Source organism: Sphingomonas lacunae (genome assembly GCF_012979535.1).
GTDB classification, from domain to species: Bacteria; Pseudomonadota; Alphaproteobacteria; order Sphingomonadales; family Sphingomonadaceae; genus Sphingopyxis; species Sphingopyxis lacunae.
Window position 1 is genome coordinate 747,187 of record NZ_CP053015.1, and the last position, 57,230, is coordinate 804,416.

Annotated in this window: 53 protein-coding genes and 3 tRNA genes (2 of these 56 only partly in view); 32 read left to right on the forward strand and 24 right to left on the reverse strand. The window is 61.6% G+C overall.

Annotated features, from left to right (window positions below):
- The 8 genes from GV829_RS03440 to GV829_RS03475 all read right to left on the reverse strand — a co-directional run.
- On the reverse strand, nt 1–347 hold the 5' end (the start) of the coding sequence (locus tag GV829_RS03440; protein WP_169943833.1) for a S1C family serine protease. It extends 730 nt beyond the left edge of the window; the window shows 347 of its 1,077 coding nt (coding positions 1–347); the start codon lies at nt 345–347; its stop codon lies off the left edge, out of view.
- Nucleotides 348–431: 84 nt separating this feature from the next.
- The gene (locus GV829_RS03445) at nt 432–737 is read right to left on the reverse strand and encodes an alkylphosphonate utilization protein (RefSeq protein WP_169943834.1); all 306 of its coding nucleotides are present in this window, start codon (nt 735–737) and stop codon (nt 432–434) included.
- Between the two features lie 114 nt (nt 738–851).
- A tRNA-Glu gene (locus GV829_RS03450) sits at nt 852–927 on the reverse strand.
- A gap of 113 nt (nt 928–1,040) precedes the next feature.
- Nucleotides 1,041–2,807 carry a single-stranded-DNA-specific exonuclease RecJ gene (gene recJ / locus GV829_RS03455; RefSeq protein WP_169943835.1) on the reverse strand — a complete coding sequence of 589 codons (1,767 nt, stop codon included), beginning with the start codon at nt 2,805–2,807 and terminating at the stop codon, nt 1,041–1,043.
- Nucleotides 2,804–4,294: a PH domain-containing protein gene (locus GV829_RS03460; protein WP_169943836.1), complete on the reverse strand. Its 1,491-nt coding sequence runs from the start codon at nt 4,292–4,294 to the stop codon at nt 2,804–2,806. Before GV829_RS03460 ends, recJ begins: the two co-directional genes overlap by 4 nt.
- A gap of 92 nt (nt 4,295–4,386) precedes the next feature.
- Complete coding sequence (locus GV829_RS03465; RefSeq protein ID WP_246203003.1) at nt 4,387–4,869, reverse strand: PH domain-containing protein; 483 nt, start codon at nt 4,867–4,869, stop codon at nt 4,387–4,389.
- Between the two features lie 51 nt (nt 4,870–4,920).
- Complete coding sequence (locus GV829_RS03470) at nt 4,921–6,624, reverse strand: alkyl/aryl-sulfatase (protein WP_246203005.1); 1,704 nt, start codon at nt 6,622–6,624, stop codon at nt 4,921–4,923.
- 287 nt (nt 6,625–6,911) lie between these two features.
- Nucleotides 6,912–7,736: a TauD/TfdA dioxygenase family protein gene (locus GV829_RS03475; RefSeq protein WP_169943838.1), complete on the reverse strand. Its 825-nt coding sequence runs from the start codon at nt 7,734–7,736 to the stop codon at nt 6,912–6,914.
- A gap of 102 nt (nt 7,737–7,838) precedes the next feature.
- On the opposite strand from GV829_RS03475, the gene GV829_RS03480 reads away from it, so the two are divergent.
- Nucleotides 7,839–8,507, forward strand: coding sequence for a Crp/Fnr family transcriptional regulator (locus GV829_RS03480; RefSeq protein WP_169943839.1), 669 nt, complete (start codon nt 7,839–7,841; stop codon nt 8,505–8,507).
- A complete protein-coding gene (locus GV829_RS03485; protein ID WP_169943840.1) occupies nt 8,507–9,037 on the forward strand; it encodes a flavodoxin family protein in 531 nt (176 codons plus the stop codon). The genes GV829_RS03480 and GV829_RS03485 overlap by 1 nt, the downstream gene beginning before the upstream one ends.
- 20 nt (nt 9,038–9,057) lie before the next feature.
- Here the strand turns inward: GV829_RS03485 and GV829_RS03490 are convergent, their stop codons facing one another.
- Complete coding sequence (locus tag GV829_RS03490; protein ID WP_169943841.1) at nt 9,058–9,588, reverse strand: DUF2939 domain-containing protein; 531 nt, start codon at nt 9,586–9,588, stop codon at nt 9,058–9,060.
- 228 nt (nt 9,589–9,816) lie between these two features.
- On the opposite strand from GV829_RS03490, the gene GV829_RS03495 reads away from it, so the two are divergent.
- The 9 genes from GV829_RS03495 to GV829_RS03535 all read left to right on the forward strand — a co-directional run bounded on the left by GV829_RS03495 (nt 9,817) and on the right by GV829_RS03535 (nt 16,900).
- Complete coding sequence (locus tag GV829_RS03495; protein WP_425505438.1) at nt 9,817–11,202, forward strand: amidohydrolase; 1,386 nt, start codon at nt 9,817–9,819, stop codon at nt 11,200–11,202.
- Between the two features lie 110 nt (nt 11,203–11,312).
- Nucleotides 11,313–11,388 (forward strand) — tRNA-Trp (locus GV829_RS03500).
- A gap of 255 nt (nt 11,389–11,643) precedes the next feature.
- Nucleotides 11,644–11,841, forward strand: a complete 198-nt coding sequence (gene secE, locus GV829_RS03505; protein ID WP_169943842.1) for a preprotein translocase subunit SecE — start codon at nt 11,644–11,646, stop codon at nt 11,839–11,841.
- Between the two features lie 38 nt (nt 11,842–11,879).
- Nucleotides 11,880–12,416, forward strand: coding sequence for a transcription termination/antitermination protein NusG (gene nusG, locus GV829_RS03510; RefSeq protein WP_169943843.1), 537 nt, complete (start codon nt 11,880–11,882; stop codon nt 12,414–12,416).
- Between the two features lie 170 nt (nt 12,417–12,586).
- On the forward strand, nt 12,587–13,018 hold the full coding sequence (gene rplK / locus GV829_RS03515; RefSeq protein WP_169943844.1) for a 50S ribosomal protein L11: 432 nt from the start codon (nt 12,587–12,589) through the stop codon (nt 13,016–13,018).
- A 4-nt stretch (nt 13,019–13,022) separates the two neighbouring features.
- Nucleotides 13,023–13,721 (forward strand): 50S ribosomal protein L1, encoded by a 699-nt coding sequence (gene rplA / locus GV829_RS03520; protein WP_169943845.1) that lies wholly within the window; start codon nt 13,023–13,025, stop codon nt 13,719–13,721.
- Nucleotides 13,722–13,875: 154 nt separating this feature from the next.
- Complete coding sequence (locus GV829_RS03525) at nt 13,876–14,067, forward strand: hypothetical protein (protein ID WP_169943847.1); 192 nt, start codon at nt 13,876–13,878, stop codon at nt 14,065–14,067.
- 122 nt (nt 14,068–14,189) lie between these two features.
- On the forward strand, nt 14,190–14,369 hold the full coding sequence (locus GV829_RS03530; protein ID WP_169943849.1) for a YezD family protein: 180 nt from the start codon (nt 14,190–14,192) through the stop codon (nt 14,367–14,369).
- Nucleotides 14,370–14,458: 89 nt separating this feature from the next.
- Nucleotides 14,459–16,900, forward strand: a complete 2,442-nt coding sequence (locus tag GV829_RS03535) for a TonB-dependent receptor (RefSeq protein WP_169943851.1) — start codon at nt 14,459–14,461, stop codon at nt 16,898–16,900.
- Nucleotides 16,901–17,006: 106 nt separating this feature from the next.
- On the opposite strand, the gene GV829_RS03540 is transcribed toward GV829_RS03535, so the two are convergent.
- Nucleotides 17,007–20,036, reverse strand: a complete 3,030-nt coding sequence (locus tag GV829_RS03540) for a TonB-dependent receptor domain-containing protein (protein WP_169943853.1) — start codon at nt 20,034–20,036, stop codon at nt 17,007–17,009.
- Nucleotides 20,037–20,513: 477 nt separating this feature from the next.
- Here GV829_RS03540 and rplJ point away from each other — a divergent pair, with 477 nt between their 5' ends.
- Nucleotides 20,514–21,029 carry a 50S ribosomal protein L10 gene (gene rplJ, locus GV829_RS03545; RefSeq protein WP_169943855.1) on the forward strand — a complete coding sequence of 172 codons (516 nt, stop codon included), beginning with the start codon at nt 20,514–20,516 and terminating at the stop codon, nt 21,027–21,029.
- Nucleotides 21,030–21,089: 60 nt separating this feature from the next.
- On the forward strand, nt 21,090–21,464 hold the full coding sequence (rplL, locus tag GV829_RS03550; protein WP_169943858.1) for a 50S ribosomal protein L7/L12: 375 nt from the start codon (nt 21,090–21,092) through the stop codon (nt 21,462–21,464).
- Nucleotides 21,465–21,556: 92 nt separating this feature from the next.
- On the opposite strand, the gene GV829_RS03555 is transcribed toward rplL, so the two are convergent.
- Nucleotides 21,557–22,537: an NAD(P)H-quinone oxidoreductase gene (locus GV829_RS03555; RefSeq protein ID WP_169943860.1), complete on the reverse strand. Its 981-nt coding sequence runs from the start codon at nt 22,535–22,537 to the stop codon at nt 21,557–21,559.
- 148 nt (nt 22,538–22,685) lie between these two features.
- Here GV829_RS03555 and GV829_RS03560 point away from each other — a divergent pair, with 148 nt between their 5' ends.
- The 3 genes from GV829_RS03560 (at nt 22,686) to GV829_RS03570 (ending at nt 26,678) form a co-directional block, all read left to right on the forward strand.
- Entirely contained in the window at nt 22,686–22,880 is a 195-nt protein-coding gene (locus GV829_RS03560) for a DUF1192 domain-containing protein (protein ID WP_169943862.1), read from the forward strand.
- Nucleotides 22,881–23,086: 206 nt separating this feature from the next.
- Complete coding sequence (gene clpA / locus GV829_RS03565) at nt 23,087–25,423, forward strand: ATP-dependent Clp protease ATP-binding subunit ClpA (protein ID WP_169943864.1); 2,337 nt, start codon at nt 23,087–23,089, stop codon at nt 25,421–25,423.
- A 304-nt stretch (nt 25,424–25,727) separates the two neighbouring features.
- Nucleotides 25,728–26,678 (forward strand): hypothetical protein, encoded by a 951-nt coding sequence (locus GV829_RS03570; protein ID WP_169943866.1) that lies wholly within the window; start codon nt 25,728–25,730, stop codon nt 26,676–26,678.
- Nucleotides 26,679–26,690: 12 nt separating this feature from the next.
- Here GV829_RS03570 and GV829_RS03575 read toward each other — a convergent pair whose 3' ends face one another.
- From GV829_RS03575 to GV829_RS03585, 3 genes are all read right to left on the reverse strand, one after another.
- Entirely contained in the window at nt 26,691–27,092 is a 402-nt protein-coding gene (locus tag GV829_RS03575; RefSeq protein ID WP_281356169.1) for a group II truncated hemoglobin, read from the reverse strand.
- A gap of 94 nt (nt 27,093–27,186) precedes the next feature.
- Nucleotides 27,187–28,005 carry a DUF1295 domain-containing protein gene (locus tag GV829_RS03580; RefSeq protein WP_169943868.1) on the reverse strand — a complete coding sequence of 273 codons (819 nt, stop codon included), beginning with the start codon at nt 28,003–28,005 and terminating at the stop codon, nt 27,187–27,189.
- Entirely contained in the window at nt 28,002–28,736 is a 735-nt protein-coding gene (locus tag GV829_RS03585; protein ID WP_246203007.1) for a lysophospholipid acyltransferase family protein, read from the reverse strand. Before GV829_RS03585 ends, GV829_RS03580 begins: the two co-directional genes overlap by 4 nt.
- 401 nt (nt 28,737–29,137) lie before the next feature.
- On the opposite strand from GV829_RS03585, the gene parC reads away from it, so the two are divergent.
- The gene (parC, locus tag GV829_RS03590; protein ID WP_169943870.1) at nt 29,138–31,420 is read left to right on the forward strand and encodes a DNA topoisomerase IV subunit A; all 2,283 of its coding nucleotides are present in this window, start codon (nt 29,138–29,140) and stop codon (nt 31,418–31,420) included.
- A 74-nt stretch (nt 31,421–31,494) separates the two neighbouring features.
- Nucleotides 31,495–33,198, forward strand: a complete 1,704-nt coding sequence (locus GV829_RS03595; RefSeq protein WP_169943874.1) for a putative bifunctional diguanylate cyclase/phosphodiesterase — start codon at nt 31,495–31,497, stop codon at nt 33,196–33,198.
- Between the two features lie 21 nt (nt 33,199–33,219).
- Here GV829_RS03595 and GV829_RS03600 read toward each other — a convergent pair whose 3' ends face one another.
- From GV829_RS03600 to GV829_RS03620, 5 genes are all read right to left on the reverse strand, one after another.
- Nucleotides 33,220–34,209, reverse strand: coding sequence for a YwqG family protein (locus tag GV829_RS03600; protein WP_169943877.1), 990 nt, complete (start codon nt 34,207–34,209; stop codon nt 33,220–33,222).
- A 4-nt stretch (nt 34,210–34,213) separates the two neighbouring features.
- A complete protein-coding gene (locus GV829_RS03605; protein ID WP_169943880.1) occupies nt 34,214–35,413 on the reverse strand; it encodes a CCA tRNA nucleotidyltransferase in 1,200 nt (399 codons plus the stop codon).
- Nucleotides 35,410–36,066 (reverse strand): CoA pyrophosphatase, encoded by a 657-nt coding sequence (locus GV829_RS03610; protein WP_169943883.1) that lies wholly within the window; start codon nt 36,064–36,066, stop codon nt 35,410–35,412. The genes GV829_RS03605 and GV829_RS03610 overlap by 4 nt, the downstream gene beginning before the upstream one ends.
- Nucleotides 36,063–36,644 carry a DUF1285 domain-containing protein gene (locus tag GV829_RS03615; protein WP_169943886.1) on the reverse strand — a complete coding sequence of 194 codons (582 nt, stop codon included), beginning with the start codon at nt 36,642–36,644 and terminating at the stop codon, nt 36,063–36,065. Before GV829_RS03615 ends, GV829_RS03610 begins: the two co-directional genes overlap by 4 nt.
- Nucleotides 36,645–36,725: 81 nt before the next feature.
- On the reverse strand, nt 36,726–37,247 hold the full coding sequence (locus tag GV829_RS03620) for a GNAT family N-acetyltransferase (RefSeq protein WP_169947916.1): 522 nt from the start codon (nt 37,245–37,247) through the stop codon (nt 36,726–36,728).
- A 73-nt stretch (nt 37,248–37,320) separates the two neighbouring features.
- Between GV829_RS03620 and GV829_RS03625 the strand changes: the two genes are divergently transcribed.
- Together GV829_RS03625 and GV829_RS03630 are read left to right on the forward strand one after the other, a co-directional pair.
- Complete coding sequence (locus GV829_RS03625) at nt 37,321–37,749, forward strand: dihydroneopterin aldolase (RefSeq protein WP_169943890.1); 429 nt, start codon at nt 37,321–37,323, stop codon at nt 37,747–37,749.
- Nucleotides 37,749–38,513 (forward strand): SDR family oxidoreductase, encoded by a 765-nt coding sequence (locus GV829_RS03630; protein ID WP_169943894.1) that lies wholly within the window; start codon nt 37,749–37,751, stop codon nt 38,511–38,513. The genes GV829_RS03625 and GV829_RS03630 overlap by 1 nt, the downstream gene beginning before the upstream one ends.
- Before the next feature lie 48 nt (nt 38,514–38,561).
- Here the strand turns inward: GV829_RS03630 and GV829_RS03635 are convergent, their stop codons facing one another.
- A complete protein-coding gene (locus GV829_RS03635; RefSeq protein WP_169943897.1) occupies nt 38,562–39,530 on the reverse strand; it encodes an NAD(P)H-dependent flavin oxidoreductase in 969 nt (322 codons plus the stop codon).
- 138 nt (nt 39,531–39,668) lie between these two features.
- Nucleotides 39,669–40,607, reverse strand: coding sequence for an isopenicillin N synthase family dioxygenase (locus GV829_RS03640; RefSeq protein ID WP_169943899.1), 939 nt, complete (start codon nt 40,605–40,607; stop codon nt 39,669–39,671).
- A 91-nt stretch (nt 40,608–40,698) separates the two neighbouring features.
- Between GV829_RS03640 and GV829_RS03645 the strand changes: the two genes are divergently transcribed.
- From GV829_RS03645 to GV829_RS03670, 6 genes are all read left to right on the forward strand, one after another.
- On the forward strand, nt 40,699–41,286 hold the full coding sequence (locus tag GV829_RS03645) for a fasciclin domain-containing protein (RefSeq protein ID WP_169943902.1): 588 nt from the start codon (nt 40,699–40,701) through the stop codon (nt 41,284–41,286).
- A 34-nt stretch (nt 41,287–41,320) separates the two neighbouring features.
- The gene (locus GV829_RS03650; RefSeq protein ID WP_169943904.1) at nt 41,321–41,743 is read left to right on the forward strand and encodes an EVE domain-containing protein; all 423 of its coding nucleotides are present in this window, start codon (nt 41,321–41,323) and stop codon (nt 41,741–41,743) included.
- 247 nt (nt 41,744–41,990) lie between these two features.
- Nucleotides 41,991–42,983 carry a winged helix DNA-binding protein gene (locus GV829_RS14285; protein ID WP_246203008.1) on the forward strand — a complete coding sequence of 331 codons (993 nt, stop codon included), beginning with the start codon at nt 41,991–41,993 and terminating at the stop codon, nt 42,981–42,983.
- Nucleotides 42,984–43,068: 85 nt separating this feature from the next.
- Nucleotides 43,069–43,144: transfer RNA gene (locus GV829_RS03660), tRNA-Val, on the forward strand.
- Between the two features lie 130 nt (nt 43,145–43,274).
- Complete coding sequence (locus GV829_RS03665; protein WP_212612148.1) at nt 43,275–43,679, forward strand: c-type cytochrome; 405 nt, start codon at nt 43,275–43,277, stop codon at nt 43,677–43,679.
- A gap of 202 nt (nt 43,680–43,881) precedes the next feature.
- Nucleotides 43,882–44,511, forward strand: a complete 630-nt coding sequence (locus GV829_RS03670; RefSeq protein ID WP_169943906.1) for an isochorismatase family protein — start codon at nt 43,882–43,884, stop codon at nt 44,509–44,511.
- Here the strand turns inward: GV829_RS03670 and GV829_RS03675 are convergent.
- Nucleotides 44,508–45,614 carry a zinc-binding dehydrogenase gene (locus GV829_RS03675; RefSeq protein ID WP_169943908.1) on the reverse strand — a complete coding sequence of 369 codons (1,107 nt, stop codon included), beginning with the start codon at nt 45,612–45,614 and terminating at the stop codon, nt 44,508–44,510. The genes GV829_RS03670 and GV829_RS03675 overlap by 4 nt on opposite strands.
- A gap of 8 nt (nt 45,615–45,622) precedes the next feature.
- Nucleotides 45,623–46,480 carry an isocitrate lyase/PEP mutase family protein gene (locus tag GV829_RS03680; protein ID WP_169943910.1) on the reverse strand — a complete coding sequence of 286 codons (858 nt, stop codon included), beginning with the start codon at nt 46,478–46,480 and terminating at the stop codon, nt 45,623–45,625.
- 400 nt (nt 46,481–46,880) lie between these two features.
- On the opposite strand from GV829_RS03680, the gene GV829_RS03685 reads away from it, so the two are divergent.
- The 3 genes from GV829_RS03685 (at nt 46,881) to GV829_RS03695 (ending at nt 51,729) form a co-directional block, all read left to right on the forward strand.
- Nucleotides 46,881–49,448, forward strand: a complete 2,568-nt coding sequence (locus GV829_RS03685) for a TonB-dependent receptor (RefSeq protein WP_169943913.1) — start codon at nt 46,881–46,883, stop codon at nt 49,446–49,448.
- Nucleotides 49,449–49,540: 92 nt separating this feature from the next.
- Nucleotides 49,541–50,761, forward strand: coding sequence for a c-type cytochrome (locus GV829_RS03690; protein ID WP_169943916.1), 1,221 nt, complete (start codon nt 49,541–49,543; stop codon nt 50,759–50,761).
- Nucleotides 50,758–51,729, forward strand: coding sequence for a VOC family protein (locus tag GV829_RS03695; RefSeq protein ID WP_169943918.1), 972 nt, complete (start codon nt 50,758–50,760; stop codon nt 51,727–51,729). The genes GV829_RS03690 and GV829_RS03695 overlap by 4 nt, the downstream gene beginning before the upstream one ends.
- Nucleotides 51,730–51,860: 131 nt before the next feature.
- Here GV829_RS03695 and GV829_RS03700 read toward each other — a convergent pair whose 3' ends face one another.
- Nucleotides 51,861–52,844, reverse strand: a complete 984-nt coding sequence (locus GV829_RS03700) for a quinone oxidoreductase family protein (protein WP_169943920.1) — start codon at nt 52,842–52,844, stop codon at nt 51,861–51,863.
- A 196-nt stretch (nt 52,845–53,040) separates the two neighbouring features.
- Between GV829_RS03700 and GV829_RS03705 the strand changes: the two genes are divergently transcribed.
- The 3 genes in view from GV829_RS03705 to GV829_RS03715 are tightly spaced (at most 59 nt apart) and all read left to right on the forward strand, a layout consistent with a single transcriptional unit that may run on beyond the window.
- Complete coding sequence (locus GV829_RS03705; protein WP_246203010.1) at nt 53,041–54,237, forward strand: FAD-dependent oxidoreductase; 1,197 nt, start codon at nt 53,041–53,043, stop codon at nt 54,235–54,237.
- Nucleotides 54,238–54,294: 57 nt separating this feature from the next.
- Nucleotides 54,295–55,041, forward strand: a complete 747-nt coding sequence (locus GV829_RS03710; RefSeq protein WP_169943925.1) for a maleate cis-trans isomerase family protein — start codon at nt 54,295–54,297, stop codon at nt 55,039–55,041.
- Nucleotides 55,042–55,100: 59 nt separating this feature from the next.
- On the forward strand, nt 55,101–57,230 hold the 5' portion of the coding sequence (locus tag GV829_RS03715) for a beta-glucosidase family protein (protein WP_246203012.1). The gene runs 114 nt beyond the window's last position; only the first 2,130 of its 2,244 coding nucleotides appear in the window; it begins with the start codon at nt 55,101–55,103; its stop codon lies beyond the right edge, outside the window.

A 57,230-nucleotide genomic window follows, 5' to 3' on the forward strand; every position in this document is an offset into this window, starting at 1 on the left:
GGGCGATCGTTAGGCTGAACATCCGATCCCACCAGCGCCCCGGCCGGATCAAACACTTCCATGTCCATGTTAGTGCAGTCTCGGTCGCAAGCCCCAACAATGCGATAGGTCACGCCAGCTTCAAGTTCATAAAACTGCTCAACCTGACGATCCTGATCCGCGCGGCGCAGCGGCCCGGTCCAATCCGGCAAATTGGCGGACTGATAATCCTCATAACGATGCTGCAAACCGAGCAGTGTTATGACAAACTGCTCAAAGCTGTTCTGGGCCGCAGCTGCGCCTGGCAGCACTAATCCGGCTGCCACAGCCAAGCCCAAGAGCATTCGCGCCATAAATTGCATTGTCATCCCTCTGTCAAACTGACCCGAGATTAAGTCGGACCAAAAACTTTTGGAAAGCAAAAAAGCAATTATCCGATCTGGTCGCCATGCCTATTGGCGCTTGCGGACGAATTCTGCCCGCAAGACCAAACCCTTAATTCCATCATAGCGACAATCAATCTCTTGCTGATCACCAGTCAGGCGAATTGACTTGATCAGCGTGCCTCGCTTGAGCGTTTGCCCCGCTCCCTTGACCTCGAGATCCTTGATCAAAGTGACCTGATCGCCATCGGCAAGCAGATTACCAACCGCATCTCGGACTTCCACCTCAGCAGCCCGTGCTGCCTTGGCCGAAGCTTCCGAGGCTGGAATCCAATCGCCACTGTCTTCATCGAAGATATAGTCATCGTCGCTCATGAGGGCATGCCATAGACAACAAGCGGCCCCGGGCAATCAAAATCAACCATGCTTGTAAGAGAGCATGCGGACATCGTGGGAACCGCACGGGCTTCCGCTCTTTAATTCACCCGGTGGTGACCCCTACGGGACTCGAACCCGTGTTTCAGCCGTGAAAGGGCCGCGTCCTAGACCGCTAGACGAAGGGGCCAAACGTGCCGAAGCACTGCCGGGCGATGCGGTAGGCGGGCGCATTAGGGCGATGTGGCCCGGCGGTCAAGCGGCTAAGCGCAGAGAAATAGCGCTATGACGCATAAATTTGTCTCAGTCGGCCATGGCGGCGTCATCTAGATGGAGTTCCGCCGCATCGCGACCGGCCCAATCGTCCTTTTTGACGCGCCCCGCCAACCAGAAGCGACGTCCACCGGCATTGGCCAGCAGCGCCTGTCCCATGTCACTATCTGCAGCCCGAAAAGCGATCGCCTTGAACGAACGGCCATCTTCTCCCGCAGCGACAAGCCTGACATGACCTGTGCCCACGATATCGGCCTTGACCAATCGGATTGGTCCGGTAGCGATTCGGGGCTGGGGCCAGCCATGGCCATAAGGACCGCCTTCCTCAATCGCTTCGGCAAAGCGCGCGTTGATGCCACCCGGAGCCAACAATGCATCCAGTGATAGGGCGCGACTGTCCTGTGCGGTAGCACATTCATCTGCCAGACGATCGGCCAACCAGGCAGCAAATCCATCGACCCCATCGGGAGCCACGGTCAGTCCGGCAGCCATCGCATGGCCCCCGCCTGCAATCAAATAGCCGGATTCGCGAGCCGCGATCACGGCTGCGCCAAGGTCAACGCCGGCAATCGACCGCCCCGAACCCTTGCCAACGCCGTCTTCACCCAAAGCAATGACGATAGCCGGCTTGCCAAAGCGCTCCTTGAGCCTGCCAGCCACGATACCAATCACCCCCGGGTGCCAACCAGTTCCGGCTACGATGGTTATGGGCGCATTTGCGGTCGCCTCACATTGTTCCAATGCCTGCTCAGTCACCGCCGCTTCGATCGCCCGCCTTTCTTCGTTGAAACGGTCAAGTTCCGCTGCCAGGGCTCGGGCCTCAGCAGGGTCCTCAGTCGTCAACAGCCTGACTCCGAGATCAGCCTGCCCGACGCGACCACCGGCATTGATGCGCGGTCCAAATGCAAAGCCAAGTTCATGGGCGCCCGGCAAAGCGTTGACTCTGGCGACATCTGCCAGCGCGGCGAGGCCTATGTTCTGGCGACGACCGAGAACCTTGAGTCCCTGTGCGACAAACGCCCGGTTCAGTCCTTTGAGCTGGGCCACGTCTGCCACTGTGCCGAGTGCAACGATATCCAGCAGAGCAATCAGATCAGGCTCAACACGGTCTTTGAAGAAGTCGCGACCACGCAACGTTCGCACCAACGCAGCAGCAAGAAGAAAGGCGACACCGACAGCTGCTAGATGCGCATGGCTGGCAGCCTCTGCGCTCTCATCTAGTCGATTGGGGTTAACCAGCGCCAGAGCGACTGGGTTGGTTGTCGAGCATTTGTGGTGATCGACGACAATTACATCAAGCCCGGCTTCATGGGCTGCATGCAGCGCGTCGAATGCTTGCGCTCCGCAATCGACGGTCACAACCAGGTCAGCGCCTTCGCGCTTGAGGCGCACAAGGGCCTCGGCCGATGGCCCATAGCCTTCAAGCAAGCGATCAGGGATGTAAGGCCGAGCATTGCGGCCAAGTTGGCGTAGCAGCCGGATCAGCAGGGCCGCAGACGTTGCACCATCGACGTCATAGTCGCCGTAGACAGCAATTGCTTCACCACATTGGACTGCATCAGCCAGTCTCGCTGCGGCACGGTCCATGTCACAGAAAATCGACGGATCAGGCATGAATGCCCTGAGGGAAGGCCGACGAAAATCAGCCAGTTGTTCCCGCGGGGCACCCCGCGACAGCAAGATGCGGGTGACAAGATCATCGGGTTGCAAGCCCGATCCGCCACCATCCACATCCCTCCAACACCACTTTTGCCCCGAAAGCGACCGTTCAATGCCCAATGCCGTTGGCCGCTTCATCGTGGCGCTCCCTGAGCCAGCAGGTGACTGCGCAGCCTGATTGCGGTTGAGTAAGGGATGTCTGTGATCACATGTTCACCGCCACCGCCGGCAACGCCAAAACTCAGCCTGGCAAGCTCAAACTGCCGCGCAACGGGACCAACGCTCACGTCTAGGCTTTGAATATTTTTGATTGGCAGAATGATGTGCTGCCGGCTGAAAAACCCGCCGGTGATATGCAACAATCTTCCGTCACAATGCCATCTCCGATAGCGCCAAGCCAACCACGCCGGCAACAGGGACAGCAACGCCAGCATCGCACCGATTCCCGTCAGCCATACCAAATCCGGGCGCAAAACCGAGAGAAGAAGAGCCCCGGTCAGCGCAATCGCAAGCATGATGCCCGGCCCGAAGAAAATGGCTATCGGGTGCCCCTGTTGCCATTGATCTTTGGACACTTCGTCACCGAAACCACCCCGATCCATGTCCATCTCGGCCAGCAGGCAATCGACTTCTCCCAACCGGGCGAATGGTGCTATGACATGATCAGAATCATCCTTGCCGTCGTTAGCCAGACTTTGCAGCTTTAGGCTAAACCATCCGAACCAGCGTCGAATGATCCCGCTTTCAACGACGGCCGCCTGAATGCGTGCCAATGGAAGCGTCACATCGGTTCGCGTCGTGAGGCCGCGCGAACGGCGAAAACCGCGATCCGTCCGTTCAAGATCGAAATTCCATTCTTTGGCAACCGTGCGTACAACGCCTGTGGCAAGACCGAGCAGGACAATGGTCAGGGTCCCTCCCAATGCAGCCAGCCAGTTGTTCCCCATGACCCATTGTTCCAACCCTACGCTACGGCCCAGCGCCAACCAAACGTCCACTTCAAATGGGTCAAATGGCAAAAAATGATCAAAGCTGTTGAGCAAGCCAAAAAGGATAGCAAAAATGGCAAGCGAGAAATTGAAAACGCCGGCCAACAAAAGTCGTTGCGGACCCATTGCGAAGAGAGTTGCGGCTTTAGGCACCATCGCTCCGATCGCATCGCTGGACGCCAATGAGGGCCGGGCGATATCGGGTAAAACAGACGCAGTTTCACTGGCCGCCCGGCGTTGGCGGATATGATCCCGCAAAGCACATGCGTCGGACATTGTTATGCCAGCCAGCCTGCCTTCGTCCCTGCCGTCGGCATCCGCCGACCCGGTATCAAAACCGACCGTTGCGAGGCCCAAAACTCTCGCCAGCAGTCCTTGCTCGATTGCCACATCCTGAATTCGGTCAAATGGCACGTCACGGCTGTTCCGGCTGATGATGCCGCTCTCGATTGAAATGCTGTCTTCATCAACTCGCCAAGTAAATCTGAACCATTTCAGCCATGCCACAACAGCCCCGATGGCAAGGAAAAGAAGCATCAAGGGAACAATGAGCCACCAGCGGCCAGTTGCTCCAATAACCGCAATGGCCGGGAGAAGATTCAGCGACTGCGGACCGACTTTGAGCACGGCAAGCATCAGGGACGCAGGGTGCAAACGCCGGGCCTGACCATCGGCGATGCCGTGGAGGGACACCGAAGGAGTGGGTTGAGCGCTCACAGCCAATGCCGTCACACAAAGTCTGTGCGAATTTTGCGCCGGATTGCATCGCGCATCAGATAGGCAGCCTCCGGCAAGAGACCCGGCAGCACTACGACGCTATTGTGCGTCCCGGCCGTATGAACCACCAAATGGGCTACCCCGCAAAAGCGCTCGAGGGGACCCTGTCCGACATCAATATGCTGAATCCGAACCAGCGGTACAATTGTGTCAACCCGGAAGAGGTAACCACGAACCACCCGCAGACTGTCCTCGTCGATCGAGTGACCCAAAAGAGCAAACTGGCGGGGAGGCGTGCGCCACACAGCCAAAAATCCCAACACGGCTACGACCGCGCTAAAAAGCCCCACTGGCCCGGCGGACGCACGAACGAGCAAGATATCCATGGTCGCCGCAATGATCACAAGCAGCGCAGCGGTTCTAAACCAGCGCATGCGAAGCACGGTCAGATAGGCTGGCGCCGGCGGGTTCAATGCATCATCTTGGCTGGTCATGCCGCAGATGTAGGACAAGCCGCCAGCCCTGCAAAGGGCAATGCAGACCGATTAGGGCGTCACCACATTGAACGCGGGGTTCGGCGGTCGATGGCTGGCCATCCAAGCCTGAAGCGCCGCAATGTCTCCTTCGAGCTGGACCTGCCCTGCTGCAGCGAGATCAGCCATGCGGAGCCGCCCCATCAGCATCGCTCCGAAGGCCAGCCGCGTCATGCGGACCGTTGCCGTGGCCGGTCGTTCGTCCGCACCCAGCCTCGGAATTTCGACAACGCCCCGACGTTCAACCGTTACTGTTTCCTGCGTGTCAGTGAAAACAAAACGGAATGTCTGAGGGGTAACAGGCACATCATTGGATGCAAGCCGGGTGGCCATGGCGTTGAACAGATCGATCGTCGGTATGGCTGCGAAATAGTCCGCTGATTGGCTGCGCATGGGAAGATTGTTGGCTTCCTCACCACGCAACGTTGCAGCCGCGCCAAGATAATAGTTGCGCCAAGCACCCGATTCCGCCTGGAATCCGAGTTGCTCATAGGCATCAGCCAAGAGGTGCTTCGCTTCAATATTGTCGCTGTCAGCGAATACGAGGTGGTTGGCCAACTCCGCCGCCCAACGATAGTTGCCCGCCGATTGGGCCTGCCGTGCAGCCTCCAGTAAGCGAACAGGCCCTCCCGCGAGGGCTACATAGCCTCGCGCCTGCTCTTCGGGCGGGAGAGGGTCATAGTTTGCTGGCACCCCGTCCCACCAACCAAAGTAGCGTTGATAAACTGCCTTGGCATTGTGGTTGACCGTTCCATAATACCCCCTCACCGAAGGGTCTATTGGCAGGTTGCTGACGGTTTCGAGCGCAGCGGGAAGCTCCTGGATCGTGGCGCCCATATTCGCCGCCCCCAAAGTGCGATCATGGACAAATCTGTACATGTCGCGATGCCCGGCCAGATAGCTCCGAACCTGATCACCTCCAAAGGTTGGCCAGCCATGTGAGGCTATCGCCAGATCTGCCTGATGGCCCCATCTTTGCAAGGCTGCATCGATCACCTGCGACCAACGCAGTGCATCTCGGACCTGAGCGCCACGCAGCGTCAGAAAATTGTGAAAGGTCTTGGTTGCGACTTCCGTCGTGTGAAGCGTCCGGTAACGGGGAATATAGAATAAAAATTCGGCAGGCGCTTCTGTCTCGGCGGCATCAATGAACTCAAAGGTCAGCCCATCAATCTCAAGGGTGGCCCCTTCTTCACCCACGGTTTCTGTGGGATTCATGTAACCGGTCGTTCCGCCTGCCACACGAGGCCCAAGCCCTGTATCCACCTGACCGGTCGGGGACGCCGAAAGTCGCATGCCGAACATATATTCGGCGCGACGGTTCATCGCCGCTCCGGCCAGAACATTTTCGCTCACCGCTTCTCTGGCGAAACCATGGGGAGCAATAACACGCACTTCACCCGATTCCACTTGTTGCCGGCTGATCACTCCGCCGACACCACCAAAATGGTCGGCATGACTGTGACTGAACAACACAGCCTTTACAGGCAGATTGCCGATGCGGTCCCGTAATAGGGCCAAGCCAGCCGCAGCAGACTCTTCACTGGTCAACGGATCGACGATGATCAGGCCAGTTGAACCGCGAATGATGGTCATCACCGAGAGGTCATAGCCGCGCACCTGCCAGATGGCGTCAGGAACCACCTCGAAAAGACCGTGCTGCGCATTCCGCCGCGCTTGTCGCCACAAACGCGGGTTGACGGTATCTGGGGCCACGGGATTGGCTAGAAAAGCATATGGCCTCCAATCCCATATGATTGTCCCTGATGCGTCTCGGATAACCCCGTCCGGCACCTGCGCCAGCAGGCCGTGTTGCGCGGCTGCGTCTTCAATTGCTTCCTGTGCTTCATCGACCGCAGCAGCAGCGAGGGCACGGACGTGAGCTGCCCGTGTCGCCTCACTCGCTGCCGGTTGGGCCGAAACGGAGCTGGCTATTGCCAACGCCCATATAGAGACTGTGATTGCACCAAAGCGTTTCATGGTGATTCCCCCCCACCCCAACGTCAGACCAAAGCTTCACCGGTCAGCGTTATCCGGTGCATCACCCGGCGGTGACCATGATAATCGTTGAGGGCATAATGCCAGGTCGAGCGGTTGTCCCAAATGGCAACCGATCCCGGTGCCCATTGAAGGCGGCACTGCCAATCTTCGCGCTGGGCAACTTCATAGAGATAGTTGAGCAGCGGCTGGCTCTCCTCCATCGTCCATCCTTCGAAGTGGCGCGTGAAAGCGCCATTGACGTAGAGGCACTCGCGGCCAGTGGTGGGGTGGCGGATGACGACAGGATGCACGGCAAGCGTCTTCAGATCCCGCCCTTTCATATCATCGGCGCGGTCTGTCTGTGAATAAATACCGCCGTGACCGTAGATATGGTCGGCGCTGTGGACGGCGCGCATGGTGCGCAATGTCGCCTTGAGCCCCTCCGACAGCGAATCCCAGGCGGCGCCCATACTGGCGAACAGAGTGTCGCCGCCGACCGGTGGCAGTTCACGTGCCACGAGGATCGATCCCATCGCCGGGATCTGGTCATAGCTGTGATCAGTGTGCCAACCGCCGCCGATGTTGACGACCTGTGTTTCGGCCTTTGTCACTTCGGCAATCTCGGGATAGGCCGAGTTTGACGGAAAATAGTTGTTCACGTCGATGCCGCCCCAGCGGTTGGCGAGTGCGATATGCTGTTCTGGGCTGAGTTGCTGGTCGCGCAGGACCACCACGCCTGATTCAGCCACGGCGCGGCGGACCTGGTCGAATGTGGCGTCGTCGGCGGCGGTGATGTCGAGACCGGTGATTTCGACGCCGCAATGGGCGGACATGGGGCTGATTTTCATGGCTCTCTCTCCGGTTATGCCGCCCTTGGTAGACGGTCAGCTAGAGCCAGTTTACGCCCGCCCCTTTCATTCTATTGTTACCTTCGTTACAATCTGTGTGCGATGAGTATTCATGAGCAATTACAGATATGTAGCTGGTTCAAGCGGCAGAGTTCGGCGATCCGGGCGGCGATTGTCCGCGAAGGCCGGGTGGTGGCCCTCGATTCCGGCCAGACCGCCTATCTGGAAGGCGATGAGGACACCGGCCTGTGGATCGTGCTGGACGGCGAGTTGCGGCTGCACATGTCTGGCGGCGAGGACCGCAGCGCGCTTTTCGCCACCGCGATTCCCGGCGCCCTGTTCGGCCGGTCGCGAGTCGGCGGCGCCGATGCCCGGATTGTCACCGCCATCGCCAGCGATGCAAGCCGGGCGCTGTTGCTGTCCGACCGGGCGATTGAACGCATCGCCGCCGAGCAACCGCTGATGTGGCGGGCGTTGGCCGACGCGCTGCATAATCAACTCGACGGTCTCCTCGCCGCGCTCAGCCAGATGCTGTTGCTTCCTCCGCGCCAGCGCATCGCCGCGCGCCTGCTGGCCCAGGCCGACGCCACTGGCGCGATCAGGCTGACCCAAGGCGAGATCGCCGAAATGTGTGGCCTGTCCCGCAAATCGGTCAACGGCCACCTGTCGGCAATGGAGCGGGCCGGGTGGATCGAGCGCCGCTATATGGCCATCATCATCCGCAACCCCGCCGGCCTGCGCCGCGCGGCAGGAACGGCAGGAGAGAGTTGATGTCCGCAGCCGCAAACCAGGCCATAGCCGCCTCCACCAAGCGTCTGCTGATCGTCTGGCACAGCCGGACCGGCACAGCCAAGGCACTGGCCCACGCCGCCGCCGTTGGCGCCCGCGCAGCGGAAGAGGCGGTCGAGGTACAGTTGCTGAGCGCTGACGAAACCGACCCGGCAGCGATGCTGTCCGCCGACGCCTATCTGTTCGCCTGTCCGGAAAATCTCGCCAGCATGACGGGCGCGATGAAGGAGATGGTAGACCGCTGCTATTACCCGCTGCTTGACCGGATCAATGGCCGCCCCTGGGCGCTGATCATCGCCGCTGGCACCGATGGTGAAGGCGCCGTGCGCCAATGGCAGCGCATCGCCACCGGTTGGCGGCTGAAGGCGATAGCCGAGCCGATGATCGTGCGAACGGGGGCAGACACGCCCGAAGCGATTGCCGCCGCCAAGACGGTGCCCGAAACGCGGCTGCAAGAAGCGCGCGAGTTGGGCATGGCAATGGCGACCGGGTTGGCGCTGGGCGTGTTTTAGCAGCGGAAGCGCGGCACAGATCAGTGAGCAGTGCCGGACAAGGCGTCATCCGGCAGGCGCACTTCGACGAGGGTCCATCCAAACCCATCCCGTTCGAAAAGGAAGCTGGCCTGTGAGCCGGTTCCTTCCGGAGTAACGATAAAGCGATCAAGGCCATCGCGGTCGATGACATAGTCCACCGGGCGTGTCCCGGCATCAGCCCCATCACGCGGACGCAGGCGCCCAGCCAGCACCATCTGGCGCATTCCTTCCTTTGTCACCAGAGCATCGACCATATTATTGACGATGGCTGGCGCCAGCATCGCGCCGAACGCCATAAAGGGATTATCGGACTGTTCCTCAGCAAGCTTGCGTGTGATCATCGCATTCATCTGGTCCTTCAGCGACGCCCGCACGCGATCAAAATCGATGCTGCTGGCAAGGGCGTCAACATTCCCTTCGACGGCCGCCGAACGCATCTGGCGCAAGGTCCACCACGGCGAGCCAACATACCAACCCACTGTGAGCAGCAGCATCAATGCCGCAATGATGATGCCAATTTTCCTGTTCACCTGTTATCCTCCCCCTCAATGCCGGAAAAGAAAGCGGCGCCCCATCACCCTTCCCTGCCCGCAGCGTAGCAGCAGGCAAGCGACAGACTGACATATTCGGGCAAGCGGGGAAACAGACGTTGCCGGGATGGCGGAGTAGCCGGCGATCAACAAAAGGATAAGCAAGGCAAGGCCCCTTGCCACCGCCTGTCCCGGCGCGGCATAGGTGGTGCAACAGGGAGATATTGCATGATCCGTCGTTTTGGTCCCCACGCCGCCCAAATTGCCACTGCCACCCTTGCACTGGCGCTGGCCATGCCGGCCATGGCACAAACCGTGGCGGCCGTGCCTGCCGCTCCTGCCCCGCCGCCAGCGGCGTCGGCGCTCAATGCGCAGGTTGCGCGCGAGATGCCGTCGCTGATGGAGTTGTATCGGGAAATGCATGCCAATCCCGAGCTGAGCTTTCACGAGGTGCAGTCAGCGGCGCGCATGGCACGCGAGGCGCGGCGGCTGGGCTTTGAGGTGACCGAAGGGGTCGGCGGGCATGGTGTTGTCGCTGTGATGCGCAACGGGCCGGGACCGGTGCTGATGATCCGTGCCGACATGGACGGCCTGCCGGTGACCGAACAGACCGGCCTGCCCTTTGCCAGCCGGGTGCGGGTGACGACCGAGCAGGGCGTTGAGACCGGCGTCATGCACGCGTGCGGCCATGATACGCACATGACCGCATGGATCGGCACGGCCCGGGCGCTGGTCGCCAATCGGGCAAACTGGTCTGGCACGCTGGTGATGATCGGCCAACCTGCCGAGGAACGCGGCGCCGGCGCGCGGATGATGCTGGCCGACGGGCTGTACACGCGCTTTCCAAAGCCAACCCATGCGATCGCTTTCCATGATGCCGCCGGTTTTCCGGCCGGGATGATCGGTTTCACCCCCGGCTATGCGCTGGCCAATGTCGACAGCGTCGACATCCAGGTGCGCGGCGTCGGCGGGCATGGCGCCTATCCGCAGGCGACGCGCGACCCGATCGTGCTGGCCAGCCGGATAGTCACCACCTTGCAGACCATCGTCAGCCGCGAGGTGGACCCGCAGGATGCAGCTGTGGTGACGGTCGGCAGTTTCCATGCCGGTACCAAGCACAATATCATCAGCGACGAGGCCCGCCTGCAGCTGACGGTCCGCAGCTATTCGGACGAGACGCGCAACATGTTGTTGTCGAGCATCGAACGGATCGCCCGTGGTGAAGCAATCGCCGCGGGCGTGCCCGAGGACCGGATGCCGGTGGTCAGCATCGACCGCAATGAATTCACGCCATCAACCTATAATGTGCCGGAGTTCACCAACCAGATGGCCGGTTTCCTGCGCGGCCATTTCGGCGAAGCACGCGTGCGCCAGATTCCGGCAGCGATGGGCGGGGAGGATTTCAGCCAGTTCTGGCGCGCCGACAACAGCATCCAGAGCATGATTTTCTGGGTCGGCGGAACGCCGCAGGCGGAATGGGACGCGGCACAGGCGAATGGCACGCCACTGCCCTCGCTTCACAGCCCCTTCTGGGCGCCCGACGCGGAAAAGGTCATCGCCACCGCGACCGAGGCAATGAGCGCCATGGCGATGGAGATTCTAAAGAAGGACTGACGAAGGGATAGGGACGAAGGGATAGGGATGCCTTGGCAAGGGGTGCCCTTCCCTCTTGCCCTTGGCGAGCGCGCCCGTTAAAGGCGCTGGTCCCGGCAAGGCGGCCCAGTAGGGGTATAGCTCAGTTGGTAGAGCATCGGTCTCCAAAACCGAGGGTCGCGGGTTCAAGTCCTGCTGCCCCTGCCAGCCTTGCCATTGCACCGTGCCATCGTTAGAGGTTCGGGGCATCGGGACAGGTGATCCATCCGGCCGCACCCGCTCTTCGCAAAGCAGCGAGGGAGGGGCGGGCGGCGTTTTGCCGTTTGACGAGAGCCCTTTGGTCAAGGGGCAGTTTCGCCGAACGGGGCAGGATTTGCCTGATCCGGGGGTTTCATGCGGGTCGGTCTCGACCCATATGCCATGCTGTCCGGATAGTCCGGCCAACAGGCGCGAGGAATGGATATGGCAAAGCTGAACCCGGGCAAGTTTGCCCGCGAAGTGCGGGCCGAAGCGAACAAGGTCGTCTGGCCGACGGCGCGGGAAACCATGACTACCACCATCATGGTGTTGATCATGACCACCATTCTGGCGATCTTTTTCCTGGGCGTGGACAGCCTGTTCGGCGCCATTGTCCAGTGGCTGCTGTCGCTGGCCAGTTGAGCCGTCCCCTACCCCATTTCTGATTCGAGCGAGAGACTATGGCGCGCTGGTACATCATCCACGCTTATTCAGGCTTTGAGAACAAGGTAAAGGATGCGATCCTTTCCGAAGCCGAACGCATGGGCCTGGCCCAGCTGGTCGAACAGGTGGAAGTGCCGACCGAATCGGTGACTGAAATCAAGCGCGGCAAGAAGGTGCAGACCGAGCGCACGTCGATGGCCGGTTATGTCCTCGCCAAGCTGACCATGACCGACGATGTCTATCACCTGGTGCGCAACACACCGAAGGTGACCGGATTTCTAGGCGTTTCGGGCAAGCCGCAGGCGATCCGCGAATCCGAAGCCTTGCGCATGCTCAACATCCGCGACGAAGCCGCAGCCCGGCCCAAGCAGGACATCCGCATCGATTATGAAATCGGTGATTCGGTCAAGGTTCTCGAAGGTCCGTTTGCCAGCTTTAACGGGCTGGTCGAGGAACTGGATTTCGACCGCAGCCGCGTGAAGGTGGCCGTGTCGATCTTTGGTCGCGCCACCCCCGTCGAACTGGAATTCGACCAGGTCGAACGGATGAAGTGATTTTTCACGTGGTTCCCGCTATGCGGGCGCCGCGCAAAGCGATTCGGGGCTTGCCCCGGATGGGCCCGGATGCCGCAACGGCCCCCTTGGGGCAGGCAAAAAGGTCTTTCGTGCGGGAGGGGAGCCATCCCTGTCTGACCGCTATACTTGAAACAGAGTGAGTGAAACCAATGGCCAAGAAGATTACCGGCTATATCAAGTTGCAGGTGCCCGCCGGCGCCGCCAACCCGTCCCCGCCGATCGGCCCTGCGCTGGGTCAGCGCGGCGTCAACATCATGGAATTCTGCAAGGCTTTCAACGCCGCCACTGGCGACCTTGAAAAGAACATGCCGATTCCGACGGTGATCACCGTCTATGCCGACCGCAGCTTCTCGTTCGAAACGAAGACACCGCCGGCCACCTTCCTCATCAAGAAGGCCGCCAACCTCAAGTCGGGTTCGAAGGAGCCGGGCAAGATCAAGGCTGGCACGATCAAGCGTTCGCAGCTCGCCGAAATCGCCGAAGCGAAGATGAAGGATCTCAACGCCAACTCGATCGAGCAGGCGACGAAGATCATCGAAGGCAGCGCCCGCTCGATGGGCCTCGAAGTGGTGGAGGGCTGAGACCATGGCCAAGCAGACCAAGAAGGCAAAGGCTCTCGCCAGCCAGTTCGACCGTGACAAGCTTTATGGCGTCGATGAAGCCATCGCCGCGCTGAAGGGTGCCTCCTCGAAGAAGTTCGCCGAAACCATCGAAGTCGCCATCAACCTGGGCGTTGATCCGCGTCACGCCGACCAGATGGTCCGTGGCGTCGTCACCCTGCCGGCCGGCACGGGCAAGGACGTCAAGGTTGCCGTGTTCGCCCGTGGCGACAACGCCGAAAAGGCGCTGGCCGCCGGTGCCGACAAGGTTGGCGCCGAAGACCTGATGGAAGACATGCTGGCCGGCAATCTTGATTATGGCCGCGTCATCGCGACGCCGGACATGATGGGCATCGTCGGTCGCCTCGGCAAGACGCTCGGTCCCAAGGGCCTGATGCCGAACCCGAAGCTGGGCACCGTCACCCCGAACGTCGCCGAAGCAGTCAAGGCTGCCAAGGGCGGCCAGATCGAATTCCGCGTTGAAAAGGCTGGCATCATTCACGCCGGTCTCGGCAAGGCGAGCTTTGCCGACGCCGATCTGCGCAAGAATTTCGACGCCTTTGTCGACGCCATCGTCAAGGCCAAGCCCGCTGGCGCCAAGGGCAAATATGTCCGCAAGATCAGCCTCAGCTCGACCATGGGTCCGGGCCTGAAGGTCGACATGGCGGAACTGTCGGTCATCTGATCGGACAGTCAGCGCACGCTTTGAGGGGTCGGGAGGAAACTCCCGGCCCCTTTTGTTTGTCCGTCAACCGGGCGCGTGTTGACCGGGATCAAAGCGAACACTGTCAATCTCTGTCACAAGGATGACGGCAGGTGGACTATTGGAGGACGCAGACATGCGCCTGATCCTGACGGCTGTTCTGTTCGCCGTGATCGCCACCACCATGATGGGGGCAGGCATCACCTTTGTTCTGTCGACACCAGGCTATACGTCGATGATGCTGATGCTGGCTGCGGGGGCGGGGTTCGTTCTCGCCCTGCCGGTGGCGTGGTTCGTCGCCAGTTCGGTCCTCAAGGCGGTTCGGTAAGGACCCTATCCCGCTCCACCGTGCGAAAACATCTGCTTGGCGCAAGGCGACCTTTTCTTGCCCGCCCGCCTATTGTCAACTCTATCGATAGACAATAACCCTGTCCGGCAAGGAGACCGGACATGCCCACACCAGACACAGCTTCGCCTTCTGCCCCCAGTTCAGACGCATTGAGCGGCCTTGCGCTTGTCCAGGAGGCGCTTGAGCGGATTCGCTACGGCGCCATCCAGTTGACTGTCCATGATGGCCGGCTGGTGCAGATCAACGTCACCGAACGCACCCGCTTTTCAGCCAAGGGCTGACTGGCGGGAACCATTGATCATTTCAACCATAGCATAAGGACAGGCAGACCGGTCGACCGGATGCATCCACACTCCACGGGGACACGGACATGCATTCAAAGACCTTTGGGGCGATCATCGCCCTTGCCACTGCGTTCGCCTTTGCGACACCCGCCACTGCGCAAGCTGCGCCTGAGCCTTCTGCAGCCGATACATCGCCTGACAGTGCCGCTGACAGCGGCGAGACCGGCAATGGCGAGCTTATCGTTACTGCCCGTCGCCGCGACGAAACGGTGCAGGACGTGCCGATTGCCATCAGCGTTGTCGGCGGTGAGCAGATCGACAACACCGGCGCTTTCAATGTGGGGCGCCTGCAACAGCTTGCGCCGACGCTGCAATTCTATTCCTCCAATCCGCGCAACAGTGCCGCCAACATCCGCGGGCTCGGTGCACCCTTCGGCCTCACCAATGACGGGATCGAACAGGGTGTCGGCATCTATGTCGATGATGTCTATTATTCGCGGGCGGCCTCCTCGACCTTCGACTTCCTTGATGTTGCGCAGATCGAGGTGCTGCGCGGCCCGCAGGGCACGCTCTATGGCAAGAACACCACCGCCGGGGCGATCAACATCACCACCCGCCAGCCGACCTTCACCTTTGAAGGCCGCGCCGAGCTGACCATCGGCAACCTAGGCTTCACCCAGGCCAAGGCGGCGATTTCCGGGCCCCTGTCCGACACGCTGGCGGCTCGACTGGCCATCTCCTCGACCAGCCGCCACGGCACATTGTTCAACGTGACCAGCGGCAACCGGATCAACGAACAGGACAATCTCGGCCTGCGCGCCCAATTGCTGTGGCAGCCGGCTGACGGGCTCGAAGTGACGCTGGCCGGCGATTTCAACCGGCAGGACCCCGAATGCTGTGGCACGGTCTATGTCCGCACCGGCCTCACCCAGCGGGCGCTCAACCGCCAATATGCCGCGCTGTCTGCCGCGCTCAATTATCAGGTCGTCAGCACCAATCCGTTTGACCGGCTGACCGACATCGATGCCGATCTCAACGCCGGCAACAGCATCGGCGGCGCGTCGCTGAGAATCAAATGGGATGTCGGCCCGGGCACCCTCACCTCGGTCACTGCCTGGCGTTTCTGGGACTGGAAGCCCGAGAATGATCGCGACTTCACCGGCCTGCCGATCGTCACCCGCTCACAAAACCCGTCGCAGCAGGACCAGTACACCCAGGAAATCCGTTATGCGCAGAGCGGCCGCGCGCTGAGCTTTGTTGTTGGCGCCTTCGCCTATCATCAGCGCATCGACACGCAGGGTCTCGAACAGCATGGCCCGGCCTCGAGCCGCTGGAACATCAATCCGTCCAATCCGCTGGCCTTTGATCCGACCGTGCTCGACGGGTTGACCGCCTTCAACACACAGGCGCTGAGCAACACCAGCCTCGCCCTGTTCGGTCAGGCGAGCTGGCATGTCACCGACGCGCTGACCATCCAGCCCGGCCTCAGGGTCAACCATGACAGGAAGAGCGGCGTCTATGACCGGCAGGTGTTCGACGGGCAGGGTCAACCGGTCCTGCTCGGCGCGACCGGCGCCCGCCGTGCGGCACAACTGGCCATCTTCTCACCGCAATCCTACCGCCCTTCGGGCAGCGACTGGAACCTCAGCTATGACCTGACGCTCAGCTATGAGCTGGGCAGCGACCTGTTCGCCTATGCCACCTATGCCAAGACCTTCAAATCATTCGGCATCAACCAGAATGGCGTGCCCAATGACGCGAGCGGCGTGCCAGCCCTCGCCGCGCAGACCATCCTGCCGGAATCGCTCAACCATTATGAGGCGGGGATCAAGACGCAGTTCTGGGATCGTCGCGGCACGTTCAACCTGTCGATCTTCCGCACCGACATCAGCAACTATCAGGCCCAGGTGATCAACGGCCAGTTCGGCACGGTGCGCGGCTATCTCGCCAATGCCGATGCCGTGCGGACGCAGGGGTTTGAGGCGGACTTTGCCCTGCGCCCCAGCGACCGGGTCAATCTCTACCTGCGCGGTGCCTATACCGATGCCACCTATCGGCGCTTCATCGACGCCCCCTGCCCGCCCGAACTGTCGGGCGGAGGCAGCGGCGCGGTGATTGGCGCGCCGGGCACCCCCGGTACCAACAGCCCCGCCTTTTGCGACATCAGCGGACAGCGTCTTCCCGGTGTTTCCAAATATTCGCTGTCCTATGGCGTGGAAATCAACCAACCCGCTGAACTGTTTGGCAAAAGTGGGGAGTTTTACGCAGGCCTCGACGGCAGTTACCGCTCTGACTGGTCATCCAATCCCAGCCCCTCCGCCTACAGCTGGATCAACGGCTACGCCCTCACCAACATGCGCCTCGGCTTCCGGACCGACGAGGGGCTGGACCTGTTCGGCTGGGTGCGCAACGCCTTTGACGTCAACCATTATGAGGCGCTCAACGTCCCCGGCGGCAACACCGGGTTGATTACCGGGCAAGTCGGCGATCCGCGCACCTGGGGCCTGACTGCGAAGGCGCAATTCTGAGCACACCCCTGTCCTGCTGGCCCCTCTCCCCTCTGCCGCCAGCCGGACAAAAGGAAAGGGCCGGAGCGTTGCTCCGGCCCTTTCGCAATGGCGTTGACGGTTCAGATCAGAAGTTGACCGTGGCCGACAGGGTGAAGGAGCGGCCGCGCGGATCAGCGACGCGCGGTTCCCACGAGCTGCCGGCGCCGGTGTTGCTGTCATAAGTGACAGCAAACGGCGGATCGGTGTCGAACAGGTTGCGCACACCAAAGGTCAGCGACAGCATGTCGTTGACCCGTGCACCGACCGACAGATTGTAGATGATATAGTCATCCACCCGCAGTTCGGCATCCGGACGGGTAACCGTACCATTGGCGATGCCGGGCAGTTGCTGGTTGCGATAGCCGTTGCGGAAAATCTGCGACAGCGAAACGCTCCACACATCATTGGTCCAGCTGAGGAAGGCATTATGCTTCCATTCGAGGCCGAGATCGCCCGCGAAAGAGAAAATGCCAATCTGGCTGGGGCCAAAGGGCGCGGCCGGCAGGAATTTCTCCCGCTTTTTGAGCAGATAGGTGCCGTCGAGACCGGCGGTCAGCGTGCCACCGAACACATCCATGTTGCCGCGCAGCGTCAGCTCCAGACCTTCGGTCCGGCGGGAGCCGACATTGGCAGCGCGCAGGTCGAGCAGGGTGATGATGCCGTTGGTGCGGATCAACCGTTCAGGGAAGAAGGCCGCATTGTCGAGCAACTGGCGGGTCGTCAGCGAACCGATCACATCATCGACCGCGATCGACCAATAATCGAGCGAGGCGCTGAAATGGCGCGAGGGTTCGAATACGATGCCGAGGCTGTACTGTTCCGACGTTTCCGGCCCGAGGTTGAGATTGCCGCCCGACAGCGAATCCGGTGTGATGGCCGCGCAGCCCGGCACGGCCGGATTGACCGTACCCGAAGCGCAAGTGGTCGGATCCACCAGATTGTTGCCGGGGTTGGGCGACTGGGTAGTGCCATTGAAAATCTGGTTGAAGGCAGGGACGCGGAAGCCAGTGTTGTAGGAACCGCGCAGCATCAGCCAGTCGGTCGGCCGGAACATGGCCGAAATCTTTGGATTCACCGTCGTGCCAAAGCCCGAGTAATCATCCATGCGAACCGCACCCGTAACCTGGAGCGTGTCGAGGATCGGGAAGAGGACTTCGGCATAGGCCGCTTTCACATCGCGGTTGCGCGGGGTCAGCGCATTGGCATTGTCAAAGGCGACGTTGAAAATGTCCGGCGTGCCCAGGACCGCAGCGGGCGAACCGTTGAAGGCATAGGTTTCCCGACGATAGTCAAAGCCGAGCGCGACCTGCACCTCCCCACCAGGCAGGTTGAACAGCGAGCCGGACACCGAGGCGTCAAACTGTGTCACCTCATATTTGCCGCCATACAGCACGGTGCCTTCAGCCGACACGGCCTGAAGTCCAGCAACAGCCGCTGCCGACTGGGTGACCGAGAAGGGATTGAGAATGCCGCTGTTGAGCAGGCCGACGATGCCGGGCGCAGTGGCGCCGGGCGCGGTCGGCGCGCGCGTATCAAGCCCACCGGCAACGGCACCCGCCACGCCAGAGGCATTGGCCGACGCCGTCGAGGGGAAGACACCGCGATAGTGATAGCCCGAGCCAAGCACCGAATTGGATTCGGAGCGGGCATAGGATGCACCGGCGCGATAATCCCATCCGGCGGCAATCGGCCCTTCAAGGCCGACGGCGGCGCGCAAGGTTTGCGTGTCGGTGACATATTCGCGCGGACCGCATTCGATACAGCGCCAACGGTAGGCGATCGGCTTGCCATAATTGGCAGCCACCGCCGGGAAGACGGCCACAAGCTGGTTGTAGATCCGGTTATAGGTTTCAGCCGTCGCCGCGTTGAGCGGATAATAGAGCGGCAGCGAGGTGGCGTTGATCGAATATTGGTTGTTCGAGAAACGCTTGGCCGCCGTCGCATCGGAACCGGTTACTTCGGCGAACAGTTGATGCTGGCCAAGGTTGACCGTGGCACGACCATAATAGGTCAGCGTTTCGAGCGGCTGTTGAAGCATCGCGGCGCGGCCGGTGTCCCATGAGCAGGCGAAACGTGCAGAGGCGACCGCCCACAATTGTTCGTCATAGGCCATGCCGCCATCGACTGAATCGCAACCGGCGCCGCCGGGCAGATCAAGCGCGTTGATCCCGCCGGTAGCAAGGGTGGTCGTGCCCGGGAAGACCAGTCCGGGCAGCGCCGTTGCGCCGCTGGTGCCGCCAAGCAGCGAACCGGTCGGCGCGAAGATGCTGTTGGGGTTAGCCGGGAACATGGTGGCGACAGGCGTGCCGCGTGTGTCCACCGACAGACCGCGGTTGGGCTGGTTGCCATTGACAAAAGCGCGGTCGGAACCGGCCAGTGCCCGGTTCTGGCTCCAGCTGACCGCCGCCATCACATTGAAACCATCTTCGTCGAGGTCACCATAGCCGACGGTACCCGACAGGCGGTAGATGTTGCCATCCCCCTGTTCGGTGATGTCGGTGAAGCCGTTGAGGGTGATGCCGGTGAAGTTGGTGCGGGTGATGAAGTTGATCACACCGCCGACCGCATCGGTACCGTAAATGGCCGAAGCGCCATCCTTGAGCACTTCAACCCGTTCGATTGCGGCAAAGGGGATCTGGTTGACGTCAATCGCCGCGCCGGTCAGGCCATGGGCGGCAACGCGGCGGCCGTTGAGCAGGACGAGGGTTGATGCCGCGCCCTGTCCGCGCAGGTTGGCGGCCGAGAGACCGTTTGTGCCGCGCTGCGCGCCCGTGGTGACATCCGAGTTGGAGGCCAGATTGTCGGCACCATTACCGTTGGATGTAAGGAAGGAGATGAGTTGCTCGGGGCTCGAAATGCCTTCGCGCGTCAGTTCCTCGGTGCTGATGATCTGCAGCGGGAGCGGGCTGTTGTTCGGATCCTGGCGGATACGCGATCCGGTCACGATAATGTCGCGATCATCCCCGGCAGTGGCGCCATCATCAGCCAGGCGATTGACCGGCGCATTCGGATCATCGACGCTCTGGGCAGCGGCCGGCACGGCCAGACCCAGCGTCACTGCCGCCAGCGTTGAGCCAGTGACCATGAGCTGTGATAGGGTTTTGGAGAAAGTCATGAGCGAAGCCCCCTTGCTGTTGATCGCCATCCCCGGACGATGACCCAGTTAACGCCATTTGACGCACCAATTCCAGTAGGGTTTTCACCCTGTTGCGACAATGCAACAGAATCGCGCCATCCATCCGGGCATGCCGGAGGCCAATTTGGCTGAATTGCTTGACTCTGCGCCATCTCCCGCCTAATCGCGCAGCCGACCGACGGGCTTTGGCCTGTCGTCACCGTCCGAGACAGTTGGTGGACCCTTCGGGATCCTTAAATCGCCAGCCTAGACGGGGACATGTCTTTACCGCCGGGCAGCCATTGCGCCGTCCCGGTTCAGTTCGGTTTTTGCCGGCCTGATTTGACCTTCCCCACGGACTGAAAGAAGCGGCGGCCAACTATGGCAGGGCGTTTGCGTTTGCGCATCCACCCGGTCCGGTCGCCTTGTTTGAGCCGCCTGTGCGCCCTGGTGCACAGGCATGAGTGGAGAAATGGCATGGACCGCAATGAAAAGGCCCAAGTGGTCGCTCAGCTGCGCGAAACCCTGTCCGGAGCCGGCGCAGTTGTGGTTACCCGCAATCTGGGCCTGACCGTCGCCCAGTCGACGGCGCTCCGGAACAAGATGCGTGACGCTGGTGCGAGCTTCAAGGTCACCAAGAACCGGCTTGCCAAGATCGCGCTCGAGGGCACGCCCTATACCGGTCTCAACGACATGTTGACCGGTCCCACCGGCCTTGGCACCAGCGATGACCCTGTCGCCGCCGCCAAGATCATCGTGGAATTCGCCAAGACGAACGACAAGCTCGAAATCGTCGGCGGCGCAATGGGCGACACTGTTCTCGATGTGGCTGGCGTCAAGGCGCTCGCCGAGCTGCCGTCGCTTGACGAGCTGCGCGCGAAGATCGTGGGCCTTGTGCAGGCTCCGGCCACCAAGCTGGCGCAGATTGCGGCAGCCCCGGCTGGTCAGCTTGCCCGCGTGTTTGGCGCTTATGCCGCCAAGGACGCTGCCTGAGCTTTTGTTACCGACTGAACCGAACTGAAGGGGCAACGCCCCGCATATTGGAGAAAACCCATGGCTGATCTCGCCAAGATTGTTGAAGACCTGTCGGCTCTGACCGTTCTGGAAGCTGCTGAACTGTCGAAGATGCTCGAAGAAAAGTGGGGCGTCAGCGCCGCTGCTGCCGTTGCCGTCGCTGCCGGCCCGGCTGCCGCTGCTGGCCCGGCTGCTGAAGAGCAGACCGAATTCGACGTGATCCTGACCGGCGACGGTGGCAACAAGATCAACGTCATCAAGGAAGTCCGCGCCATCACCGGTCTGGGCCTCGGCGAAGCCAAGGCGCTGGTCGAAGGCGCTCCGAAGCCCATCAAGGAAGGTGCTTCGAAGGCTGAAGCTGAAGAGCTGAAGAAGAAGCTCGAAGCCGCTGGCGCGACTGTCGAACTGAAGTAATCGCGGCGCCGCACGGCGCTGGATTACACAATGAAGGGCGGTTCCCTCCATGGGAGCCGCCCTTTGTTGTGACCGGACGCCAGCCTCGCTGGTCAGTCTATCGTCAGCACGATCTTCCCGACATGGGTGCCATTTTCCATGCGGCGGTGCGCCTCGCTTGCCTGATCAAGCGGGAAGCTCTTGTCCATCACCGGCCGGAGCCGCCCTTCGGCAACATGGGGCCAAACGGTGCGATGGAGTTCGTCTGCAACCAGCCCCTTGAAGGCATTTGAACGGGGCCGCAGCGTCGAACCGGTGAGCGTCAGCCGCTTGCGCATAACCTCCATGACGTTGACGGTGGCGGTTGCACCGCGCTGGAAGGCGATCGACACATGGCGCCCTTCTTCGGTCAGGCACGCCAGATTGCGCGGCACATAATCACCCCCGACCATATCGAGCACGGCTTGGACGCCCTTGCCATCGGTAATCTTGAGCACTTCGGCGACATAATCCTGACGGCTGTAATCGATGGCATGGGTAGCACCGAGGTCCAGCGCGGCATTGCATTTGTCGGCATTGCCGCAGGTGACGATGATCGAGACGCCGAACAGGCGGCACAGGGCAATGGCCATGGTGCCAATGCCGCTGGTGCCGCCGTGGACGAGCACCGTATCGCCCTCGGTCGCATAGGCGCGTTCAAACAAATTGGTCCAGACGGTAAACAGGGTTTCCGGCATCGCTGCCGCTTCACGCAGGCTCAGCAGGGGCGGAACCGGCAGACAGGTAAGGACTGGCGCCACGGCATATTCGGCATAGCCTCCGCCAGGAATCAGGGCACAGACCTTTTGCCCCAGCAGTTCACGGGCGGAGTCTCCGCCAACGGCGACAATTTCCCCGGCGACCTCCAGCCCGGGATAAGGCGAAGCACCTTCGGGCGGCGCATAAAAGCCAAGCCGCTGCAGGACGTCGGGCCGATTCACCCCGGCGGCGGCCACGCGGATCAGCACCTCCCCTTCGCCCGGCGCCGGCAAGGGGACGTCGACAGGCCGAAGAGCCTCTGGTCCGCCCGGCTTGGAGCAGTCAATCGCACGCATCGTTACGGGAAGAGCATTGGTAAGGATCAAGGTCTGGTCCCCCTGTTGGTGATATGCCGATTGCCCGGCACAGGATAAGGCCTGCTTCTTTTGGCAGGCTGTGTGTCGCTTATTGACAGGCAGCACCCCTCGCGGTCAACATCGCACCATGGATGATGACCTTTCCGCCTTTCGCCCTGATGCGCCACTGACGCTGGTGGCGCGGGAAGATATTGACCGTTTGTCGGTTGACGAACTGGATGCCCGCGTGGCCGCGCTGGAAGCGGAGATCGCCCGGACCAAGGCAAGGCGTGAATTTGCCGTTAACCATAAATCAAGTGCCGAAGCCCTATTCAAACGCTGATCCCGGCCTGATGGCGGTGGGACGGAGAAGGGAAGACTGGCGACGCCAGCAAAAAAGCCCTGACCTGCCCCCTTGCCAATCATCAGACAAGGCCCGACATTGAGAGCGGGACAGGGAAACACATGTGTTTTGCACCGTGATGCCGGATGGTCCGGCGGGCGGGGGGCGACAATCCGGATTGGCCCGCCGGCGATGGAGTGACCGGCATGCCGTCTTTTGCGGAAAGTCTTGAGAAGACCCTGCACAACGCCCTGCGCTTTGCCGGGGAACGCAGCCATGAATATGCAGCGCTGGAGCATTTGCTGCTCGCCCTGATCGACGACCAGCACGCATCCGAAGTGATGACCGCGTGCGGCGTCAACCTGTCCGATCTGCGCGGCACGGTGACCCATTATCTCGATACGGAACTGGATTCGCTGAAAACCAGCGAACCTGGCGACCCGACGCCAACCAGCGGGTTCCAACGGGTAATCCAGCGCGCGATCCTGCACGTCCAGTCGTCTGGCAAGGATGAGGTGACTGGCGCCAATGTGCTGGTCGCCCTGTTTTCCGAGCGCGAAAGCTATGCCGTCTATTTCCTGCAACAACAGGATATGAGCAGGCTCGATGCCGTATCCTTCCTGAGCCACGGAGTCGGCAAGGGTGGTCGTCCGGCGGCGAGCGGCCCGTCGGAGCCACGCGGGGAAGACGCCAAAACTGATGCAAAGGCCGACAAGAACAAGAAGGAATCGGCGCTAGCCCAATACACGGTCGATCTGAATGAAAAGGCCAAGGAAGGCCGGGTTGATCCGTTGATCGGCCGCAGTGCCGAGGTGGACAGGACGATCCAGATCCTGTGCCGCCGGTCCAAGAACAACCCGCTCTATGTCGGTGACCCCGGCGTCGGAAAGACGGCGATTGCCGAGGGTCTGGCGCGCAAGATCGTCGAGGGCGATGTGCCCGAGGTGTTGCTGCCCGCGGTCATCTATTCGCTCGACATGGGCGCGCTGCTCGCCGGCACCCGTTATCGCGGCGACTTTGAGGAACGGCTGAAGCAGGTGGTATCCGAACTGGAAGCCCTGCCCCACGCCATCCTGTTCATTGACGAAATCCACACGGTGATCGGCGCCGGGGCGACCAGCGGTGGCGCGATGGATGCGTCCAACCTGCTCAAGCCCGCGCTGTCGGGCGGGCAGATCCGTTGCATCGGATCGACCACCTACAAGGAATTCCGCAACCACTTCGAGAAGGACCGCGCCCTGCTGCGCCGGTTCCAGAAGATCGACGTGACCGAGCCCAGTGTCGAGGACACGATCAAGATCCTGACCGGCCTGCGCAGCGCTTTTGAAAGCCACCACAGCGTCAAATATTCGCCCGACGCCATCAAGGCCGCGGTCGAGCTGTCAGCCCGCTACATCAACGACCGCAAACTGCCCGACAAGGCGATCGACGTGATCGACGAGGTCGGCGCCATGCAGATGCTTGTGCCGCCAAACAAGCGGCGCAAGCTGATAACCCCCAAGGAAATCGAGGCGGTGATTGCCACCATGGCGCGCATCCCGCCGAAGACTGTGTCGAGCGACGACAAGCGCGTGCTCGAAACACTCGAGACCGACCTGAAGCGGGTCGTTTTTGGCCAGGACAAGGCGATCCAGGTGCTGTCCAGTGCGATCAAGCTGTCCCGTGCCGGGCTGCGCGATCCCGAAAAGCCGATCGGCAATTATCTGTTCAGCGGCCCGACGGGCGTCGGCAAGACCGAGGTCGCCAAGCAATTGGCGCATCTGCTCGGCATTCCGATGCAGCGGTTCGACATGTCCGAATATATGGAGCGCCACTCGGTCAGCCGCCTTATCGGCGCCCCCCCGGGCTATGTCGGTTATGATCAGGGCGGGCTGTTGACCGATGCCATTGATCAGAACCCGCACTGCGTCCTGTTGCTCGATGAAGTGGAAAAGGCGCACCCGGACCTGTTCAACATCCTGCTGCAGGTGATGGATAATGGCCGTCTGACCGACCACCACGGCAAGACTGTCGATTTCCGCAATGTCGTGTTGATAATGACCACCAATGCTGGCGCGTCGGACATGGCCCGCGAAAGCATCGGCTTTGGCACCATCACCCGCGAGGACGTGCAGGAAGATGCGGTGAAGAAGCTCTTCACCCCAGAATTCCGCAACCGGCTCGATGCCATCGTGCCGTTCGGCTACCTGCCCCCCGAAGTGGTCGCCCGCGTGGTCGACAAGTTCATCCTGCAGCTCGAATTGCAGCTGGCGGACCGCAACGTCCATATCCAACTGGACGAAGCTGCGCGCAACTGGCTGACCGAAAAGGGGTATGACAAGCTGTATGGTGCCCGGCCTATGGGTCGCCTGATCCAGGAAAAGGTCAAGCAGCCGCTCGCCGAGGAACTTTTGTTCGGCAAGCTGGTCCATGGCGGCGAGGTCAAGGTCAAGCTGAAGGACGGTGAGGACGGCAAGGAATTGTCATTCGAAATCACCCCGGCCCCGCCAAAGGCCGGCAAGCCCAAGGGCAGCAAGAAGAAGACAGAGAGCGAGACACGTTGATACGGACCGCGCCGGGAAGTGGCGCGGGATGGAAAGCTTTTCTGGTGTGGGCCGCGCTTGGTCTCATGTTGGCCAACGCTGCATTCGCAATGGAGCGCTCCACCAAGGCGCTCTGTTTCCAGTAGGCGGGTCACGTTCCGCTCTGCCCCTGGTGCTGGCCGGTTTGCAACGGCAGCACCATCGCATTGTCAGTGTGAGCGAAGCGCTGGCGCTGCCGCGATAGCCGCGCAATCCTGACACTGGTGATTGATTGCCGGCTTGCGGTGCGGTAGCCGTGCAGCAAGTCCATGGGGAGGCTTCGATCATGAAATTCCGTGTTCTAACGACCGTAGCGCTCGCCGTTGCATCCTTCACCCTTGTTCCCGCTACCCAGGCACAGCTGGGGGATTTGGGCCGCGCACTGGGACAGGCGGCGGGTGGGCTGGGCAGCCTGACACGCGGAACGCCTCCGGTTTCCACCAGCATCCGTGATGCACGCTGGGCGGATCCTTCGCGTGACGGGTTCACACCGCCGGGTCGCGCCATGCCGCTGGAGCGTCTGCCGCGCACGCCCGAGGGCGGCTTTACGCTGGCTGCCGGCTATTATGTCTTTGATGGGCAGAGCTATTGCCTGCATGCGGGAACCCACGGACCGGGCGGCGGCGATGGCTATCTTTACGCTCCGGTGTTGGGTAGCCGGCAGGAGGTTGTCACCACCATATTGCGCAACAGCGTCGCCAATCCGGACATTCCACAACATCAGGTGCAGCAGCTGCTCTGGGCCATCGTCGCCCGTGCCCGCCTCGATCAGTTGCGGCCGGACATCCGCGCTGCAGCCGGCCGGTTGATGTCGCCCCAGCAATTCACGGCGATGAACCGCAATGCACTGGCCACGCTGACCGCCAACCAGCTTCAAGGTCTGGTCCGCCTGCCCGGACCGGTGCAGAGTGTATTGCGTGCAGAGAGCGATCTGCGCGGAATGCTGACCACTGGCGCGGGAAGCTATGCCGATATGGAGCGTGTTGCCGTTCTGAGTGGCGCGGTCGAGCGCGGCGAGGGCAGCATCGACACGCCATCGGGTCGCTGGAGCGCGCATCCGGACGGTTACTGGATTCGCTACATCCCGTCGGGGTACTCACGGACACGCACGGAAATCTGGGTGGAGCCAGGCAGCGCAGCCGTCGGCCGGGTATATGACCCGGCACAGCACATCGCTGTCCCCGGCAATACCAACCGGCAGCGGTTGGCACAGAGCGGACGCATCTACAGCCAGTGATGCCGCAGCGGTTCAGGCTCTGACCATGGCTGCCGCGACACGGGCAAAACCCTCGTCGAGCGTCTGCCGAAGATCATCGTCCATGGCGACCCGGTCCATTGCTTGCCGCATCGCCGAAAGCCATTGATCGCGCAGTTCACCGTCAATCTGGAAGGGCGAGTGCGCGCTCATCACGCATTTGCCGCTGCCGAACCAGTCACGCGGGCCACCCATCCAGCCGTTGAGAAAGCCGGCCAGCGAGTCCCGCATTGGCGACAAATCGGCGGCATGGATCGCCCGCAGACGGGCATAGGCTGGATCGCCATCCATCAGGTCATAGAAATGATCGACCATGCGGCGGATGACCTCTGCCCCGCCGATGCGGTGATAGGGCAAGGGGGGCCTGGACTCGGTTTCGGCTTGGGTGCCCGTCACGCAATTTCTCCGGAGTCAATGCTGGATGCTCCCGCCTAGACAGGTGCACGTCCAGCAACATTGACTCCGGTCAAAGGCCCTTGGTTCCCGATCCTCAATCCTGTTTGGGCGGCAGCGGGAAAAAACCCGAAGTGCGGCGGATATAGGCTTCATAGCCCGGCCGGGTCTTTTTGAGACCGCGTTCCAGCAGCGCCGCGCCTGACCATTTCATCAGCGTCCAGGTAAGGAAGATCGGCGAGAGGATGGTCCATGCGGCAATGCCGCTATCTGCCGCCACCAGATAAATCCCCCACCAGCACAAGGCGTCGCCGAAATAGTTGGGGTGCCGGGTATAACGCCACAAGCCACGGTCCATCACCTGTCCGGCGTTGGCCGGGTCCTTGCGGAAAGCCTCCAATTGCGCGTCGCCGACTGTTTCGAACAGTATCCCGGCCAGCGCCAAAACAACGCCGAGCCAGCCAAGCCAGGCCAGCGGTTCCATCGGTCGTTCGAGAATGCCCGCCTGTGCCGGCATGCTGACGAACCAGAGCAGTGGTCCCTGCATCAGGAAGACCATGATCAGAGCGGCGGTGGCGAAAGACCAGCCATTGCGCTCCATCGCGCCCCCGAGAATGCGGTCATAGCGGGGATCCCGGCCCAGACGCCGCCAACGCAGGATAAGGTGCGTGCCAAGGCGCAGGCCCCACAATGTTGTCAGCGCAACCAGCGCGACGCCATGAGGGCCAAGTCCGGCGGGCCCGCCCGCACGCAGGACGCTGAACCAGGCGAGGCCAACCATGCCATAGGCCCAGACAGCATCAATGAAGCTGACATCACGGATGCGTACCGCAACCAGCCAGAGCAGCATCATGGCGACCATCGCCACTACCAGATTGATGACAAGCCCGCCCCCGAGCGCGATCAGGTCAATCATTCGTCCTCTCCTGTAATCTGGCCGATCCCGGTGACCGCCAATTCAGGATGGCGGGGAACGCAGCTTTTGTAGATGGCCAACACCTTTTCCATATCCGCGCGAAAATCGCCGGTGGGCCAGATGACCGGGCCCAGCCCGCCCATCTTGCGACCATAATCCATCATGCCAACGACCAGTGGCACCTTGGCCGCAAGGGCAATCTGGTAAAAACCGGTTTTCCAGCGGCGTGTCCGGCCACGCGTGCCCTCTGGCGCGATGGTCAGGATGAATTCCTTGCGGCGGGCAAACTCGTCAACCATGGCCTGGACATAATTGTGGCTGGACGAGCGATCGACCGCGATGCCGCCCATGGCTCGCATGAAGCCGCCCAGCGGCCAGCGGAACAGCGAGGTCTTGGCCATGAAGCGCGTGTCGAGCCCAAGCTCCTGCGTCAGGCCGAGATAGTAGAGAAAGTCCCAATTCGACGTGTGCGGCGCGGCGATGATGACAAAGCGCCGGGGTTCCGGCACCTCCCCCTCGGCCCGCCAGCCGCGCCGGCGATAGAGCCATAGCAACAGGTCCTTGACCAACCGGGAAACCGGTCCTGGCTGAACGTCACTTACCAACGCTGGTGCATCGTCGGCCTCTACGGCCATGCGCCACTCCCCCGAAAACTGACGCTCCTGCGATAAGGGCGTCTTGCCGGTATCGTAAGCAATTTCACGCGCCGCGCCAGTCCCTTGAATAGCCACGCCAGCGCATATGCGGGCAGCTCACAGAAAGAAGGGGAGGCCATGGCTGGCCGCCCCTTTGCAATGGTCTTTATAGCCTGTCAGCCTCAGAAGCTGAGCGAGGCGCGTCCGTGAACGAACCAGCCGTTGAAGCCGAACGGCGAGAAACTGCTATGGGGCAGGAAATGGCCGTTCAGGCCATTCATGGACATTCTCCCCGCTGGATTCCTGCAACGGCAGCGTCTGCTGCCGACCGCAAACCAACGTCAATGCTGTTGTTGCGGTGCAAAAAGGTCCAGTGCAGCCGCAGAAATCCGCCAGTCTGTCGGATTTCCGCAACATCATCGATGCCAAACGCCTGAAACGCGGGCGCTTCAATCGCCCCTTTGCACGGTGGAATCCACCCTGCTATCGGTATGGTGATGGCCAAGACCCCGACCGACAGCAGCAGTGCACCCGCCGCCCCGATTATCGACACACCATTTGATGGTGCCTTGTCGGACCGATATCTGGTCTATGCCCTGTCGACGATTACGGCGCGATCCCTGCCGGACCTGCGGGATGGATTGAAGCCGGTCCACCGCCGCCTGTTGTGGGCGATGCGCGGGCTGAAACTGGATCCAGGACAGGCCCACAAGAAATCCGCCCGCGTTGTCGGCGATGTCATCGGCAAATATCATCCTCATGGCGATACCGCCGTCTATGACGCCATGGTCCGCCTCGCCCAGGATTTCTCGCTGCGTTACCCGCTGGTCGATGGTCAGGGGAATTTCGGGAATATCGACGGCGATAATGCAGCCGCCTATCGTTATACCGAAGCAAAGCTGACCCGCGTGGCCATTGACCTGATGGCCGGCCTTGATGAAGGAACGGTCGATTTCCGGCCTACCTATAATGGCGAAGACCATGAGCCCGAGATCATGCCGGGCCTTTTCCCCAATCTGCTGGCCAATGGTGCGAGCGGCATTGCCGTGGGCATGGCGACCAACATTCCGTCGCACAATGCCGCCGAGGTAATCGATGCCGCGATGCTGCTGATTGACAAGCCGGACGCCGAGCTGACGGAACTGATGCAGATGTTTCACGGGCCGGACCTGCCCACAGGCGGCCTGATCGTTGACAGTCCTGACAGCATCATGGCGGCTTATGCCACCGGCCGCGGTTCCTTCCGGGTACGCGCCCGTTTCTCGGAGACACCGGAAAAGGGTGAGGGACCGGGCAGCTGGCAACTGGTGGTCACCGAAATCCCCTATGGCATTACCAAGGGCAAGCTGATCGAACAGATTGCCCAGCTGATCGCCGACAAGAAACTGCCGATCCTGGAGGATGTGCGGGACGAGTCTGCGGAGGATGTCCGCATTGTGCTGGTTCCACGCAGCCGCAATGTCGATCCGGATGTGCTCAAGGAAAGCCTTTACCGGCTGACGGATCTGGAAAGCCGCCTGTCGCTCAACCTCAACGTGCTTGATGCCGAACGCACACCGCGGGTGATGGGCCTCAAGGAATTGCTGGAAAACTGGCTGCGTCACCAATTCACCATTCTCGTCCGCCGCAGCCAGCATCGGCTTGACCGGATTGATGAACGGCTGGAACTCGTTGGCGGCTACATCATCGCTTATCTGAACCTCGACCGCATCATCGAGATCATCCGCACTGAAGATGAGCCCAAACCGGTGATGATGGCCGAGTTCGAGCTCACCGACCGACAGGCCGAGGCCATCCTCAACATGCGGTTGCGCAGTTTGCGCAAACTCGAGGAAATGGAACTCATCCGCGAGCGCGACGCGCTTGAAAAGGAACGCGAGGGGCTGGTCCAGCTGCTCGAAAGCCCGGCCCGACAACGCAGCCGGATGAAGCGCGACCTGACGGCACTGCGGGCCGTCTACGGCCCGGAGACCGCGCTTGGTCGACGCCGCACAACCATCGCCGAAGCCGCCCCGGCGCGCGACATTCCTCTCGAAGCCATGGTCGAAAAGGAACCGGTGACCGTCATCCTTTCCAAGCGCGGCTGGATACGCGCCATGAAGGGCCATATCGACGAGGCAGCCAAGGCCAAGTTGACCTTCAAGGAGGGCGACGAGCTGGCCTTTGCCCTCCATGCCCAGACGACCGACCGCATTGTCCTGGCCGGCACCAATGGCCGGTTCTACACGCTGGCGGCGGACCGGCTGCCGGGCGGACGCGGATTTGGCGAACCCGTGCGGCTGATGGCGGACATAGAGGGTGAGGGCACAATCATTGCGATGCTGGCCGGCAATATGGTCGGCAAGCTGCTGGTTGCCTCCTCATCGGGCCATGGCTTCATTGTGCCGGGCAACGAGTTGATCGCCGAAACCCGCAAGGGCAAACAGGTGGTCAATATCAGGGCTGGCAACCAGCTGGTCGTTGCCAAAGTGGTCCGCGACGGTGATGACCATGTCGCCGCCGTCGGCGACAACCGCAAGATGGTTGTCTTTCCGCTGGCCGACCTGCCCGAAATGAGCCGGGGACAGGGCGTGATGCTGCAACGTTTCCGCGACGGTGGCCTGGCTGATGCGACCACCCTGGCACTGGCCGACGGGCTGAGCTGGACGATGGGTGGCGATAGCGGTCGTACGCGGACGGAAACGGACCTGACATTGTGGAGGACAGCACGAGGCGCAGGCGGGCGCATGGCGCCGACCGGTTTCCCCCGCGACAATCGTTTTGGCACACGAACTGGCTGAAACAGGGACATTGACGGGTCCGTATCCGTTGTGAAAGTTACCCTTCATTCATGAATCGGGTCCAGATTCATCTGGTGAACCCACACGCGCCCCCTTCCGTCGATACGTCGACCGCCCTCTGGGAAAGCCGGTTGCCGCAAGCCAGCTGGCTGGAGGCGCTGCCGCATGCCTGTGCCCTGATCAGCCTCAATGGCAATGCGATACAGATCAGCACAAGCAACATGATTTTCCTGCGCGCCATGGGCAGTTGGCCGGACAATGAGCCGGTAGAAACCGCTCTGACGCGGGCTTGCCGCAATGTTTTGAGCGGTTCCTTGCCAGGATCGACGCTGACGTGGGAACAGGGTGGATTTTCCGGCCGGGTTTATGAGGCGACGATTTCTCCGTTGAATGGCGAAGACGCTGAACCGCTCGCGCTTCTGTCACTCGTCGACCACACCACGCTGATCCGCAGTGAGGCGAATTTGCGTCGCGAGCTTTTGTCTGACAGCCTGACCGGATTGCCCAACCGCAGCGGCTTTGGCGACGTGCTGGAAGCACGACTGCGCCATGCGCCGCCTCCGGGGCAAACGCTCACCCTGCTTATAGTCGATCTGGCCCGATTCAGCCGGATCAACGAGAGTATTGGCGCCCTGGCAGGCGACGAGTTGCTGATTACCGTGGCGCGCCGGTTGAGGCAGCAAACGCGCGGCAGCGACGTGCTGGCGAGGATTGGCAGTGACGAATTTGCCATTTTGAGCCAGACCCGTCCTGCAGAAGATGGCGCCCGCACCCTGGCTGACCGGATGCGAGCCGTGTTCCGCGATCCGTTCCGCATTGGCGAACTGTTGATCAACGTCGATTGCGCGGTTGGCGGTATCGCCGCATTGAGCCCGCCGGCACCTGATGAAGAGCCCGACGCCCCCGAACTGATCCGCCATGCGCAAATTGCGCTCAAGCAGGCAAAACGGGGCGAAGGCGTTGCCTTTTACGAGCCGGTAGCGCTGGCACGCCTGCACAAAAGGTTCGATCGCGAACATGCCCTGCGGCAAGCGATAGACCATGACGACATTGGCCTGGCCTTTCAGCCGCTGGTCGACATGAAGAACAGAAGGGTGATCGGGTTTGAGGCACTGGCCCGCTGGACGCACGAAGGTGAACCCATTTCTCCCGGCGAATTTGTACCCATTGCCGAAGACTCTGGTTTGATCCTGCCGCTGGGGCGGCTGGTTATCGACAAGGCTGCGGCAACGCTCGCCCGTTGGGACGAGCGGCTGGGCAAGCCCATGCCGGTTGGCATATCGGTCAACGTCTCGCCCATCCAGTTGGCCCGTGACGACATCATCACCGTGGTTCAGCACGCACTGGAACGGCATCAGATCGATGGCCGGCGTTTGATCATCGAAGTCACGGAAAGCAGTGTCGTGCGCAACCCCGACACGGCGGATGCCATTTTGCGCGCATTGACCGACCTCGACGTGCGTATTGCGATGGACGATTTCGGCACCGGATATTCGAACATCGCCAGCCTGCAACGGCTGCCGATCCACACACTTAAAATTGACCGCAGCCTAGTCGCGGGCATCGACACCAGCGCCGACAGCCTGGCCATCGTCCGGACCATCCAGCGGCTTGCCGAAGCATTGGGACTGAGGACAACGGCTGAGGGCATCGAGACGGAAACGGTGGCACAACAGGTCGCCGCGATCGGATGCGATGTCGGGCAGGGCTTTCTGTTCAGCCGGCCGCTCGACCCCGATGCGGCGTTCGACGCCTGGCAGCGCAGTCAGGGGCGTTGACCGGGCAAGCGTCTGCAGCAGTCAGCTACAGTCCCACCACCAAATGACCTGGTCAAACCGGCAAGCGAGCAGGTCGGCATGGCGGATCATGAGGTTCGCCTCTCCCATATCGCCCCATTGCAGGCCATTGCCGGACGTCAGCTGGAACAACACGCGGTCGAAGTCGCGATAAGGAGAAGCGGAGGCAATCGCGCCTGACGTCCAAAGGTCACACCGATAATCTGTCTGGGTAAACAGCGGGTACCCGCCAACGTAATGCGCGCTGCCAAGATGAGCGTTCCATAAATCTTCGGCCAAGGCATCGACCGCATCGGCGCGGACGTCGATGCCCAAGTCGCGCAGCAGCCCCTCCCGAGCACACGTCAGCGGTTGCGGCATCATCGCAACTGATTTGGCGCGAAGCGGAACGCCCTGTTCGCGTTCGCGGCCGGTAAAGGGGGACGAAGTATAACCATCATCATCGGGGTCACCATATCGCGGCAAGCGCGGCGGCGGTACCAGCCGTCCGCCCACAGGCCCATCAGGGTGCCAGATCAAACGGATATTCGCTTCCAAGGGCGCATCGAAGTTGACACCGTGAAGATCATCACGGCCAATGAACAGTTGCAACAAACCGTCAGAGGGATAGTCCTCCAGCGGCGGCATTCCCGCGAAATCGAGTTGGGCAACAAATTCGAGTGCCCGCCCATCCTTGCCCACCGGCCAAACCGCATCGTCAGCCAGCCAGACAGGTCCACCAATCCGGGTGCCGCCAGCCTCTATGGCCGCATCGAGAGCAGGTGTCAGCCGCAAGGCAGGCAGGGCAAGACCAGGCAAAGCAGCCTTTAGCCGCTCCACCTGCAGCTCGTCGGGTTCAATGACCGGTGGCTGTTCCGCAAGCCATTGGGCAAAAGCTTGTTTTGCGTGCAAGGAGGTCCGACGGTCCCGCCACCAGGGTCGCACCTGATCCCACCAGATGAAAGCGATCGCCCCGCCAAAGGCAATGACAGCTATTGGCCAGTTGATGTCCATGGGTTCAGACCCGCGGCAGTCGATCGGCGATCATTTCCAGCGCGCGATTCCGTTCCGGGCACCCTTCGACCAGCCATTGATCCTCAACCATCCGCAGAATGCGGGCGACGTCGGGACCAGCCTTGACGCCCAGTGCGACAATGTCTCCGCCGCTGATTGGCAATTTGGGCGGTACCCAACCGTCAAGGGCAGTGACCGCGCCGGCAACTGTGGCCTCATCCGACCGGGATAGCAGCCAGCGGTCACGGGCCCCCTCAACACCGATGCGATAGGCCAGCACACGAACATCGCCATTCAGCCTACCGCCGCGGGCCACGGCGATGCGCTTGCGCAGCCGGTTCGACAGTTTGAGGCGGGCAGCCACAAGGTCAGCCACCGCCGGATCAGCCGGCAGCAGGGCGATCAGGCGCAGCGCCGGATCGGCGGGAAGACCCTGCGCCGCTTCCCGCGCGACCAGCCGGGCGAGACAGTCTGGCGCATCGGCCGCGACCTCTGGCGCCACTTCGGCCATGATGCCGGCGTCGATCATCAGCCGGACCGTTGCCGCCGGTTCTGACAGCGCAAGCATCCGCATCAGTTCATCGGCGATGCGTTCGCGTGACAGGCTGCGCAGTTGGCGCGCGCGGCCGGACACCAACGCGAGCGTGTCGGCATCTGGTATGCCATCGCCAAAGCGGGCGAGGAAACGGAACCAGCGCAGGATGCGAAGATGATCTTCATCAATCCGCAGTCCGGCATCACCGATAAAGCGAACGCGATGGGCCGCCAGATCGGCGAGACCGCCGGTCGGATCATAAACCTCTCCAGTCAGGGGATTGGCATAAAGGGCATTGATGGTGAAATCCCGCCGGGCCGCATCCTCTGCCCAATCGTCGGTGAAAGCGACGGTGGCGTGGCGGCCATCGGTCGATACATCGCGGCGCAATGTGGTGACTTCATAGACCTTGCCATCGGCAACGGCGGTGATGGTGCCATGGGCAATACCGGTCGGCACCGCCTTTATGCCAGCCGCTTCGAGCCGTTCAACCACTTGCTGTGGCAGCCAACGGGTTGCGAGGTCCACATCGGATACCGGCAGACCAGACAGCGTGTCGCGCACTGCTCCACCGACCGCGCGCACCATCTCTTGTGATCCGGCCAGAGCATCGAGCAACCGTAGCAGTGACGGTTCATGGCGCCAGGGCGCATCGGGCAAGTGCATCATGGCATTGCCCCGGCGTCGCAATTGAGTGCGCAAGGATCGGCATCGAGACCGAGCAGCGCGCCAATGTTGCGCAGCATCCCGGCGGTTGCGCCCCAGATGCGTTCTCCATCGGCATGGACTTCCCAATAATGGCGCGTGCCACCCTGCCATTCGACAAATTGCTGTCTTTGCATGGCGGGATCGAACAGATGATCGCAGCGCACCTCAAATATGCGAGCCACCTCGCTGGGTTGCGGCACCAGTTCAAGATCCGGCGGGATCACAGCCAACACCGGAGTTACCCGGTAATTGGTGACCGTGCGATAAAAAGGGACAGTGCCGATTATGCTGACATGGTGAGAGTGCAAGCCCACTTCCTCGCGCGCCTCACGCAGCGCGGTGGCGATGATATCTTCATCCTCCGGGTCTTGGCGGCCGCCCGGAAAGGCGACCTGACCGCTGTGCTTGCGCATATGGCTGGGGCGGCGGGTGAGCAGCACGGTCGGCTGCGGGCGGTCGACAAAGGCGCAGAGCACCCCGGCATCCGCCATGGGCGTGCCGGCAGCCAACGTCTGCCACTCCGCATCGCCATCATGCAGGACGAAATCCACGCTGCCAGCCTCCAGCCGGGCGGCAATGCGCTGTTCAAGCGGAACGGTCGCGATACTGTTCATGCGGCCTCATCCCCCATCTCGCCTACGGCAAAACTTACCCCGCCGCTGGCGACCCTGCCCGCTTCGTCGGCCAACAGGGCAAGGTCATAATAGACCGGCCGGGCGAGCCGTGCCTCCAACACGCCAGCACCGGCTGTGCGTACCTGGAGATAGGGCAACAAGCCGGCCGGCCCTGCCCGCAACACCAGGGGGTGATCAGGCCCAGCGATGACCACATCTCCCGTGTTGAGGCGAAAGGCGAGTGTCTGGCCCAGCGCGCTATCCTCACATTTCATTTCCACCGCAAGAAAGGCTGCGTCCTCCACCCCTATGGTCAGCTTTTCGGCCGGTGTGACAAGCACATGGCGGCCATCCTCTTCACGCCGCAGTATCCGGCTGAACAAACGCACCATCGCCGGGCGGGTGATTTCGCCGCCTTCGTGGAACCAGCGGCCGTCAGCCCTGATGACGATGTCGATCACACCTTCGCGCGCCGGGTGCCAGTCGGCTACCGGCGGCAACCGGTCGCCCTGCGCCCATTCAGCAAGTGCGGCGAGCGAGGTGGCGGCAAAATCAGGCGGCGGATTGGTCAAAGGCATGACAGCACCCTAGGCAGGCGACGTGATGGTGCAAGCGGAGATCGCGTCCAGCCGCGGGATCTCAAGCGGCCATAATGCCTGTCAGTCAGGGTTGCGGGCGGGATCGGGAACCACATGTCCGTTTATGGCTGGCGGATCATGACGGTGGGCGGACCGCGCCAGCAGACGGCGGCGCTCGAACGGCCCCGGCAGGTCCCAGCCGCCCGTCGCATCAGCGGTAAAGCCCCAGAAGCGGCCATAATATTCAGGATCGCCAATCATCATCAGCGCGGCGTCCGCACCGGCGTCCGCCGCCGCCACCAGCGCATCCATCATCGCCCGGCCAATGCCGCCGCGCTGCACATCCGGTTCGACCGCCACAGGGCCAACCATGACCAAGGAGGATCGCATTCCATCAGCCTGTTCAAGCGCGACGGGCCAGCTTTGCAGCGTCCCGACGAGGCGACCCTGATCAAAGGCAGCGAAGGACAGGTCCGGCAAGGCAAAGGTGCCCGCGCGCAAGCGGTAGGCCGTCCGGCCAAAGCGGTCCGGGCCAAAGGCGGCATCGAGCAGCGCCTCGATCGCAGGCTGTGACGCAGTGGAAAGGGGTTTGATCTCGACCAGCGCGGGTTGCTCCTTTAAGGGGAGCGCCCTTAGGGGGCGCAGCGCCGATTGTCGACGTCTGCCATCCCCCTTGATGCAAAAAACTGATCCCTCATTAAGGTCCCTCCCAGTGCCCCAGAACGCCGACAGCCTGATCCTTGAAGTGCATGACCTTGAGGTCGATGTGCTGACCGGTGTCTATTCCGAAGAAACCCACTTGCCGCAGCCGCTGAGGATCAGCGTCATTGCCGAGCTGGCGGTGCGCCACCATTATGAGCCGGACACTGCGTTGAGCGCGTCAAAAAGCTATATGGACCTGAAGTTCGCGGCTACCGATGGCATCCCCAAGGACATCCATTTCACCCTGATCGAAGCGGTGGCGGACCATATCGCCGACACGATATTCCTGCAGGACGACAAGGTGACCGCGGTCACCATCCGCATCGTCAAGCTGGCGATTGCCGAAGCCAATGAGCGTATCGGCATTACCATGAAGCGTCATCGACGCAGCGGTGTCATCTGATGAGCAATCCCCTTCCTCTGGCGCTGGTAACCGGCGGGCTGCACCGTCTGGGCGCGGCAATTGCAGCGCGCTTGGCGAAAGGCGGTTATGCGCTGGCGCTGCATTGCCGCAGCGACAATCCGCCCGAGCCTTCACTCGTCGAGGCGCTGGCCACAACGGGCGTGGCGCATCAACAGTTCCGTGCCGACCTGAGCCGTGCGGGCGAGGCAGAACAACTGTTTGACACTGTGGTCCAGCATTTTGGTCGCACGCCGGACCTTTTGGTCAACAATGCCGCCTTGTTTGCCGACAGCACCATCGACAGCCTCGACCGGGCCGCCATGGACAGCGCACTGGCACTCAACCTGACCGCCCCGGTGCTTTTGGTGCAACGGTTGGCGGCGCATCACCAGGCAGCGGGCACCAGGGGTGCGGCGGTCAATATCCTCGACCAACGCGTGATCAACCCGGTACCCGACCAGATTGCCTATTCGATCGCCAAACAGGGCTTGTGGCAGGCGACCCGCACCCTCGCCCGCGCCGCCGCGCCGCATGTCCGCGTCAACGGCGTCGCTCCCGGATTGACGCTGCCCACCGACACCTATGAGGATGGCCGGATGGAGCGGATGGCGGCGCTGATGCCGCTGGGTTCATTGGCCACACCGGACGAGATCGCCGACGCCGTCGCCTGGTTGGCCGGTGCAGGCAATGTGACCGGCCAGACAATCTTTGTCGACGGCGGCGCCAGCCTGACCGGCTATGACAGGGACTTCGCCTATTTGTGACGTGTCAGCGGGGTTCACCCTCTCCCGCTAGCGGGAGAGGGTGAGGGCTCAGCCCGCCAGTTTCGAGCGCACCGCTTCGGCCTGGTCCATGATGTTGCGGACAAGGTCTGCACAAGTGGGGATATCGTGGATCAGCGCCTGGCTCTGACCCGTCGTCCAGATGCCACCGTCAATATCGCCATCGCGCAGCACATTGTCGCGGCCGCGCTGGCCCGCCATCAACGCCTTCACATCGTCAAAGGTCTTAGTCGGATCGCGCTGGATTTCGGCCACGGCCACCGAGACGGCGTTCTTGGCCACGCGCGCGGTATTGCGCAGGGTACGACCGACAAGAACGGTGTCGAGTTCATTATTGTCAACAATCGCCTGCTTCACATTCTGGTGAATCTTGGCCTCGACCGTGGCGCAGAAGCGCGTGCCCATGTTGACGCCATCGGCACCGAGCGCCAGCGCGGCGACAAGGCTGCGGCCATCAGCCATGCCACCCGAAGCGATGATCGGCGTGCCGGGCAGCGCATCGACGGTGGCGGGGAGCAGCACGACGAGGCCGACATCATCCTCTCCGGGGTGACCGGCACATTCAAAGCCGTCGATGCTGATGACATCAACGCCCTTGTTGACCGCGGAAACGGCATGCCGGACCGACGTGCATTTGTGGATGACCTTGACGCCATTTTCCTTGAAACGCGGAAGATGATCGGTTGGCGCGCGGCCGGCGGTTTCGACGATCTTGACTCCCGACTCGATGATGGCCTCGCGGTAATCATCATAGGGGATGGGATTGATAGACGGCAGCAGGGTGAGGTTGACGCCGAACGGCTTGTCAGTCAGCGCCTTGGTCTTCTCGATTTCTTCGAGCAGGGCATCGCCCGAGGGAAACATGTGCGCGGTGATGAAACCGAGCGCGCCGGCATTGGCGACGGCGGCGACCAGTTCGCCATAGCCGACACCCGTCATGCCGCCCATACAGATCGGCGTTTCGACCCCGAACATGTCGGTCAGGCGTGTCTTGAACATGGCTCTCTTCCCCTTGGATTTTCGATTCCGTCAGAAGGGACTATCCTGTGGGCAACCGCCTTTTGCAACTGGCGAACCCAAAGGCTGCCAGTATTGGCAGGTCAGTTGCCCTCTGCCCTTGGGTGAGACGCGACCCGCCTATTTCTTGAGGCCGATCTCGCGCAGGCGTTCCTGGAGATAGTCGTCGGCCGTGATCGGTTCGGGGTAGCGATTGGGGTGATCGGCATCGATGCAGGACGGCAGGGTTTCGATCAGGAAATCCGAGCGGAAGTGGAGGAAGAAGGGCATCGAATAGCGCGACACGGCGGCGCGGTCCCCCACCGGGTTGCGGACTCGATGCGTCGTCGACGGCAGGCGATGGTTGGTCAGCCGTTGCAGCATGTCCCCCACATTGACGCTGAGCGCGCCGGGCGGTGGGGCGGCGGGTAGCCAGCTGCCATCGGGTTCAAGGATTTCGAGGCCGGCTTCCTCTGCACCGAGCAGCAGGGTGATGGTGTTGATATCCTCATGCGCTTCGGCACGGATGCCGTCGGGACTGCCCTCCACCGGCGGATAATGAAGCAGGCGCAACACACTGTTGCCATCACGGATCGTGTCATCAAACCAGTCCGGCGCCAGTTCGAGCCAGCGGGCGAGCGCCGAAAGAAGAATGCCTCCGACCCGGTCGAGCTCGGCAAACATGGTTTCAAAGGTCTCACGGAAATCGGCGGGTTCTTCAGGCCAGACATTGTTGGGCTGTTGCACGGCCAGCGGATGCCCGGCAGGCAGGTCGCGGCCGACATGCCAGAACTCCTTGAGATCGACATGCTGCGCACCCTTGGCAATTTCTGTGCCGAACGGAGTGTAACCCCGGGCACCGGAGATGCCCGCGACCTGATATTGGCGCTTAACAGCTTCCGGCAGATCAAAAAAGGCGCGGCTCATGGCCCACGAACGGTCAATCAGACCTTGGTCGATACCGTGCTCGGACACCATGGCAAAGCCGTATCGGGCAAAGCAATCACCAAAGGCCTTGGCGAAACTGGCGGGGTCGCTGGCCGCACCGGCCATCGACACGACGGGAACACTTGCAGTCATGCGATTTTTCCTGTGAAGGCGACCGGTGGGTCAGGCCGCTTTTATGAGGTCTGCGATAGCGCCAAAGGCGTGGGAGGCAAAGAGGCAGGACATGGCCGGACTGACATTGATCAGGCGCAAAGTTGTGATGGCCGCCAGTCTTGCCCTGATGGTGGCGCTGACCGGCTGTGACGAGACGGAACAGGCCACCACCCCAACCGGCACCCAAGGCGTGTCACGCATTACAGGTCAGGTGGAACAGCCCACAGTGGCGGCGGCGTTGCGGCGTCTGGCGGAATTCACAAAGTTGCGCAGGGCTTTGGCTGCAACAGGTGTTGCGCCGAGGCTGGCGGCGAGCGAACCGCTGACCTTGCTGGCTCCGCGCGACAATGCCTTTCAGCAGATCGGTCCGGAAGCGGAGGCCGCGCTGTTTGACAGCGCCAACCGCCCTGCGCTGACACAGCACCTGCGAAATCTGATCATCGCGCGAGCCCTGCGCGCCGAGGAAATCCGCACATTGATCGAGGAGGGTGGCGGCACTGCCCAGATTGCGACGATCGGCGGAGCAAGCATCAGCTTTTCACGCGAAGGGGACCAGTTGGTCGCCACCTGGCCAAATGGCGGTCGTGCCACCATGGGTACGCAGGGTGCGATTGCCGGGAATGGCGTCTTTTACGTGATTGACCACTGGCCGGGCTGACCAGCCACCACACCCAACCAAGCAAGGAGCAAGCATGGCCCACTGGCTGATGAAATCCGAACCCGATGTCTATGGCTGGGACGACCTGATCGCCGAAGGCGAGGGCACCTGGGACGGCGTTCGCAACCATGCCGCTGCCGGCCATCTGAAGGCGATGGCGGTGGGCGATACTGCGCTTTTCTATCACAGTAACATCGGCAAGGAAGCTGTTGGTATCATCACCATCAGCGCCCCAGCTTTTCCCGACCCGACTGAACCCGAGGGAACCCGATGGGTGGCAGTAAAGGTAAAACCGCTGGCCCGGCTAAAGCAGTCCATCCCGCTGAGCGTCATCAAGGGCGATGACCGGCTGTACGACATGGCGATGCGGCGCCAATCGCGGCTTTCGGTTTCACCGGTGACCGCTCACGAATGGGCGATCCTGATGGACCATGCGGGCGGGGATCCGCTGGGCTGAACCGTCGCAGTCAATCGCGCTTCAACCGACACAAAAGTCGCTCCGGCGCGTCGCCGTTTTGGGGCGACATTCGTCCACTTCGGCCTTGGGCCATAATGCGCAAGCTGCTGTTTCAGCTGTTGTTCCGCTTTCGCATCAAAACTTCTCTCCAAAATGGATGTTATGCGGAGGCGAATCGCTTTGCTTCGCACCGAAACGGGACCTAACCCTGAACGCCTCGGGAATTCGCTACCAAAGGGACAGGTCGATGAGTTCTCCTCCAGTTGAACCGTGGGGTGCCGCCCCTTCTTCCCAAACCGGTTGGAGCGCGGCTCCAGCAACGCCCCGACTGGGCTGGTTTGGTCATGGTGAAGCCCTCCCACCGTTGCTTGACCGGGCAGCGGCAGCACTGGGCATAGTTGCCGAACCCGTTGCGCTGGAACGGCTGATCAACAACGGGATCGTCACGCACAAGTTGATATGGGTACATCTGGCAGACGACCCGGGGACAGCATCACTGGTTTGTTTGCGGGACAGGATTGGCGAAGAGGCGCTTAATCTGGTGATCGAGGTCAGCCGGGCTTCGATTGACCCGGTGTGGGCTCTTCTGGGCGATACGACCGGGGTCACCATATTGCTCGAACCCGATGAGGGCGATTGTCTGGCAGCCCTTGCCCAAGGCGCAAGGGCCAGCGAGGCACGGTTGAACAGCCCGGTGATTGAAGCGCGGGACCGGCAACTCGAACGGTTACAGGAAGAAGTGCAGCGTATCGCCCGGATGCTCGCCCGGCTCAACATCGACGATGGCGCCCGGATCGCCAGCATGCCGGACGGATCCCGCACCCCGGCCAGTCCTTTCATAGAGGATCATATGCACGCGCCGGGCCGTGGCTTCCGGGGGGAAAGTGACGGATCGGCTGTGGCGCCGGTCAGCGCAGCCCAAGTGCGTACCCACATCCGCCATCGCCGGATGAGGGATGACTATTTCGGGCCTGATATTTTCGCTGACCCGGCATGGGACATGATGCTGGACCTCTATGCCGCCAGGCTTGAGCGCCTGAGGGTTTCGGTTTCGAGCCTGTGCATTGCGGCTGCCGTCCCTGCGACGACCGCCCTGCGCTGGATCAAGACCCTGACTGAATCCGGTCTGTTCGAACGTCGCGAAGATCCGCACGATGGGCGGCGCATCTTTGTTGCCCTTTCAGATGAGGCCACACAGGCGATGCACCGCTATTTCCACCGCATCGCCGCCGACGTGTGACGCAAAGCCGCTTGCAAATGGCATCCCGCTTGGGCAATGGGGAGGCCCACGCGGGACCGGCGCTGGATGCAACCGGTCAGGCGACGGGCGATTAGCTCAGTTGGTAGAGCGCCTCGTTTACACCGAGGATGTCGGCAGTTCGAGCCTGTCATCGCCCACCACCCCTATCGATAGACAGGGCGTTCATTGTGGCAGCGCGAATATTCACATAGCGGTCAGGAGCCGTCCGGCATGATGCCGTGTGCTCAGGGGGCCGATAGGGTGCCTGAAGCAGACCATGAAAGGGGCGACATGCGCATCCAGTCTTTGATTCTTTCGGCATCGCTGTTGGGGGTCGCGGTTGTTGCAACCGGCCAAACAGCTCCGCGTGCACCAGCAAGCAGTGCAGCGGCCGAGATCGCCCAAGGGCGACGCCTCTATATTCGCTGTGCCGCTTGTCATGCCATTGCGCCAACCAACCAAGCCAAGATTGGTCCGCACCTGCAAGGCATCGTCGGACGAAGGGCGGCGAGCGTTGCTGGATTCAATTATTCGTCAGCCATGCGCAATGCGAACATCCGCTGGGACGAGGCAACGCTGGATCGCTGGCTGCAGCGGCCGCAGGCGGTCGTGCCCGGAACCACCATGGCCTTTGCCGGCATTGCCAACCCTGCTGACCGGCGCGCACTTATCGCCTATATGCGCCGTCCCAACTGACCAATCACCGCGACACTGTATCGGTCGCTGTCCTAGACCGATCATGCCGCCAATGGCTGAAACCATTGGATGGCATGTGCTCATAGGATAGGATGACACGGCGCAGATCCTGAGCCATTGGCGGGAAGCGATTGACCGCTTCGAAACAGCACAGCAGAAGGCGGCAGCTGAACCAAAGCGGAAGTGACAAGAGGAAAAGTGGATGAGCGACGACCTGGCGGCCAATTATGCCCGCGCCTATGGCGGCAAGGTGGGTTTTGGCGAGCGGCCGGCGCTGATCCTGATCGATTTCTGTCACGGATATTTTGCTGAGGACTGCGACCTGTTTGCCGGTGTTGATGCCGCTCTCGCCAGCGCGCTCAGGGTGCGGGAGGCTGCCCATGGCGCCGGTGTTCCGGTGATCCTGACCAATGTCGTCTATCATCCCGGCGGCGTTGATGGTGGACGATTTTATGAAAAGGCCCTGCCGCTGCGCTATTTCCAGCGGGGCAATCCGATGGGCGCCTTTGCCGCCGGACTCGAACCGCGCCCCGAAGAGATTATCGTTTCGAAACAATATCCCAGCGCCTTTTTCGGCACCTCGCTTGCTTCGACACTGACCGCGATGGGACGCGACAGTGTGTTGCTGACAGGGCTGACGACGAGCGGATGCGTTCGTGCCAGCTGTGTCGATGCCATGTCGCACGGCTTCAGAACGGCGGTTGTCGCCGATGCCTGTGGCGACCGCCACCCTGGTCCGCATGAGGCGAACCTGTTCGACATGAATGCCAAATATGCCGATGTCATCAGCGAAGCCGAGACCATCGCCTATCTCGCGAGCCTGCCCCGCTAAGGCACGACAATCTGGCGGATAGCGCGGCCGTCCGCGAGCTTGTCCATCAGCGCGTTGATCTCGCTCATCGGGCCAAGTGAACTCATCAGCCGTTCGACCGGCAGCCGACCGGCCCGCCACAGGGCGAGATAACGCGGGATGTCGCGGCTCGGGATTGACGAGCCCATATAGCTGCCCATCAGAGTCTTGCCGTCGGCGACCAGCGACAGTGCCGGGATGTTGAGTTGCTCGGCTGGATTGGGCAGGCCCACCGTCACCACCCTGCCGCCCCGTTTGGCCATGCCATAGGCCTCTGCCAGCACCGCCGCCTTGCCAACGGTTTCAATGACGATGTCCGCCTTGTCTAGCGATGCCGCTTCCTCAGGGGAAACAGCGCGGGCGGCGCCCAGTTCGAGCGCGAGCGCGCGCTTTTCCGGAAAGGGATCGATCGCGGTGACCGGCACGCAGCCCGCCGCGACAGCCCCCAGCACCGACGCAAGGCCAACGCCGCCAAGGCCATAGACGAGCAGTGATTCACCCGGCCGGGCCGCCGCGGTGTTCATGACCGCGCCGACCCCGGTGAGAACAGCGCAGCCGAAAAGGGCAGCGGTTTCAGAGGGAATGTCGCTGTCGATTTTCACCGCCGAGCGGCGGTCCACCACGGCATGGGTGGCAAAGGCCGAGACGCCGAGATGATGATGCACCAGTTCGCCACAGCAGGACAGACGGCTGCCGCCCGCCATCAGTTGCCCGGCACCGTTGGCAGCCGCACCGACCGGGCAGAGATAGCCCCGCCCCGAACGGCATTCGACGCAATCGCCACATGCGGGCAGAAAGACGAGGACCACCCGGTCACCGGGCGCGAAGGCCGGATCATCAGCTGTCCCGGTGGCGAGCACGGTCGCTGCCGCTTCATGGCCGATCGCCATCGGCATCGGGCGCGGACGGTCACCATTGATCACCGAAAGGTCGGAATGGCACAGGCCGGCGGCATCAATGCGCACCAGCAGCTCGCCCGGCTTCGGATCATCCAGCGTCAGCGTCGCCAGTTCAAGCGGCTGATGATCGGCATAGGGGCGCGGTTGATCGCCACTCTGGCGCAGGACGGCAGCGGTAATTTCCATGCCCATGGTCAGCGTGCCCACTTCTTTTCAAAGGCCCAGACATCTTCGAAACCGATCAGCGAGCAGAATTCGTTGAAGCTGAACAGGTCTTCGGGCTGACCGATGCCCTGCTCCTTGAGATCGACGAGCGCCTTTTCCATGGCGGCGGCAGCGGCAAGGCTGGTGAGCGAGGGATAGATGGCATAGGCATAACCGATCTCTGCCAGCACCGTCGTGTGCGGAACCGGCGAGTAGCCGCCGTTCGACATGTTGGCCATCACCGGCTTGTCGAAGGCGGCGCAGGCGCGGCGCATCTCTTCCTCGCTGGTCAGCGCTTCGGGGAAGAGGACATCGGCGCCAGCCTTGGCATAAGCCTCGAGCCGGCGCAGCGTCGCGTCCATGCCTTCGCTTTCACGCGCATCGGTGCGGGCAATGATCAGGAAATTCTCCTTGTCCTCCCGCGCATCGGCGGCGACGCGGATCTTTTCGGCCATATCCTCCATCGGGATGACGCGGCGGCCCGGCGTATGGCCGCACTTCTTGGGGAACTCCTGATCCTCAATCTGAATGGCGGTGACACCCGCCTGTTCATAGCCGCGCACGGTGTGATGCACGTTGAGCAATCCGCCATAGCCGGTGTCACCATCGGCAATGACCGCCGCGGTGCTGGTCCGGACCAGCGTCGCCATGCGATCGCGCATATCGGTGTAGGTGGCGATGCCGGCATCGGGCAGACCGGACGCGGAGGCGGTGAGCCAATAGCCGGTGCCATAGACCAGATCAAAGCCGACCTTGTTGGCGATGACCGCGGTGATCATGTCCTGAATGCCGGGAACGACGAAGAATTCACCGGTGGCAAGCTTTTGTCGGAAGATGGGATTGGCCATGCGGCATCCTGTCAGACTGTGGGACCGCCGGGGCCAGGACGTTTCAGCGGAAATAGGACGGCCCGCACTGGCGGCTCTAGGCAGCGCCATTGATGAACGGCACTGATGCCAAGCAGACTATCCGCCCTGCGACCTGTCAGCAATCCGCAACCGTCCGGCCTTCGGGAACTGAACATGCAACCGGCACTTTTCTCGATAGGCGGATAGGCAGCACGGGTGGTTTGCATGTGGCGCAGCCATCCGGCTTCCTCTCCCCTGATGCTGTCTCATCAGCATTTGGAGCAGTTTGGTCGGCCTTTCCATGAGGCAGGCCAGAGCGGCACCACTGACATTCAAGGGGTAAATGAATGTTGGTGGACTGAGAAATAGGCCAACCAAATTTCCGGGGAGTCATTTATTTATGCGGGCGAATTTCATCAAGGGCATGCTGGCAACCAGCATGCTAAGCAGCGCGTTGCTCGTGTCAGCACCAGCGATGGCGCAAACGGCCGATGAGGCCAATGCAACTGAGGATGACATCATCGTCACCGGCGTGCGCAAGCGGGCCGAAGATGTGCAGTCGGTGCCGATCACCATCACCGCCTATTCGGCGGAGGATTTGGCCGAGCGGAACATCAGCAGTCTGCAGGACCTGGGCAATTCCACGCCCGGCGTTGCGATCAACAGCATCGCCGGCGGCAATGTGCAGACCATCTACTTCCGCGGCCTTGGCCCGGCCAACACCACCAACGACCTCAACGTCGAAGCCAATGTCGGTGTGTTCATTGATGGCATTTATCAGGTCAGCCGCAATACGCTCGACATTCTCTCGGTCCTCGACATCGGCCAGATCGACGTCGCCAAGGGCCCGCAGAGCGCCCTTTATGGCCGTTCAACCTTCTCCGGCGCCCTTGGCATCTCGACCGGTCGGCCGACGCGCACGTTGACCGGTGGTGTGACCGCCACGCTGGGCACCGATTCAGACTATCGTCTGCGCGGTTTCATTTCCGGACCGATCACCGACACGCTCGCTGTCCGCCTTGCTGGCGGCTACGCCTCGTTCGACGGGTTTGGCGACAATGCGGCCAATCCGGATGACAACCTCAATGGTTCACAGAAATACGCCTTTTCGGGCGCACTGGAATATCGGCCGAGCGACACCTTCCGTGCCACGCTCTCCGGTTTTGTCACCCATTCGGAGACTGAGCCTTCCGCAGCGATGCTCACTCCACTCAACCTGCTCAATTGCGGTGTGAACAACACCCTGTTCTGCGGCAGCCTGCCGCTGCCGACCAATGTTGCCATCAGCCCCGGGATTCCGGACACAGAATCCAAGAATATGCAGGTTTCGCTCGAACTCGAAGCACGGCTTGACGGAGTGCGCGTTACCAGCACGACGGGACTCACACGCAGCGAGAACCTAGGCTTCAGTGACTATGACGGCAGCGCCAATGGCACCACATTCGGTGTCTGCACCCTGGGGTCGGCCTGTCTTTCCTTCGTTCCGTTCGCCGGAGCGCCCGTGGCCTACAGCAGGCTGACGCAAGTCAACCTGCTGATCGGCACCAAGGAGCGGGTCCGCACGTTCAGCCAGGAACTGCGCCTGCAATCGGACAATGATTCGCCGTTCCAGTGGATTGTCGGCGGCAATTATTTCCATTCACGCATCCCGCTGCTCGCTTCGGGTATCGGCGCCAGCCCCAGCAGCCCTCTGGCTGCGAACGAGCGACTGGTCGCCGTAAACCAGTTCGCACCGCCTGCCGCGACCGGTGTGGGCGGATATGATTTCACCGCCAATCCGTTCCTCGTGGCCGATTCCAACCTGACGCAGGTGTCGAGCAGCTATTCGGCCAGCGGTACCGACAATTTCGGCATCTTCGGCTCCCTGTCCTATGAACTCGGCCAGTTCCGCCTGACCGCAGAAGGTCGTTACAATATCGAGCGCAAGCGGGCCCGGAGCTTCTCTGTGTCCAACCCGACCTCGGCACCGGGAGTCAACCGGCAGATTATCGGAACCGATGTTCCGGCGGCTGGCACCTTCCCGGTGACAAGCGCTCCTTTTGCGCGCACTTTCAACAGCTTCAGTCCACGCCTCACGCTCGATTACCGTCCGGCCGATGACATGCTGTTCTACGCTTCGGCGGCGAAGGGTGTGCGCTCAGGCGGGTTCAACACGGTCAATCCGGTCAGCGCGACCGGCATTTTGGCCAGTGAAGTCGCCTATGAGGAAGAAACCAACTGGACCTATGAAGTCGGCATCAAGAGCCGCCTGTTTGACCGGGCGCTGCTGCTCAATGCCTCCTTCTTCCATGTTGACTGGAGCAATGCGCAGGTTTCCGCCTTCACCAACAACCCTACCGCTGTGAACCCTGCCCGTATCGTGCAGAACACCGGCGCTCTGTCGGTCAACGGTGTCGAAGTGCAGGCGGAATGGACGATTGCCGACATGGTCCGTTTGGGCGGCAGCCTGACCTATTCCGACCCCCAGTTCGACGCCGGCGCCTATGACGGATCGACCACCGCCCAGTGCCGTGTGGGCACCGCACCGAACTTCACATCGGCTCCGGGTTGCCCGCCGGTCATTCCGGTGGCGGCCGGCAATGGCACAACGCAATATGTCATCAGCCTCGAGGGCAATCGCCCGCAGCGCTCCGTGAAACTGTCCTGGAATGCCTATGCCGCAGCCGATGTGCCGCTGAACGATGAGTGGAACCTCAGCGGACGGGTCGATGTCAATTACAGTGGGCCGGCCTATGCCAACCTGATCAACACCGCATCCTTCGGTGAACGGACCTTGACCAATGTCCGGCTGGCACTGGAGAGCGACCAGTACAGCGTTGCACTGTGGGCCACCAACCTGTTCAACGAAAAATATGTTGCCAACTCGATCAACCAGCCGCGTGCCGGCCTTCCTTTCACCTATAGCATCAACGAGATCTATCTGGGTGAAACACGCCGCATTGGCTTGACGGCGGCAGTCCGCTTCTGATCGGCAATCGAACAGACGGGGCGTGTTTCCTTATCCGGGAACACGCCCTTGTTGTATCCGGAGCATGACAAGACAATCCCGAGGAGACTGCGATGAGCGAGACCAGGCCGGAACGCCGCAATCTGCTGGTTGATTACGGCATCGCCCTGGTGGCGATCGCCATTGATGTGATGACCACCTTTCTGCCAAGGGCCGCAAAGGAGAGCGCCTTGAGGGGTGACCTTCGCTCGCTGCACATGCTGCTGGGAACCATCCTTCTTGTACTGGTGGCCACGCGCGTGTGGCGCTGGTGGCGGGGTGACGCGCCACAAGCGGGGGCCGGCCTCAAACCGCTCGCCACAGCCTGGATCATCGCCCTGACCGGCACGCTCTTTGCTCTGTTGCTTATCAACCCGCTATTTGGGGCCACCTATGCCTGGACCAATGCGATGCTACCCGGACAGTCAGGCGGGATGCATGTGGTGCTTGATCGCGGCATCTGGCTGTTTTCCGGCTATTTCCATGCAGGGACGGGCTTTTCGATCCTGTTGATGAAGCTGCTGATTGTCCTCACGGCAGCGTACACTTTGCTGCGCTACGGCAAGGGCCTGTTCGCCGCCTTTCCGCGAGGAGTGGGCTTGCTGATATTTGGCGGTTTCAGCAACAGCCTGTTCGCCTTGTCGACCTTCAAAAGCTATGATCGCGGCCCATGGGTCGTGGCCGGATTCTGGCTGTTGTGCCTGTTGCTCTTCGGCATGGCGAAGCTGCTCAAACGGGGCAACGGAACCAAGCCCGACCGGCCGGTGATGACGCACCGGCTTGTGTCGGGTACTTTGGTTGCTGCGGTTGCAGCACTGGGCCTGTATGGGCCCTATGCCATGTTCCGCGTGTCTCCCTTTGAAAGCGAAGCCACGGTCAGCGCCCCTGCGGGCGTCACATCCCATGCCGCGCCTGCCCGAACCGAAGTCCTGCCGCCGGAAACCGACTATGAACGGCAGGTCAAAGCAGAGACATTCAAGTGGTGCAGCTTTTGCCATACAATGAACAAGGGCGGCGCTCACATCGCGGGCCCCAATCTCTATGGCATTTATGGACAGCGCATCGCCAGCGTACCGAATTTTGCCTTTCGCGAGGCATTGGTTGCGCGGGGAGCACGGGGCGAAATCTGGGATGACAAGGCACTCGACGCCTTCCTGGCGAATCCCGATGCTTTTGCCCCCGGTACGACAATGATCATCTCGTCCGGCAACATCACCGATCCGCGCCGTCGCGCCGCCATCATTACCATCCTCAAGCGGCAGACCGGAGCGGAGGCGCCGGCAACGGGCCAATGACCAACAGCGCGCACGACAACGGTTATGATGAGCTGATCGCGATCGTTGCCGATGCTGACGCTTCGGCGGAAAGGTTGTGCCAGATCATGGGGTTTGTCGTCGGGCACAGGGGCCTGGTGGATCCCGGCCTGCTCGCCCTGCATGAGCTGGATCCGGCGCAAGGCTGGCGCGAGATCGTCATCGGCCAGCCTCAGTGTGACCGGGGACGCATCCGCCTGTGGCAGTGCGCCGGTGCAGTTGCGCCAGCACGGCGGCTGGGCGCGCAGGCATGGGACGTCGGCGGCCTGTTCGATGTCTCACTGCGGTCGCTCGGGCCGATTGACGATCTGCTCGCCGGTTTCTGTCGGAACGGCTTTTCGGCCATGGCCCCGGTCGCCGACTTCAATATGGGCGGGCTTGATGTGCGTGAAGCGCTCGTCCGCGATGGCGACAGCCTGTGCTTTGCAATGGCTGAACGCATATCACCACCGCTGACCGGATGGGACCATGTCGAGGGTCCGGTGTCCAACCCCTTCAATTCCGTCATCACCGTAGAGGACCTCGACGAGGCCAAGCGCTTCTTTCTCGATGGGCTGGGCTGGACTGCGCTGGTAGACACCACGCTGGTCCATGAAGGCGGCCGCAACGTCATGGGTCTTCCACTCGATGTGGCCCGGGACAAGCCAGTGGCCTTGACCATCGTTCAACAACAAGGGCGGATGGAAGGATCGGTCGAACTGATCGCCTACCCTTGCGAAGGCCATGATTTTCGCGGTGATCAGCCGCATTGGCGCGGCCTCGCCTCGCTCAGTTTCCCCATCTCAAATCTGGAGGCGCTGCTGGAAAGGGCAGAGGCCGCCGGCGCGGCCATTGTCCCTCCTCGCTCGATTGATCGCGGCATCCACGGCCGGGGGCAAGCCGCGGCCGTGATCACCCCTTGGGCGGCACGATTGGTCTTTTTCCAGCCGGACAATGCGGCAAGGCCTTGAAGAGGCCGACGAAGTCACCGTGCCCGACAGAACAGTGGAGCGATGCAGACGGAAACCCGGCTTCAGCCAATGAGCCGGATGATCCCGGCCTGGCTTAGCGGCATCAGCTCGACACCGGCCCAACCTGCCGTTCAAGGCAACAAAATGGTTGAGCCGACGGTTTCGCGGGCTTGCAGGGCGCGGTGCGCTTCTGCCGCCTGTTCGAGTTTGTAGGTCTGGCCGATGCGGATATTGATCGTGCCGCTGGCGATCAGGTCGAACAGGCGCTGTGCCCCGGCGGTGCGTTCACCGGCATCGCTGTAGTAATCATAGAGGGTCGGGCGCGTGTTGTACAACGATCCTTTCAGCGCCAGCACGCCAAGACTGATACCGGTGACGGGAGCGCTGGCGTTGCCATAGCTGACGATCAAGCCACGGCGCCCGGTCGAATCGAGCGATGTTTCCCAAGTGTCCATGCCAATGCCGTCAAAGGTCACGCGCACACCCTCGCCGCCGGTCAGCTCACGGACGCGGGGCGCGCAATCTTCCTGCGTGTAAAGGATGACATGGTCCGCACCCGCCGCACGCGCTTCCGCCGCTTTCGCCTCGCTGCTGACCGTGCCGATTACCGTTGCGCCGATATGTTTGAGCCATTGGACGAGAAGGAGGCCGACGCCGCCAGCCGCGGCATGGACCAGAACCGTCCAGCCTGGCTGCACCTTGGCACAACGTTCCACCAGAAACTCGGCAGTACATCCTTTCAGCAGCACGGCAGCGGCCTGTTGATCGCTGACGCCATCGGGAAGCCGAAAGAGGGCCGCGGCGGGCAGGATGCGGTGGCTGGCATAGGCGCCGAGACTGGGGCCGAATGTGGCGACTCGATCACCCGGCGCAAGCCTGTCGACTCCGGACCCGACCGCCTCGACCACCCCTGCGGCTTCGACACCGAGGCCCGTTGGCAACGGCACCGGATAAATGCCACGACGATGATATGTGTCGATAAAATTGAGACCGACAGCTGTTGAACGCACCAGCGCCTCTCCGGGTCCCGGCGCGGGCAGTTCGATGCTGTTCCACTGGATGACCTCCGGGCCACCATAAGTGGTGATGCTCGCGACACGGGCGATGGTCGTCATGATTGTCTGTGCCTCCTCAACGATCCGGTCTTTTCCTGCGACTTGGCTGTGCAATCAAGCCGCGATTGGCGCGTGCCGGGCCATCGCAACATTCACTGTGTGGATAAACTGGCGGCAGGGCGATGTCGCTGCCGCCAACCGGTTCATAGCCCCCGGTGCAACAAGACTTCAGGGGACGGCAAGGATGGCCGCAACAATGGAACGATGCCAGGTCGTGATTGCCGGCGCCGGCCCGGTGGGGACGGTGATGGCCACCCTGCTGGCCAAAGCCGGAATTGAAACGGTTGTGCTCGAAGCCGGCGAGGATTGTGCCCAAGACCTGCGCGCCTCGACATTTCATCCGCCTACCCTGGAAATGCTTGACGAAATCGGCATCACTGACATGCTGCTCGAACGCGGGCTGAAGGCCCCACTCTATCACTGGCGCGACCGCAGATCAGGCGAAGTCATCGAATTTGACCTCTCTGAAATTCGCGATGTGACGCGCTATCCGTTCCGCATCCAGTGCGAGCAATATCATCTGTCGCGTGCGCTTGCGGCGGGACTGGAACACTATCCTGCTGCTGATATCCGCTTCTCGCACCGACTGCTCTCCTTTGAACAGGATGATGCCGGGGTTACGGTGCATGTGGAAACACCGACCGAGGTTCGGCATATTCGGGCTGACTGGCTAATTGGTGCTGATGGTGCAAACAGTCTGGTCCGCAAGTGGCTGGGCATAGAATTTGACGGATTCACCTATCCGGAACGATTCCTGTGCCTCTCCACCGACACCGAATTGGCAGATTATCTGCCCAATCTGGCCCATGTGAACTATGTTTCAGATCCGGAGCAGTGGCTGGTGCTGTTGCGCGTGCCGTCGGTGTGGCGGGTGCTTTTGCCAACATCGCTCGATCAAACTGATGACGAATTGCGGTCAGACGAGACGAAGAATTCGGTCTTTGACCGGCTGACCGGCGACGGGGCCAGCGTCAGGACCTTTCACCGCACCCTCTATCGCGTCCATCAGCGTGTGGCGAAAAGCTTTATGGACCGCCGTGTGCTGCTGATTGGTGACGCCGCTCACCTCAACAACCCGCTTGGCGGGTTTGGCATGAATTCCGGTGTGCATGATGCGTTCAACCTTTTCGAGAAGCTGCAACCTGCCATCAAGGCGGGCAAGCCCAACGGTTCACTGGCATTGTTCGACAAACAGCGGCGCGAAGTGACCCACGCTTTCACCCAGGCGCAAACCATCCAGAACATGGAATTCATCCGTGCCGGAGCGAGCGCAGGTCATGAAAAGCGCCGCCAGGACATGCTCACACTGAAAGCCGATGATGAACGGCGCCGCGCCTATCTGTTGCGGCAGGCGATGTTCGAGAGCCTAGAGCAGGCCGCGGCCATCAATTGACCCCCTTTGACCGAGGGCTGCCCCCACCTCGCTCGGTTCTGACAGGAGACATTGACCGTGACCGACATATTGGGCTGGCGCAAGCTGATCGGCGTGGTCGCGCCTTCAACAAACACAGTGGTGCAGCCGGAAATGGAGGGCATGCGGCCGGAGGGCGTTACCAACCATTTCAGCCGTATCCATGTCGAAGACCCCGTGGCGCTTAGCGACGAGGATTTTCTTGCGGGCACACAGGCCATCTCAGACAACACGATGGACGCTGTGCGATCAGTCATGACCTGCAAGCCCGATTATCTGATGATGGGCATGTCAGCGATTACCTTTTACGGTGGCATCAAGGGCGGTGAGCAATGGAGGCGGCAGGTCGAGGATCTTGCCGGAGTCGGCGCATCAGTCGGGTCGGAAGCCACTGTTGCCGCGCTCAATGCCTATGGCGGGATCAAGCGGGTCAGTTTTGTCTCGCCCTATTACCCGGTCGCCAATGCCGAAGTGAAGCGCTACCTTCAGGAATCAGGCTTTGAGGTAGTGCGCGACATACCGCTGCGCTGCCGCTGCTGGACCGACATTGCCAAGGTTCCGGTGAGCCGCTTGGTGGAGGTCATCGCTGAACTGGATGGCGACGATGTGGACGCCATTGTTCAGGTCGGCACCAATCTGTCGATGGTTGATCTGGCCGCAAAGAAGGAAGCCGAACTGGGCAAGCCGGTCATCGCCATCAACACCGCAACCTATTGGCACGGCCTGCGCGCCTGCGGAATCAGCGACAAGATGGAGGGTTTCGGGCGGCTGTTGAGTGAATTTTGAGCTGCATCCTGACCACAGTCAAATCGGCCGAACCCACTGATCGGAAAGGAGAGCATGACGTGAGGCCATTCATCTTTCTGATGGGCAAGGCCTTTGGTCTGCTGTTACTGACACCTGGGGTCGTCCATGCTCAAGGGCAGGCACAAATTGATGCCGACACCCGTGCAGCGGCCACCGAAGCAGCCATGACTGATGCTGAACGCACGGTGCTAACCAATGGCATCATGCCGCTGCCGTTCCCGCCTGTACCCATTCCGCCCGATGCCTTGTATGGCGCGGGCTTTGTTCCGGGCATTGACCGATTGGGCGTCCCTCCACTTTGGGAAACCGATGCTGGCTTGGGCATAGCCTGGGTCGGCGGGCTGCGGGGCGACGGGGCTACCGCCCTGCCTTCGGCCATAGCGCAAGGTGCCACCTGGGACAGCGACCTTGTCCGACGCGCCGGAGCGATGATTGGCGGTGAAGCTCGGGCATTGGGTTTCAACATACTGCTGGCCGGCGGCATCAACCTGATGCGCGACCCACGCAACGGACGGACATTCGAATATTTCAGCGAAGATCCTTTGCTTAGTGGCATCCTTGGCGGAGCCGCAGTTGATGGCATCCAGTCAATGCATGTCTTGTCGACGGTCAAGCATTTCGCCCTCAATGGCCAGGAAACCGGTCGCCGCATCGTGGATGTCAGCATAGGAGAGCCTGCAGCGCGCGAAAGTGACCTGCTCGCCTTTGAAATTGCCATTGAGCGAGGAAGGCCAGGCTCGGTCATGTGCGCCTATAACAGGGTCAACGGCGTGCCTGCCTGCGGCAGCGAATGGCTGCTCAACCAGGTACTGAAACGAGACTGGCAATATCCCGGCTTTGTCATGTCTGACTGGGGCGCCGTGACCGGACTGGACATGGTAATGGCTGGCCTCGACCAGCAGTCTGGCGCCCAACTGGATCCAGAAGTGTTCCTTGGGCAACCGCTCGCTGATCGGGCAGCGACCGACCCCTTATGGGCCAGCCGACTATCCGATATGAATCGCCGGATTTTGCGATCGATCTTTGCAATCGGTCTCGATCAATTCCGGCCCGAACGCCGTCCCATCGATCTGGATGCAAACGCGGCCATTGCCGAACAAGTCGCCAGGCAAGGAATCGTCTTGTTGCGCAATGAGGGAGATCTGTTGCCGCTTTCCCGACAAGCGGCGCGCATTGCAGTAATCGGTGGCCACGCAGATCGCGGGGTTCTGGCTGGCGGAGGTTCTTCACATGTCCAGTCGCCTGAAGGTCCCGGCATTGCCCTCGTGACGGGCCGCAGACAGGATTCGCCCCAATATGGCATGGCATGGCATCGCTCGGCCCCTGTGACGGCCATCCGGGCCATGGTTCCGGACGCCAGCGTCCGTTATCGCGATGGCCGCTACATCAGCGAAGCTGTGGCGCTGGCCCGGGACAGTGACATCGTCATCATCATCGCGACCCAGTGGATGACCGAAGGGCGTGATGTCCCCGACCTTTCCTTGCCCGATGGACAAGATGAGCTGATCATGGCCGTCGCTGAGGCGAACCCCCGGACAATTGTCGTGCTGCAAACCGGCGGCCCGGTATTGATGCCATGGCATGACTCTGTTGGCGCGATTTTGGCAGCATGGTATCCGGGCGCACGGGGCGGAGAGGCCATCGCATCCTTATTGTTCGGTGAACATAGTCCTTCCGGTCGCCTGCCGGTCACTTTTCCTGCAGGCCCGGACCAATTGCCGCGCCCCCACCTTGACGGCGCCGGTGAGGTCGAGCCAAATTTCATCGGCATCGGTCAACCAGGCCAGATTGTGGCCGTAAACTATGACATTGAAGGCGCTGACGTCGGCTATCGTTGGTATGCGCAGCAGGGCTTGCGCCCGCTGTTTCCATTTGGTTTTGGCCTTTCCTATACGCGCTTTTCGCAAATGCTGGTCGGCTTGAGCGGCGGAGCCCGGCCGACAGCACGAGTGCGCGTGCGCAATGTGGGGTACCGGCCGGGGGCGGAGGTGGTGCAACTGTATCTAACAGCCAATCCTCTCGGTCCGCAGCGCAGGCTCGCTGGATTCGAACGGGTTGAACTTGCTCCGGGCGAGGAGCGGCTGGTGGATGTTGCTCTGGATCCCCGCCTGCTCGGCCAATGGCGTGATGGCGGCTGGTATTGGCCTGACGGCCGCTATGCTGTGGCC

Bases quoted from the DNA above. Each gene is read 5' to 3' on its own strand.
- GV829_RS03445 (WP_169943834.1), bottom strand. From the start codon at position 737: ATGAGCGACGATGACTATATCTTCGATGAAGACAGTGGCGATTGGATT.
- recJ (WP_169943835.1), bottom strand. From the start codon at position 2,807: ATGAAGCGGCCAACGGCATTGGGCATTGAACGGTCGCTTTCGGGGCAA.
- GV829_RS03460 (WP_169943836.1), bottom strand. From the start codon at position 4,294: ATGCTTGCCGTGCTCAAAGTCGGTCCGCAGTCGCTGAATCTTCTCCCG.
- GV829_RS03465 (WP_246203003.1), bottom strand. From the start codon at position 4,869: ATGACCAGCCAAGATGATGCATTGAACCCGCCGGCGCCAGCCTATCTG.
- GV829_RS03475 (WP_169943838.1), bottom strand. From the start codon at position 7,736: ATGAAAATCAGCCCCATGTCCGCCCATTGCGGCGTCGAAATCACCGGT.
- GV829_RS03480 (WP_169943839.1), top strand. From the start codon at position 7,839: ATGAGTATTCATGAGCAATTACAGATATGTAGCTGGTTCAAGCGGCAG.
- GV829_RS03485 (WP_169943840.1), top strand. From the start codon at position 8,507: ATGTCCGCAGCCGCAAACCAGGCCATAGCCGCCTCCACCAAGCGTCTG.
- GV829_RS03495 (WP_425505438.1), top strand. From the start codon at position 9,817: ATGATCCGTCGTTTTGGTCCCCACGCCGCCCAAATTGCCACTGCCACC.
- secE (WP_169943842.1), top strand. From the start codon at position 11,644: ATGGCAAAGCTGAACCCGGGCAAGTTTGCCCGCGAAGTGCGGGCCGAA.
- nusG (WP_169943843.1), top strand. From the start codon at position 11,880: ATGGCGCGCTGGTACATCATCCACGCTTATTCAGGCTTTGAGAACAAG.
- rplK (WP_169943844.1), top strand. From the start codon at position 12,587: ATGGCCAAGAAGATTACCGGCTATATCAAGTTGCAGGTGCCCGCCGGC.
- rplA (WP_169943845.1), top strand. From the start codon at position 13,023: ATGGCCAAGCAGACCAAGAAGGCAAAGGCTCTCGCCAGCCAGTTCGAC.
- GV829_RS03525 (WP_169943847.1), top strand. From the start codon at position 13,876: ATGCGCCTGATCCTGACGGCTGTTCTGTTCGCCGTGATCGCCACCACC.
- GV829_RS03530 (WP_169943849.1), top strand. From the start codon at position 14,190: ATGCCCACACCAGACACAGCTTCGCCTTCTGCCCCCAGTTCAGACGCA.
- GV829_RS03535 (WP_169943851.1), top strand. From the start codon at position 14,459: ATGCATTCAAAGACCTTTGGGGCGATCATCGCCCTTGCCACTGCGTTC.
- GV829_RS03540 (WP_169943853.1), bottom strand. From the start codon at position 20,036: ATGACTTTCTCCAAAACCCTATCACAGCTCATGGTCACTGGCTCAACG.
- rplJ (WP_169943855.1), top strand. From the start codon at position 20,514: ATGGACCGCAATGAAAAGGCCCAAGTGGTCGCTCAGCTGCGCGAAACC.
- rplL (WP_169943858.1), top strand. From the start codon at position 21,090: ATGGCTGATCTCGCCAAGATTGTTGAAGACCTGTCGGCTCTGACCGTT.
- GV829_RS03555 (WP_169943860.1), bottom strand. From the start codon at position 22,537: ATGCGTGCGATTGACTGCTCCAAGCCGGGCGGACCAGAGGCTCTTCGG.
- GV829_RS03560 (WP_169943862.1), top strand. From the start codon at position 22,686: ATGGATGATGACCTTTCCGCCTTTCGCCCTGATGCGCCACTGACGCTG.
- clpA (WP_169943864.1), top strand. From the start codon at position 23,087: ATGCCGTCTTTTGCGGAAAGTCTTGAGAAGACCCTGCACAACGCCCTG.
- GV829_RS03570 (WP_169943866.1), top strand. From the start codon at position 25,728: ATGAAATTCCGTGTTCTAACGACCGTAGCGCTCGCCGTTGCATCCTTC.
- GV829_RS03580 (WP_169943868.1), bottom strand. From the start codon at position 28,005: ATGATTGACCTGATCGCGCTCGGGGGCGGGCTTGTCATCAATCTGGTA.
- parC (WP_169943870.1), top strand. From the start codon at position 29,138: ATGGCCAAGACCCCGACCGACAGCAGCAGTGCACCCGCCGCCCCGATT.
- GV829_RS03600 (WP_169943877.1), bottom strand. From the start codon at position 34,209: ATGGACATCAACTGGCCAATAGCTGTCATTGCCTTTGGCGGGGCGATC.
- GV829_RS03605 (WP_169943880.1), bottom strand. From the start codon at position 35,413: ATGATGCACTTGCCCGATGCGCCCTGGCGCCATGAACCGTCACTGCTA.
- GV829_RS03610 (WP_169943883.1), bottom strand. From the start codon at position 36,066: ATGAACAGTATCGCGACCGTTCCGCTTGAACAGCGCATTGCCGCCCGG.
- GV829_RS03615 (WP_169943886.1), bottom strand. From the start codon at position 36,644: ATGCCTTTGACCAATCCGCCGCCTGATTTTGCCGCCACCTCGCTCGCC.
- GV829_RS03625 (WP_169943890.1), top strand. From the start codon at position 37,321: ATGCAAAAAACTGATCCCTCATTAAGGTCCCTCCCAGTGCCCCAGAAC.
- GV829_RS03630 (WP_169943894.1), top strand. From the start codon at position 37,749: ATGAGCAATCCCCTTCCTCTGGCGCTGGTAACCGGCGGGCTGCACCGT.
- GV829_RS03635 (WP_169943897.1), bottom strand. From the start codon at position 39,530: ATGTTCAAGACACGCCTGACCGACATGTTCGGGGTCGAAACGCCGATC.
- GV829_RS03640 (WP_169943899.1), bottom strand. From the start codon at position 40,607: ATGACTGCAAGTGTTCCCGTCGTGTCGATGGCCGGTGCGGCCAGCGAC.
- GV829_RS03645 (WP_169943902.1), top strand. From the start codon at position 40,699: ATGGCCGGACTGACATTGATCAGGCGCAAAGTTGTGATGGCCGCCAGT.
- GV829_RS03650 (WP_169943904.1), top strand. From the start codon at position 41,321: ATGGCCCACTGGCTGATGAAATCCGAACCCGATGTCTATGGCTGGGAC.
- GV829_RS14285 (WP_246203008.1), top strand. From the start codon at position 41,991: ATGAGTTCTCCTCCAGTTGAACCGTGGGGTGCCGCCCCTTCTTCCCAA.
- GV829_RS03665 (WP_212612148.1), top strand. From the start codon at position 43,275: ATGCGCATCCAGTCTTTGATTCTTTCGGCATCGCTGTTGGGGGTCGCG.
- GV829_RS03670 (WP_169943906.1), top strand. From the start codon at position 43,882: ATGAGCGACGACCTGGCGGCCAATTATGCCCGCGCCTATGGCGGCAAG.
- GV829_RS03675 (WP_169943908.1), bottom strand. From the start codon at position 45,614: ATGGAAATTACCGCTGCCGTCCTGCGCCAGAGTGGCGATCAACCGCGC.
- GV829_RS03680 (WP_169943910.1), bottom strand. From the start codon at position 46,480: ATGGCCAATCCCATCTTCCGACAAAAGCTTGCCACCGGTGAATTCTTC.
- GV829_RS03685 (WP_169943913.1), top strand. From the start codon at position 46,881: ATGCGGGCGAATTTCATCAAGGGCATGCTGGCAACCAGCATGCTAAGC.
- GV829_RS03690 (WP_169943916.1), top strand. From the start codon at position 49,541: ATGAGCGAGACCAGGCCGGAACGCCGCAATCTGCTGGTTGATTACGGC.
- GV829_RS03695 (WP_169943918.1), top strand. From the start codon at position 50,758: ATGACCAACAGCGCGCACGACAACGGTTATGATGAGCTGATCGCGATC.
- GV829_RS03700 (WP_169943920.1), bottom strand. From the start codon at position 52,844: ATGACGACCATCGCCCGTGTCGCGAGCATCACCACTTATGGTGGCCCG.
- GV829_RS03705 (WP_246203010.1), top strand. From the start codon at position 53,041: ATGGAACGATGCCAGGTCGTGATTGCCGGCGCCGGCCCGGTGGGGACG.